Raw genomic sequence first — 54910 nt, forward strand, 5'->3', positions numbered from 1 at the left:
GCGCCGGAAGCGAGCGCATAGGGTCTTATCCATGCTGATCGATACGCATTGCCACCTGGATTTTGCCGATTTCGCCGAGGAGCGCGATGCAATCGTGTCGCGCGCCCACGAGGCCGGCGTCGGCCAGATGGTGACGATCTCGACGCGGGTTCGAAAACTCGACGGACTGCTGGCACTGACCGAGCGGTATCCGTCGGTCTTCTGCTCGGTCGGCACGCATCCGAACAACGCCGGCGAGGAACTGGACATCCAGACCGAAGACCTGGTGCGGCTCGCCAATGCGCATCAGAAGATCGTCGCGATCGGCGAGGCTGGGCTCGACTATTTCTACGACACGCAGACGCCGGCAGACCAGAAGACCGGGCTGATCCGCCATATCGCGGCCGCCCGGGAAACCGGCCTGCCGTTGGTCATCCACAGCCGCAGCGCCGACGAGGACATGGCCGAGATCCTGACGGCGGAAAGCGGGAAGGGGGCCTTCCCTTTCATCCTGCATTGCTTCTCGTCGGGCGCCGACCTCGCCCGCATCGGCGTTGAACTCGGCGGCTACGTATCCTTCTCCGGCATCCTGACATTTCCGAAATCGGAAGACCTGCGCGCGATCGCCAGAACCGTGCCGCTCGACCGTTTGCTGGTCGAGACCGATGCGCCGTACCTGGCGCCAAAACGCTGGCGCGGCAAGCGCAACGAGCCGTCCTACGTGGTCAACACGGCCGAAGTGCTGGCCGAATGCATGGGCGTCAGCTACGAGGAAATCGCTGAGGTTACCACGCAGAACGCGTTCCGTATCTTCTCCAAGATGCCGAGGCTCTGACCTGTGGCGAGGTATCGGCGACGCTTCACCATTCTTGGCTGCTCGTCGTCGCCGGGCGTACCGCGGCTGAATGGCGACTGGGGCGCCTGCGATCCTAACAACCCGAAGAACCGCCGCACGCGTGCCGCCTTCATGGTCGAGCAGATCGGGCCTGATGGCGGCAGCACGGTGGTGGTGGTCGATACCGGCCCCGATTTTCGCGAACAGATGATCGCCGCCAAGGTGCAGCGGGTCGATGCGGTTCTCTATACCCACGCCCATGCGGATCATCTGCACGGCATCGACGACCTGCGCGGTTATTTCATCCTGCAGCATCATCGCATCCCGATCTATGCCGATGCATTCACCATGGAACGGATTCGCCAGGGTTTTGGCTATTGCCTCGAAACCCCGGCGGGCGGCAACTATCCGCCGATCGTGCGGCCGTTCCTGATCGACACCCTTGAGGAGCCGATCGTCATCGACGGACCCGGCGGACAGATCCGTTTCCTGCCGCATCTGCAGGTGCATGGCGACATCCATTCGCTGGGTTTCCGGATCGGTGACGTGGCCTATTGCAGCGACGTGAGCGACTTTCCGCCTGCAAGCGTTCCGAGGCTCGGCGGGCTTGATACGCTCATCATCGATACGCTGCAGTACCGATATCACCCGAGCCATCTGTCGCTGGAACAGGCGCTCGAATGGATCGCGAAATTTGCGCCGAAGCACGCCATCCTGACGCACATGCATCTTCCGCTCGACTACGACACGGTGATGGCGGAAACGCCGCCACATGTCGAACCGGCCTATGACGGCCTGACATTCGAAGTTGCCGTCGATCTTTGATCGCTGCGGGGTTATGGAGTGACCAAGAACCCCAGGTCTGCCGGGCTTCTTTGCAATTCGGTTAGTTCCATAATCTATCTTATGCGATCTTCGCATGTAGCGGGGTACATTCTATTTTCAAGTGCGACATGCCAATAACATCAATGGCTTCGCCTTGGAGAAATTTGCATGTCGCCCTGCTATTCGCAACTCACCCTGTCCGACCGCCGCCATCTGTATCAATTAAAGGAACGCAAGCTGCCGGTTGGTGAGATCGCCCGCCAACTCGGCCGTCATCGTTCGACCATATACCGCGAGCTCAGGCGCAACGCGTTTCACGACCGCGAGTTTCCAGAATACACTGGTTACTTCGGCACCATTGCCGACGACATGAGCAAGGAGCGCCGCCGACGGCTGCGCAAGCTCAGACGACATCCACAGCTGCGAGACCTGATTATCGATCGATTGAAGGCCAAATGGTCACCGGAACAGATTGCCGGCCGGCTGTTGATTGACGGGATCAGCCCAGTCAGCATCTGCCCGGAAACGATCTATCGCTTCATCTACTGCAAGGAGGATTATCCGCTTGGCCTTTACGAGCACCTGCCTGAGCGACGTCGCCGACGCTTGCCGCGTGGATCCCGCAAGCCGCGTGGTGGGCTCATCCCGTTTGAGTGCCGGATCTCGCAACGGCCTGATTTTGTTGATGATCGGTCCGAGTTCGGCCATTGGGAAGGCGATCTGCTGATCTTCAAACGCGAGCTTGGCGAGGCCAACATCACTTCGCTCGTCGAGCGCAAGAGCCGCTACACCGTGTTGATCAAGAACCGCAGCCGCCACTCGCGGCCGATCATGGACAAGATCATCAATGCGTTCTCGCCGCTGCCGTCTTTTGCCCGTCGCAGCTTTACCTTCGACCGCGGTACCGAGTTTGCCGGCTTCCGGGCTTTGGAAGACGGGATCGGCGCCAAGAGCTGGTTCTGCGACCCGAACTCACCCTGGCAGAAAGGTGCTGTCGAGAACGCCAACAAGCGGATCCGCCGCTTCCTGCCTGGTAACACCGACCTATCCAACATCACACAGCAACAGCTCGTCGACCTCGGCCATCACCTGAATGCGCAGCCACGCAAATGCCTCGGATACAAAACACCGGCCGAAGTGTTCATCGCCCATTTGCGTGAAACAGGCTGATCCCCTACCCTCCAATCGCGTATGTTGCACTTGGCGTAGATTCTCCACGGCTATTTAGTAATGCGACAGTTGGGCCAGTTAGAGATGCGACAGTCTCGCCTCTCGACGCACTGGTCAAAGCCAACGTTGGGAGCAAGGATGATGATCTTCAGCCTGGTCGAGACCATGAGCGGTTGGAGTTGTCATGTCCTGTTTGATCACCATGTCGCAGAAAGAATTGCATCGCCTCGAAGTCATCCAGAAGATCCCTGACCTACGCCTGAGCGTTGTTCAGGCCGCCGAATTGCTCGACCTCAGTCGAAGTCAGGTCCATCGGCTGTTGCAGGCCTATGACCGGGATGGTCCAGCCGGCCTCGTTTCGAAGAAGCGATCACGTCCGAGCAACCGGCGTCACAGCGAGGATTTCCGCAATGCGGCGCTGGATCTGATCCGCGAGCGCTATCTGGATTTCGGCCCGACATTGGCGCGCGAGAAGCTGATCGAGTTGCACCGGATCTCTGTTGCCAAGGAGACATTGCGGCAATGGATGACCGAGGCCGGCATCTGGATCTCGCGCCGGGAACGCAAGAAACGGGTTTTTCCAGCCACGCGGCCGGCGCGACTGCTTTGGCGAACTGGTGCAGATCGATGGGTCGCATCACTGGTGGTTCGAGAACCGCGGCCCCAAATGCGCCCTACTCGTTTATATCGATGACGCCACCGGCAAGCTCTTGCATCTACGGTTTGCCGGATCGGAGAACACATTCGACTATCTGCACGCGACCAAGGCCTATCTGCAGCAATGGGGCAAGCCGCTGGCTTTCTACAGCGACAAGCATGGTGTTTTTCGTTCGCCCCATGCGTCCGAGAAGGACCGGACGAGTGGCCTGACGCAGTTCGGTCGGGCGCTCTATGAGTTGAACATCGACATCATCTGCGCCAACACTCCGCAGGCCAAGGGCCGTGTGGAACGTGCCAATCAGACATTGCAGGACCGGTTGGTGAAGGAGATGCGGCTTCGCGGCATCGATACGATTGAGGCGGCCAACGCCTATGCGCCTGAGTTCATTGCGGATTTCAATTCGCGGTTCGGCAAGCCGCCACGCAATCCGAAAGACGTGCACCGACCTTTGGCCGATCATGAGAACCTCGATGGTGCCATGTGCCGCAAGGAGGTCCGCACGCTGTCGCAGGCCCTGACGCTGCGCTACGACAAGGTGCTGTTCATTCTTGATCCGACGGACCTTTCCAGGTCCCTGGCAGGTAAGAAGGTCGTGGTCTGCGACTATCCGGACGGCCGCCTCGAGATCATGCACGAGAGCTTTGCCCTGCCCTACAGAACCTTCGACACGTTGCGATCGGTGCATCGATCCGAAGTCGTTGAGAACAAGCGTTTGGACGACGTGCTGTCGATCGTCGCTGAGCTGCAGGCCGGCCGAGAACAGCAGCGCAGCAAGAGCGGTCTTCGCCGAACGGGCCAAACGGATCATATGTTCGGCATTCGCGACGGCAGCACGGCAAACGGCTATCAGAAGCGTGGCCGCAAGCCGGGACGGAGCACGGATTTTATGAACGATCCAGCGGTGATTGCGAAGCGTCAGAAAGCGTTATTGAGGCAGCCAGCGGCGGAATAAAAATCGTCAGTGCACGCCGATGTCGCTCTGCGTATCCGATTCCAATTGCAGGCAGGCGGACCAAAGCGGCGTCTTGTGGAAGGATCCGTCCTGGAAGAGTGTGAGCCCCTCTCTTGCTTCATAGAGCAAGCCGAGCCAGCACAAGCGCCGTAAGACGCCATACTGGAGATCGGACTTTAACTCCCAGGCTTCTAGGGTCATTTCGGTTTCTGAAAGAGGCGCCAGATCTGGATAGAGGATCTTCACAACATCTAATGGCGTGCAACCTTCTCTGGCTTTGATGTTGAGAAGGTTGAGGAACATGCGCCACCAGCGTAACCGCGCTTGGACCTCCTCTTCCCGCTCGGTGGCGTGGACATAGGAATAGAGGTAATCCGTGGCGACCAGATCGAAGAAGGCTTGCGGGTTCATCAGGAACTCCCGGCCGCGTCTGGTTGGCAGCAGCACATCCTTTCTCCGGCGCAGCAGCTTTAGATGACGGGTCATGTCGCGCACCACCCAAAGCGGCGGCATGTCGCTTTCATTGAGCACCTTGTTCATGCTGTAGAGATCTTTTGCTGTGAAGTCGGGCCAGAGGAAGTTCACAGCGGCCCAATGCACGAACTTGCGGTTCATGGCGCCGGTCGCCGTCAGCCCAATGCCACCCTCACCGTTAGCATAGGCAACGGAAAGAAGCATGCCGCGAAGAAGTGGTGACAGCGCGGCGACATCGACGTCACCCTGCAACTTGATTTCCGGAAGCATCGTGCCGCTTAGATCCCTATCTTGCTACATACAGGCGCAAGCGAGTATCAACCGCCAAGGAAACAATTGCTACTGAGGAAGCTAAAGCCGAATGGGGTGTTTATCACCCGCCCCCTCCCTTCCCTTGCAACCCGGCCCAGCCGGTCCGGTCGGGGGCTGATTGTCGGAGCCAGTGTCGCATTTCTAACTGGCCAGCGCCGCCGCATCTCTAATCAGCTTTGACATCGCATATGGTCGGGGAACGTTATCAGCGTATTCCCGTTCCCTCCCGCTGAAGATGCCCGGCGGCTTGTCTTGGTCGTTGGCACAAGTCGTCAAGCTTGGTGCAAGCCAGCGTCCCTACCGTCGACCTCACCCGGAATGATTCCGGTTCAGATTGAGGACAATGATATGTCGAACGAAGCCAATACCCACCAGCCGTCTGAACAGTCTCTTGCGCTGTTCCTTCAGGACAACGACGCCGACAAGCTGACCGATATCCTGGTCGAGGCGCTCTACGAAGCCTTCCGCATTCTCGAAGACGAAGTCCGTCCCGAAACCTTTCACTAAATCCTGCCTGCGCCGTTCGAATACAGGGCCATGAAGGCCTCTAGCGCCAGGACGTCGCGAAAAGCACTGCCATCCCATCATCCTCATGCAGTGGCAACGAATGCCTCTAGCGGTGGTGTCGCAGCAAAGTCGAGCCCAACAGTCCGCCTTCCGCCTGAGCGGGCTCGCATGCCCGGGCTGCAGCTTACTTCACGAAGTCTTGTGTTTGGCAGACGAACCCGGTTGCCGTATGGCATCGGCCACTTCCAACGGATTCTCCCATCATGTTCGCAAGCGCCACGCCCTTCCTCACGATCGGTCTTCTGATTCTGTCGAACGTCTTCATGACCTTCGCCTGGTATGGACACCTGAAATTCGAGAGCAAGCCGCTTTATCTTGTCATCATGGTGAGCTGGGGCATCGCTTTCTTCGAATATTGCGCCCAGGTGCCAGCCAACCGTATCGGCTACGGTTACTTCAATGCAGCGCAGCTGAAGACCATCCAGGAGATCATCACGCTCTCTGTCTTCGTGATTTTCTCCGTACTTTATCTTGGCGAGCCGATTCACTGGAAGCAGATCGTCGGCTTCGGTTTCATCGCGCTCGGATCCTTCTTCATCTTCACGAAATAGCACATATGCCGGGAACCCGCGCACCGCAAATGGGTTCGGATCACCATGACGACGTCAGGTGGTGCGATGAAGAAGCAGTCGGGCGATATCCGGATCGGCATTTCGGGCTGGACCTATAAGCCTTGGCGCGGCGTTTTTTACCCTGAAGGCCTGCCGCAGAAGCAGGAACTGACCTACGCCGCCGAGCATTTCCGCTCGATCGAGATCAACGGTACCTTCTACGGACTTCAACGGCCTCGGAGCTTTGCCGCCTGGCATGATGCAACGCCCGACGACTTCGTCTTCGCAATCAAAGGTTCGCGCTACATAACCCATATGCGCCGCCTCACCGACATCGAGACGCCGCTCGCCAATTTCCTGGCGTCCGGCGTCCTGCGCCTCGGCAAGAAGCTCGGACCCATTCTCTGGCAGTTTCCCCCGCGAATGAAATTCGATGCGGAACGTTTCGAGCCCTTTCTGAAGCTGTTGCCGAAGAGCACGGAGGATGCCGTCGCGCTCGCCCGGCGGCACGACGCGCGTCTCGATGAGCGCTCCGATGGGCACTCCTATGTCGAAACGGATGCGAACCGGCCGATTCGCCACGCGTTGGAAATCCGTCACGACAGCTTCCGCTCGCCGGAGTTCGTCGACCTGCTGCGTCGCTACAAGGTCGGCTTGGTCGTCGCAGATACGGTCGAATGGCCTCTCCTGATGGATCTCACTGCCGATTTCGTCTATTGCCGCCTGCATGGCTCCGAACAACTTTACGTCAGCGGATATGACGATAAGGCCCTCGACCGGTGGGCGCAGCTCATTCGCCAATGGGCCAAGGGTCGCGACCCGAAGGACGCGGAGCGCGTGGGGCCACCTTCTCCGCCTCGGGCGCATGGGCTGGATGTCTATGTCTACTTCGACAACGACGTGAAAGTGCGCGCACCGCGGGACGCACGGGCCTTGGCCGACCGGCTGAATGCAGGTCCGATTGCGGCGAGTGTGAAGACCGCCAGACGCGCCTGAATGGGAGCTTTTCGCTTTTCCGTCAGCATGCCTTCATTTCCATCTCGGTTTGATTTAGAGACAGTCCTTCAATCCGCCTTTTCCGGGCGGCAGGACTGTTCGCAAGGTATGTTGATCGATGCTTGATTCCCTCAGAAACGCCGCCCGCTCCTGGGTTGCCAAGTCGCTTCTCCTGCTTCTGGTCGCGTCTTTCGCTATCTGGGGCGTTTCGCACTCCCTGGTGACGGCGAGCGGCAACACGGTGATGACCGTCGGTGACCAGCAGATTTCGAGCCAGGAATTCCGCCTCGCCTATCAGCGCCAGATCGCCAATCTCAGCCGCCAGTTCGGCACGCAGCTGACCGCCGAGCAGGCTCGCGCCTTCGGCGTCCAGAACGAGGTGTTCACACAGCTCGCGGCTGGTGCCGCACTCGATCAGCTTTCCGACGACATGAACCTCGGCCTGTCGGAAGACCGCCTCGCCAAACTGATCGCCGAAGACCCGGCCTTCAAGGGCGTCAACGGCCAGTTCGACCGCAATCTCTTCACCTCGCGCCTGCGCAATGCCGGCATCCGCGAAGACGATTACATCAAGGAGCGCAGCAAGGTTGCGGTGCGCAGCCAGATCGTCGAGGCGGTTTCGGACGGCTTCCAGCCGCCGAAAGTGCTGGTCGATGCTTTGAAGAGCTATCGCGACGAGACCCGCTCGATCGATTATGTCCTGCTCTCCAATGCCAATATCGACCCTGTGAAGGCGCCGGCGAACGATGTCCTCTCTGCCTGGTTCGAACGCGTGAAGACCCGTTACCGCGCACCTGAATACCGCACGTTTGCCTATGTGAAGCTGCAGCCGGGCGATATTGCCGATGCATCTTCGGTGACCGACGAAGCAGCGCGCGCCGAATACGAAAAGCGCAAGGACAGCTACAAGACGCACGAAACCCGCACCATCGAGCAGCTCCCCTTCCCCAACAAGGAAATGGCACAGGCCGCCGCGGCGCAGCTGAAGGACGGCACCGCCACTTTCGACCAGATCATCAAGGATCAGGGCAAGACCGCGGCGGACGTTCTGCTCGGTGATTTCACCAGGGAGAACGTGCCCGATCCGGCATTTGCCGATCCGGCCTTCAAGATCACTGCCAGCGGCGGAACGACGCCTGTCATCGACGGCACGTTCGGCCCGGTCATCCTGCGCGTCACCAATATCCGGCCTGAGACGACGCGGTCGTTCGACGAAGTCAAGGAGGAGATCCGCAAGCGGCTTGCCGTCTCTTCCGCGTCCCAGGAAGTCTTGAGCGTCCACGACCGTTTCGAGGATATGCGTAGCGGCGGCACCTCGCTCGAGGATACCGCCAAGGCGCTCAACCTCAAGGCTGTCACCGTGACGTCGGATGCCTCCGGCCGCAACGAGAAGGAGCAGCGGATCACCGAGCTTCCCGCCTCGAACACGCTTCTTGGTGAGGTTTTCCGCACCGAACCGGGCGCTGACACCATTCCGGTAAACCTCGGCAATGACGGTTACGTCTGGTTCGAGGTGCGCAATATCGTGCCCGAGCGGGACCGCCCCCTCGCCGATGTGCGCGACAAGGCCGTTGCCGACTGGACTGCCGAACAGCAGCGCCAGGCGCTTGCCGCCCGCGCGACCGAACTCAAGGGCCGCCTCGACAAGGGCGAGACGCTGGCAGCCATTGCCACCGAACTTGGCGTTGCGGTCGAAAACAAGCAGGGCCTGCGCCGCGGCGCCGAGGATGCGATCTTCGGCAACGAGGCGATTTCGGCGGCCTTCGCCGGCCCGGTCAACACCACCGCGACCGCGCTCGGCTCCGACGGCGAAAGCCGCCTTCTGATGAAGGTCGCCGCCGTCGACCAGGCGACGACGGACGCGCTTTCCGGCGACCAGCAGCTGCAGCAGATGGCGAACGCTGCCGGTGACGACATGCTCGATCAGATGGTCAACAGTCTGAAGACCAGCTACGGCGTGTCCGTCAACCAGACGGTGGTCGACCAGGCCGTGCTCCAGTGAAACAGAGGGACGGCCGACCATGCCTGAGCTGAAACCCCTGCTTGCCAAGGTTGCCAATGGCGAGAGCCTCAGTCACGAAGAGGCGCGAGGCGCTTTCGACATCCTGATGTCCGGCGAAGCGACGCCGTCGCAGATCGGCGGCTTCCTGATGGCTCTACGCGTTCGTGGCGAGACGGTTGCCGAGATCACCGGCGCGGTCGAAACCATGCGATCGAAGATGCTGCCCGTCTCCGGCCCCGCCGACGCCATCGATATCGTCGGCACGGGCGGCGACGGCCTCGGCACCTACAACATCTCCACGCTTGCCTCCCTGATCGTCGCCGGCTGCGGCGTCCCGGTCGCCAAGCATGGCAACCGGGCGCTGAGTTCCAAATCCGGCACGGCCGATACGCTTGGCGTTCTGGGCGTCAACCTGGAGATCGGTCCCGACCAGATCTCCCGCTGCATCCGGGAAGCCAGCATCGGCTTCATGTTCGCCTCGATGCATCACGCGGCCATGCGCCATGTCGGCCCCAGCCGTGTCGAGCTTGGCACCCGCACGATCTTCAACCTGCTCGGCCCGCTTTCCAACCCTGCCGGCGCCAAGCGCCAGCTCCTCGGCGTCTTTGCGCCAAAATGGCTCGGTCCGATCGCCGAAGTGCTGCGCGATCTCGGTTCGGAGACCGTCTGGATCGTCCACGGCGACGGCATGGACGAGATCACCACCACGGGCATTACCCAGGTGACGGCGCTGGAAGACGGTAAGATCCGCTCCTTCGAGCTGACGCCGATGGATTTCGGCGTTCAGCCTGTAACGCTGGACGAGCTTAAGGGCGGCGATGGTGTCCACAACGCGGCGGCATTGCGCGCCGTGCTCGGTGGTGCGAAGAATGCGTATCGCGATATTTCGCTCTGCAATGCGGCCGCCTCTCTGATCGTTGCCGGCAAGGCGGAAACGATCACCGACGGCATGAGGCTTGCCACCCGTTCGCTGGAGAGCGGCGAGGCGGCGGCAGCGCTCGACCGTCTGGTTGCCGTCTCGAACGAAAAGGATTGAGGTCATGACGGACATCCTCAAGAAGATCGAAGCCTATAAACGCGAGGAAATCGCTGCTGCCAAGGCGAGCGTACCGCTTGCGGAGCTGAAGGCCCGCGCTGCGGACCAGCCTTCCCCGCGCGGTTTTCATCGCGCGTTGAAGGCGAGGCAAGATACCGGTGCCTTCGGCCTGATCGCCGAGATCAAGAAAGCAAGCCCGTCCAAGGGCCTTATCCGCCCGGATTTCGATCCGCCGTCGCTTGCCGCCGCTTACGAAGCCGGTGGCGCCACTTGCCTCTCCGTCCTCACCGATGCGCCGAGCTTCCAGGGCGCGCCAGAATTCCTGAGCGCTGCCCGCAACGCCTGCTCGCTGCCGGCGCTGCGCAAGGATTTCATGTTCGAGACCTACCAGATCCACGAGGCGCGGGCCTGGGGTGCCGATTGCATCCTGCTGATCATGGCCTCGCTTTCCGACGGCGAGGCGCGCGAGCTTTACGATGTTGCCGCTGAACTCGGTATGGATGCGCTGATCGAGGTGCATGACGAAGAGGAAACGGAACGGGCGCTGAAACTCCCCTCTCCGCTGATCGGCATCAACAACCGCAATCTGCGCACTTTCGAACTCAACCTCGAAACGAGCGAGCGGCTGGCGCCGATGGTGCCGGCCGACAGGCTGCTCGTCGGCGAAAGCGGCATCTTCACCCATGAGGACTGCCAGCGCCTGAAAAAGGTCGGCATCAACACCTTCCTCGTCGGCGAAAGCCTGATGCGCAAGGACGACGTGGCCGCTGCTACCCGCCTTCTTTTAACCGGCGAGGCTGCGGCCCAGGCGGCGGAATAATGACGGGCCTCACCCATATCGGCGCGTCCGGCGAGGCGCATATGGTCGATGTCGGCGACAAGGCCGAAACCAGCCGCTCGGCGACCGCCGAAGGTTATATCCGCATGCTGCCGGAAACGCTGGCAACGATCCGCGAAGGCAATGCCAGGAAGGGCGACGTCATCGGCACGGCGCGGCTCGCCGGCATCATGGCCGCCAAGAAGACCTCGGATCTTATCCCGCTCTGCCATCCGCTGATGCTGACCAAGGTGGTCGTGGACATCACCGAGGACGAGCAGCTTCCGGGCCTCCGGGTGACCGCAACCGCGAAACTCACCGGCAAGACTGGCGTCGAGATGGAAGCGCTGACGGCCGCCTCGGTCGCCTGCCTGACGATCTACGACATGGCCAAGGCCGTCGATAAGGCGATGGAGATCGGTGGCATCCGCCTTCTCGAAAAGACCGGCGGCAAATCCGGAACCTATCGCGCAGAGGACTGAGAAATGGCGTTACTGCCCGTTTCCGAAGCGAAGAACCGCCTGCTCGGCAAGGCCAATCCGATCGGCACGGTGGAGACGGTCGCGCTTGGCGAAGCGAACGGCCGGGTTCTTGCGGCGGATCTCGTTGCCCGCCTCACCCAGCCTCCCTTCGACGCATCTGCCATGGATGGCTATGCGCTCAAGGCTTCCGACGCACCGGCGATCGGGGCCGAACTGACCGTGATCGGTACCGCCGCCGCCGGCCACGCCTTCGAAGGCACGGTTGGCAAGGGCGAGACTGTGCGCATCTTCACCGGTGCGCCCCTACCGGAAGGTGCCGATTCCATCCTCATCCAGGAAGATGCCGAAAAGCTCGAAGGTGACCGCATTCGCACCAGGTTCGAAGTCATCAGGGGCCGGCATGTGCGCCCCCGCGGCCAGGATTTTGCCGAGGGCGAAACCGTGCTCCCGGCCGGCATGCTCATCGATTTCTCGCATCTGACGGTCGCCGCGGCCATGAACCACCCGGAGCTTTCCGTTTATCGCCGTCCCCGCGTCGCAGTCCTTGCGACCGGAGATGAGCTTGTCCCGCCCGGCGCCACGCCCGGGAGCGCGCAGATCATCGCCTCCAACACCTTCGGCGTTTCCGCCCTGGTGCGCGACAATGGCGGCGAAGTCCTCGATCTCGGCATCGTCCGGGACCGGCCTGAGGACATCACCGCGGCCATCGACAAGGCTCGTGCGGCCAAGGCCGACGTGCTGGTGACCCTTGGTGGGGCCTCGGTCGGCGATCATGACCTGGTGCAATCGACGCTGAAAGCGGCCGGCATGGAACTGGATTTCTGGCGCATCGCCATGCGGCCGGGCAAGCCGCTGATGGTCGGCGCGCTGGGCGAAATGCAGGTTCTCGGCCTGCCGGGCAATCCGGTGGCTAGCCTGGTCACCAGCCTGCTCTTCCTCGAGCCGCTGATCCGCAAGCTCGCGCACCTGCCGGAGAAGCGCAGGGAGGTGCAGGGCGTCGCGGCAAGCAAACTTTCTGCCAACGACCAGCGCCAGGATTATCTCCGCGCCAAGCTGACGAGAGACCGCGACGGCAATCTCGTCGCGGAGGCCTTCGCGAAGCAGGATTCGTCGATGATGAAGATCTTTGCCCATTCCGACGGCCTCATCATCCGCCCGGCGCACGCGCCGGAGCTGCCGGCCGGCGCCCCCTGCCCGATCCTGCTGATCCGCCCTTGAGCTGAAGAGTTCCGTCAGCCGGCCCGGTCTCTATCCGCGCCCCGAACGGCCACGACGAGACTATTCCTCGTCCTGCTCTCGCTCCCGCTCGGTCAGCACCCAGACGTGACCGGCCGGATCGAAGATCGACGCCACCTGGCGACCATTCATGTCCGTCTGGATCCTGTCGCGCATCATGCCGCCGAATTGGAACGCCGCCTCGACGACGCTTTCGACGTCCGGCACCGTCAGCTGGAAGATCGTGCTGACGGCGCCGTCGTTTTTCGGATGGTAAGGCCCCTGATAGGAAGGCGCGGCTTCTCTTTCCGAATCCGATCCGCAGACGACGATGCCGATCGGTCCGAGCTGCAGCTCGATCATCATCAGGCGCAGCATTTCATAGGAATTGGTTTCCGTGGCGCCGAAGACGTTCTTGTAGAACTCGGCCGTGTCGCGTTCGCGCCCCTGTGCCACGAACAGGCTCAAACTCAAGCTGAAATTGCTGCCCAACATCGTCCCTGCTCACCTGTGATTCCCTTGCAGGATAAAGGAGTTATTATGGTGGTGTCATGTCAGCCAAGAAGGCCGCCGGGCTTTAAAGGACGCTATGCACCGAATTCGCCGCCAAGGCCGGTGTAACGTGCCCGCGGGCGGATCAGGTGCCCGCTCTCGACCTGCTCCATGGCATGCGCCAGCCAGCCGGCGGTGCGGGAAAGCGCAAAGATGACGAGCGGCGCGTCTTCGGGAAGCGCGAAAGTCGCGGCAAGCGATGCTAGTGCGAAATCGATGTTGATCGGTTCGCCGAGCAGATCCTCCCCCGCGTCGGCAAGCGAGGCGTAGAGCGGCGGCGCTTCGAAACTCGCCATCAGCGCCCGCGCTCGTGGATCGCCATGCGGATAGAGCCTGTGGCCGAAGGGCCTGACGACACCTTCCGAGGACAGCATGCCGCGGATCGCCTCCCGCACGCCGACCGAGCCCGCCTTTTCCGCAAGCGCGGTGACGCTGGTCCAGGCGCCGCCATGCCGCGGACCTGTGAGCGTCGCAAGGCCGGAAAGCGTCGCAGCGGAGAGTGCGGCGCCCGACGACGCCGTCACGCGCGCCGCGAAGGCGGAAACGTTGAGTTCGTGTTCGGCCGCCAGCACCAGTGCCCTGCGGATCGGTTCGGCCGCATCGGGACGCTGCCAGCCGAGCGCCAGCCGCTCATGCAGGGGCAGCGGTTCCGGCCACGGCGCAAGGGCCATGGCGACGGTCGACAGCACGTCGGCTGCTTCCGCGCGCAGGATGGAGGGTTTCCGCCGCAGCGCCGGCAGGTCGCTCATCACGCGGGCCGCAAGCCCGGCAAAGGCCGCAGCCATGCGGGTGGGGTCGCTCTGCCCTGCCCTGCCTGCGGCGACGCGCACTCTTTCCGTATCCCAGAGAAGTGCTGCGACCTCTTCCAGCGTGGCACGTTCGCATAGTTCGGCGGCATCGCGGCCGCGATAGAAAAGCCGCTCGTTGGAAATCGTCGAGATTGTCGTCGGCAGGACCGGATCGCCCCAGCGGATCGCATCCGCCGCCACCGCCGCCGATTGTCGCCGCCCAGCATGCCGTTCCGAAAGGCGCTTGACGTCGTCGGCCTGATAGAGGCTTCGGCGCGGGTCGGCAGGATCCGGCTTGGCGCGGATGCGGCCGCGGCTGACATTGGCATAAAGCGTCTGCGGTTTGGTACCAAGTCGGGAAAGTGCTTCTTCGGCGGTGATCCAGAGCATGTTCATATTGATCGATTGCATCAAGATTGACGTCAATAAGACTAGGTCGGATCATCAAGCCCGTAAAGGAGAAACACTCATGAAAAACAACGGACTTGAAGATGTCATCGCCGCCGAGACCCAGCTTTCGGACGTGGACGGAGAAGCGGGCCGCCTCGTCATTCGCGGCGTATCTCTCGACCTGCTTGTCGAGCGCGCCACCTATGAAGACGCCGCAGCGCTGCTCCTCGATGGCTTTCTGGAACGTCCCGTCACCGCGGCCGATCTCAAGGCCCGCCTCGGCCACGCCCGCGCCGACGTTTTTGCGCATGTGCGTGCGACAGATGCCGCGCTTCTGAACCTGCCGCCCGTCGATGCCATGCGCGCGCTGATCGCACGGCTGCCGGACGGCGAGGATTTCGAAACGACGCTTCGACTGCTCGCAGCCCCCACCGTCTTCCTGCCGGCCGTGCTGAGGCTCCAAAAGGGGGAGACGCCGGTGGCGCCCAACTCATCGCTTTCCCAGTCCGCCGATATCCTCGCCATGCTGGACGCCAGCCCGCCGACGCGTGAACAGGTCGCAGCGCTGGACGCCTATCTGGTGACGATTTCGGATCACGGACTGAATGCCTCGACCTTCGCCTCCCGCGTCGTCGCCTCGACCGGGGCCGGCCTCACGTCATCCGTGCTGGCTGCCATCAGCGCGCTCAAGGGTCCGTTGCATGGAGGGGCGCCGGGACCGGTGCTCGACATGCTGGATGCGATCGGCAGCGAGGAAAACGCCAAGACCTGGCTCGGCCAGGCGCTCGATCGCGGCGAGCGGCTGATGGGGTTCGGCCACCGCATTTATCGCGTCCGCGATCCCCGCGCCGACGCGCTGAAAGGCGCATTGCGGCCGTTGGTCATGACGGGACAGGTGGACCGCGACCGCATCAGGCTCGCCGAAGCCGTCGAGCAGGCGGCGCTTGCCATCCTCAGGGAGCGCAAGCCGGACCGGCCACTCGACGTCAATGTCGAGTTCTACACGGCCCTGCTGCTCGATGCGCTGAAATTCCCGCGGGCTGCCTTCACCGGCGTCTTTGCGGTCGGCCGCACGGTCGGCTGGATCGCCCATGCCCGCGAACAGGCGCTGGAAGGCCGGCTGATCCGGCCTCGCTCGGTCTATGTCGGCCCCCTTCCCCAGGCGGCGTGACTCGCGATCACATCTGAATGGACATGCCGCCGTCGACGGTCAGCACATGGCCGTTGACGAAGGACCCGGCGTCGCTTGCCAGAAACAATGCGGCGCCGGCGATCTCGTCGGGCCGGCCCCAGCGTTGCAGCGGTACGCGCTGGCGCATGAATGCGTTCATGTCGGGGTTTGCGGAAATCTCTGCATTGGTCTCGGTGGCGAACATGCCAGGCGCAATCGCATTGCTGGTGACGCCGAACGGGCCGTATTCGGCCGCCAGGCTTCTGACCAGACCGGTCAGGCCCTGTTTGGCGACGGGATAGATGGCGTCACCCGAACGGGCCATGTTGCCGATGATCGACGTGACCGAGATGAGACGGCCACGGCCCTGAGCCTTCATGATATCAGCGGCCTTGCGGGACAGTGCGATTGCCGAGAGCAGGTCGGTCTGGATCAGGTTCAGGATTTCGGCATCGCTGAACGCTGCAAACGGGCGCCGATCGCGGGCGCCGACATTGTTGATCAGGATATCCAGCCGGCCATGATCTGCGTGGAGTTTTGCGATCGCCTCGCGTCCGGCATCGAGATCTGCGACGTCGAAGGCGGCAGCGCTCGCCTTGCCGCCCTCACCCGTGATGGAGGCAACGGCCTGTTGGAGCATGTCGCTGGAGCGGCCGCTGAGCACGACATGTGCGCCGGCCTCCGCCAGAGCCTTCGCCATCTGCAGTCCAAGCCCTCGGCCGCCGCCGGTCACAAGCGCTACGCGCCCAATGAGGGAAAACCTGTCGAAAATAGCCATATCGCACCGCTGAAATGAAAAGAGCAATTCCGCCGAGCATAGGGGATGTTGAAGCAATCCCGCCAGTGCGAAAACAGAAGGTCTCCGCCTGACGGCAAAAAGGCAGAATGCGAGACCCTGCCTTCTTGGATTTGCTCAGACGAGGCGGCTCTGTTCCAGGGCCGCTTCGATGAAGCTCGCAAACAGCGGATGCGGATCGAGCGGCCGGCTCTTCAGTTCCGGGTGATACTGCACGCCGATGAACCACGGATGGTCCGGATATTCGATCGTCTCCGGCAACACGCCGTCCGGCGACATGCCCGAGAACACCAGGCCGCAGTTTTCCAGCCGGTCCTTGTAGTCGACATTCACCTCGTAACGGTGGCGATGACGCTCGGAAATATCGGTCGAGCCGTAGATTTCCGCGATCTTGGTGTCCTTCTTGAGCGCCGCCTTGTAGGCGCCGAGGCGCATCGTGCCGCCGAGGTCACCGGCCACTGAACGGATTTCGAGTTCGTTGCCTTTCACCCATTCGGTCATCAGGCCGACCACCGGCTCCTTGGAAGGACCGAATTCCGTCGACGATGCCTTCTCGATGCCGGCGAGATTGCGGGCGGCCTCGATGACGGCCATCTGCATGCCGAAGCAGATGCCGAAATACGGTACCTTACGTTCGCGCGCGAAACGAGCCGCATGGATCTTGCCCTGCGAGCCCCGCTCGCCGAATCCGCCGGGTACCAAGATACCGTGAACCTTTTCGAGCCAGGGTGCCGGATCTTCCTTCTCGAAGATCTCCGACTCGATCCACTCGAGATTGACTTTGACGTGGTTGGCGATGCCGCCGTGATGCAGCGCCTCGATCAGCGACTTGTAAGCATCCTTGAGGCCCGTATATTTGCCGACGATCGCGATCGTCACTTCGCCTTCCGGGGTGCGGATGCGGTTGCAGACCTCCTCCCAGGCGTCGAGGCGCGGCTTGGGGGCCGGTTCGATGCCGAAGGCGGCGAGAACCTCATTGTCGAGGCCTTCCTTGTGGTAGGCCATCGGCACGTCGTAGATATTGGCGACGTCGAGCGCCTGGATGACGGCGGACGGGCGGACATTACAGAACAGCGACAGCTTTCGGCGTTCGGGTTCCGGGATTTCCCGGTCGGCGCGCACCAGCAGGATGTCGGGGGCAATCCCCATCGCCTGCAGCTCCTTGACGGAATGCTGGGTGGGCTTGGTCTTCAATTCGCCGGCCGCCGGAATGAACGGCATCAGGGTCAGGTGGAGGTAGATCGCGGTGCCGCGCGGCAGGTCGTTACCGAGCTGGCGGATCGCTTCCATGAACGGCATCGCCTCGATGTCGCCGACCGTGCCGCCGATCTCGCAGATGACGAAATCGTAGTCGTCATTGCCTTCGGTGACGAAATCCTTGATCTCGTTGGTAACGTGCGGGATCACCTGGACGGTCGCGCCGAGATAGTCACCGCGGCGTTCCTTGTCGATGATGTTCTTGTAGATGCGGCCCGTGGTGATGTTGTCGGTCTTGGTCGCCGAACGCCCCGTGAAGCGCTCGTAGTGACCGAGATCAAGGTCGGTTTCCGCCCCGTCGTCGGTGACAAAAACCTCGCCGTGCTGCGTCGGGCTCATCGTGCCCGGGTCGACGTTGAGATAAGGATCGAGCTTCCTCAGCCGAACCCGGTAACCTCGTGCTTGTAACAAAGCTCCGAGTGCCGCGGCCGCAATTCCTTTTCCGAGGGAAGAAACCACGCCGCCAGTTATGAATACATATCGCGCCATGGGATTCACCGGATACCTTTTCATTGGTGATTCCGCCAGCCCAAATCGTCTGCTTTATAAAAACGGCTGTGGAATCTTCACAAAATAAAACCGGCAGGCTTTTGGCCTGCCGGAGCTTGAAACTTGGACCGCGCCCTTACTGGCCGGTTGGAACGCCCGTCGGCGCAGCCGGGGCGGCAGGGGCCGAACCGGTCGCGGGGGCCGCAGGAGCCGGCGTTGCAGGGGCAGCACCAGTCGCCGGAGCTGCCGGAGCGGATGCGCCGGAACCGGACGGAACGCCGTTGCCTGCCGGAGCGGGCGCAGGCGCCGGACCGAGCTGGTCGAGAATGCCGCCGCCCGTGCCCTGCTGGCTCTGCGGGATGCGGTTCAGGATGTCGCTCGGGCGGGATTCGTAGCGCGCCAGGATGCCGAGCGCCAGCGAGGTGATGAAGAACAGCGTCGCGAGGATGGCGGTCGTGCGGGTCAGCGCATTGGCGGTGCCGCGCGCCGACATGAAGCCGGAGCCGCCGCCGATGCCAAGCCCGCCGCCTTCGGAGCGCTGGATCAGCACGACGCCGACGAGCGCCAGCACGATCATGAGATGAATGACAATCAGAACGGTCTGCATGAATTAAAGATCCCTGCCCCTCGACGAGGCAATAGAAGAAGATTGACGGCTCTTTACATGAGGCCTGCGCGCATTCCAAGCCCTTATCAAAAGCTTTAGGCCGTCAGTCCCTCATAGACCCGATAGATGGCGAGAAAATCTTCCGCTTTCAAGCTCGCGCCGCCGATCAGTGCGCCGTCGACATTCTCGACGCCCATCAACTCCCGGGCATTGCCCGGCTTGACCGAACCGCCATAGAGAATGCGCATCAGCCTGCCTTCTTCGCCGAACCGCTGGACGAGTTCTGCCCGCATGAAGGCATGGGCGATTTCGATATCCTTGACGGTCGGCGTCAGTCCGGTGCCGATCGCCCAGATCGGTTCATAGGCGACAACAGTGTTGACGGCGTTTGCCGACAGGGGCAACGAGCCGAAAATCTGGCGTTTCAGGATGTCGAGGGTCTGGTATGCGTCGCGTTCGTCGCCGGTTTCGCCAATGCAGATGATCGCCGTCAGGTCGGCGGCATAGGCCGCCTCCGCCTTGGCCCGGACCAGATGATCGGTTTCCGCGTGGTCGGCGCGGCGTTCGGAATGTCCGACAATCACATAGGTGCCGAAGCAGTCGGCGATCATCTCCGCGGAAATATCGCCGGTATGAGCGCCGCACAGGTTCTGGTGGCAATCCTGGCCGCCGATCTCGAGCGGGCTGTCGGTCGCCAGGGCGGTTGCGACATAAAGGAGCGTTGCCGGTGGGCAGATCAGCGTATCGACCTTTTCCGACAACGGTCCGATCACGCCGTCGGCAATCGTCTTGATTTCAGTCAGGAACTCGCGGGTGCCGTTCATCTTCCAATTTCCGGCAACGAGCGGGCGTACATCAGGCGTCATCGGCAAATATTTCCTCTCCGTTCGGTCCCGACGAGCAAAACCGAAGCCTCCATGTATCAGAAACGTGTTTTTAGCCTATCCTGCATGAATTGGTATGCAAAAGACAGATTTTGGTTCAAGTCTTTGGTTAACGACCGGCGCTCAGTGGCTGGTCAGCAGAAAATTCAGGACCTTTCGCCAATCGACCATCCGGATCGGCGTGCCGTGGCTGCCGGTCGCAAACAGCGTGAACCGGGTCGGGTAACGTGCTGCCTTCAGCTTGCGATAGACCGCTTCCTGATCCTCGGACCTGTAGACGCTGTCGCTGCCGCCATGCGCGAAATAAATGGGCAGCTTGCGCTTGGCCAGAAGCGATTTCGGCAATTCCGGGTCCGGCGGGCCGCCGAGCAGTGCCACGCCCTTCAGATACCGCACCGCCTGTTTGTCGCGGCTGATGCCCTGGCAGATGAACCCGCCCATCGACGCGCAGGCGAGGATCACCGGCCGCCCGGCCGACTGGTCGAACGCGTAGCGGATCAGCGCCGCGATATCGGTGACGCCATTGTCGTCGAACGAGGTGACGCTCGGCGAATAATAGGTGCCGCCATTGCCGGTGGCGAGGTTCTTCAGGCGGTTGAAATTGCCGCCGAACGTATAGTCGTTGACACCGAGTCGGCGGTCGCCGCCGCGGCCGTGGATGAAGATCACGGTGAAGGCGGCTCCGTCCGCCTGTCCCACCCTGGTGACATCGAGCCGGCGCCCGGCGAGGGCCAGCGTCTCATTCTGCTGATAGCGCCTGACACCCAGCGAAACATACTCGTCCTTGACGCGCCGTTCCGGCTCGCGATCGCGGCCGTTGATATCGCGCATTTCCTGGTAGTCGATCACCTCATTGGCTCCGCCGTCTGAGGATTGCAACACCTTCATCTGGGAAAAGAGTTCATCCTTGAAAGGCTTTATCGGCCCCTCCTGCGCCCCCGCCGGCGCGGCGGCAAGAGTTGCCAGCACAGCAAGAAACGTGCCGAAAACGAAATGAACTGTGGACATGCTTTGTTTCATCCGGTTCCTTCAGCCTCGCAAGCTTGCCATGGCCCGATCGGCGCAGCATTGGTGAAAAACGACCGTTTCCATGCGGCATCGCGAAAAAGCCGGGTTTCTGGCAGAATCGCGAGTGATTCGAAACAGCACGAGATGGGTATGGCTTCCTCTTCCGCACCCCGACAGGTAGTACCGACGCAGCCAATGGATGACAATAATGACCTTTTTGCCGATTTGCCGGTGACAGCCAAGGCAGTTGCCGCCGAACCCACGCCCGCCGTCAAGGCCGAGCCCTCGACACCGCGCCCGGCGCCGACCACCCTGTCCGGCGACGACTACGGCGCCTCCTCGATCCGCGTGCTCGAAGGCCTGGAACCGGTGCGCATGCGTCCCGGCATGTATATCGGCGGCACCGACGAAAAGGCGATGCACCACCTCTTCGCCGAAGTCATCGACAATTCGATGGACGAAGCGGTTGCAGGCCATGCGGACTTCATCGACGTGCATCTCGACGCCGAGGGTTTCCTGACGGTCACCGACAACGGCCGCGGCATCCCGGTCGAGAATCACCCCCAGGTTCCGGGCAAGTCTACGCTCGAAGTGATCATGACCAAGCTGCATGCGGGCGGTAAGTTCGACGGCAAGGCCTATGAGACATCAGGCGGTCTACACGGCGTCGGCGTTTCCGTTGTCAACGCGCTGTCCGACCTTCTCGAGGTGGAGGTCGCCCGCAATCGCAAACTCTATCGCCAGCGCTTTTCGCGCGGCATGCCGCAGGGCGGCCTGGAAGAACTCGGCGACGTCCATAACCGCCGCGGCACCCGGGTACGCTTCCATCCCGATCCGCAGATTTTCGGTGATCATGCGAAATTCGATGCCGGTCGCATCTTCCGCATGGCGCGCTCAAAAGCCTATCTGTTCGGCGGCGTCGAAATCCGCTGGAGCTGCGATCCAGGAATGGTGCCTGCCGGCGGCGACATTCCCGAAAAGGCGGTCTTCCACTTCCCTGGCGGCCTGAAGGACTATCTTTCCGCTACGCTCGGCAAAGATTTCACCGTCACCCGCGAAATCTTCGCCGGCCGCACCGAAAAGACCGGCGGCCACGGCGCCATGGAATGGGCGATCACCTGGTATGGCGGCGATCCCGAGCTGCATTCCTATTGCAACACCATCCCGACCCCCGAAGGCGGCACGCATGAGGCGGGTCTGCGCATCGCGCTGACCAAGGGCCTCAAGAACTATGCGGATCTGACCCAGAACAAGCGCGCAAAGGAAATCACCACCGACGACGTGATGATCTCCGCGGTCGGCATGCTTTCGGTCTTCATCCGCGAGCCGGAATTCGTCGGCCAGACCAAGGACAAGCTCGCAACCGTCGAAGCCCAGCGCATCGTCGAAAACATCCTGCGCGATCCTTTTGACCACTATCTCGCCGGCAATCCGGCCGAGGCCGCAAAACTGCTCGAATGGGTGATCGAGCGCGCCGAAGAGCGCCTGCGCCGCCGCAAGGAAAAGGAAGTCAACCGCAAGACTGCAGTGCGCAAGCTGCGCCTGCCCGGCAAGCTCGCCGACTGCTCGCAGAACACCGCTGAAGGTGCCGAACTCTTCATCGTCGAAGGTGATTCGGCAGGAGGATCGGCCAAGCAGGGCCGCAACCGCGCCAATCAGGCCATCCTGCCTTTGCGTGGAAAGATCCTCAACGTCGGCAGCGCCAGCCGTGAAAAGCTGTCCGCCAACCAGCAGATCGCCGATCTCATCCAGGCGCTCGGCTGCGGCACCCGCACCAAATACCGCGAGGAAGACCTCCGCTACGAACGCATCATCATCATGACCGATGCCGATGTCGACGGCGCCCATATCGCTTCGCTGCTGATCACCTTCTTCTACCAGGAAATGCCGGAGCTGATCCGCGGCAACCATCTCTATCTGGCGGTGCCGCCGCTTTACGTCCTGCGCCAGGGCGGCAAGACTGTCTATGCCCGTGACGATGCCCACCGGGCGGAGCTGATGGAAACGGTGTTCAAGGGCAAGAAGGTCGAGATCGGCCGCTTCAAAGGCCTTGGTGAGATGATGGCGGCGCAGCTGAAGGAAACCACGATGGATCCTGCCCATCGTACGCTGCTGCGCATCGCCATCGACGACGTGGATTTCGAAGGCACCCGCGAGGCCGTCGACAACCTGATGGGCACCAAGGCGGATGCCCGCTTCCGCTTCATCCAGGAGCGCGCCGCGTTTGCGGAAAACCTCGACATCTAAGCCGGATTTCCGGCTTGGACAGATCTGGCTTCGCCACGGCGGTCAGCTCCGTTCGCCAAGCACTTTGGTAACGGCGCTGATCAGCGCGGCCGCCTCATAGGGTTTGCGCACCACCGGTGCCGAGAAGCTTGCCGGGATGATTGCCTTGTCGCTATAGCCGGTTGCGAAAATGAACGGAATATTCCGGCGGATCAGTTCCTCGGCAATCGGCAGAGATGTGCCGGAGCCGAGATTGACGTCGAGGATCGCCACATCAAACCGGATGTCCTCAAGCTTGCGGAAGGCATCGGCAGCCGAGGGCGTCGTCGTCACTTTGTCGATGCCATGGTCGGCGAGCATTGCTTCCACGTCCGCCGCAATCAGCATCTGGTCTTCCACCAGCAGGAATTCGAGGTCTTGGAGCCGCGGGACAACGGTGTCGTGGCTGACGACGCTGCCGCTCTCCCCGGCTTCCACGTCCGCCAACTCCTCTTCGCCGTGGATATGTTTCGACGGCACCACGAAGCGCGCCCTCACCCCTTCTGGCGGATATTCGATCTTCGCTTCACCCTCAAGCTCATAGGGCACGCTGCGCGTGATCAGGACGCTGCCGAACCCGGCCCGGGACGGCGGACTCACGGATGGTCCGCCATTTTCGGTCCACACAAGCTCGCAATCGTTGTTGGCAAGCCGCCGCCACTCGATATCCAACCGCCCGCCGTTGACGGAGAGCGAGCCGTATTTGGCCGCATTGGTCGACATCTCGTGCAATACCAGCGCCATGACCGAAAACGCACGGCTGTCGAGCCAGACGCGCGGCCCCTTGAGTGTGACGCTGCGCGTTCCCTCGCTATAAGGCTTCAGCTCAGCTTCGAGAAGATCGGACAGCCCGCCGCCGTCGCCGCCGCGCACCACCTGGTCGTGGGCAAAGGCGAGCGCCTGGATGCGTCCCTTGAGCGAGCCGATATAATCCTTGAGGCTGACTTCGGCATCGACCGAATGCCCGACCAGCGCCTTGATCACCGAAAGAATGTTCTTGACCCGGTGGTTGAGCTCCTCGTTCAGCATCCGCTGACGCACGTCCGCCTTGCCGCGCTCGTCGGCCAGCAGTTCGTTGTGGTGGAGGACCACCTCAACCAGCACCGCTCGGATCGCATCGGCGATCTCACGGTCACTATCGCTCCAGGGCTGGGCTTGCCGATGCACCATCTCCCTCCAGATCGCGAAACTCTTGCGGGGCGTCAGGCGGTCTCCGAGGGGCCCCGTTTCATAGGATTTCTCAGGATTGCCGGCCCAATTGACCGTCTGCACCATTTCGCGGCGGAAGAAGAACAGGTAGTCGCGGGGTCGCTGGGAAAGCGGGATGGCCAGCACGCCGCAGACCGTGTCGGGAGAGATGCGTATCCCCGGAAGATCCGTGGAGAGCTGGAAGCTGGACCAGATCTTGCCGCCTGCGACGCCGCCGACAAACTCGGCGAGCTCTGCGATCAGGTCCTGCGGCGGTACGGCGCCTTCCTCGGTCAACACGCCGCCAAGCCACAGGCCTATGCCATCACAGGCTAGCATCTGGCCGAACTCTGCGAGCGAATTGCGCAGCAGCGCGGTAATATCCGCATGATGGGAGGCAGCCTGCAGGAAGCGGTCGAGCGACCGCCGAGCCTGGCCGGCAGTCTCCATGAGCTGTCGCTGCTTCAACGCACTCAGATGCAGCGAGAAAAATTCTCCAAAAGTCTCCGCCGCCACACGCTGCGGCATCGAGAGTACTTTTGGAGAATAGTGGTGGCAGGCGATCAGGCCCCACAGCTCGTTATCCACCACGACGGAGATCGACATCGACGCGGCGACCCCCATGTTGCGCAGATACTCGCAATGGATCGGCGAAACGCTGCGCAAATGTGCGAAGGACAGATCGAGCGCCTCGCCTGCCTCGTCGGTTTCCGGCACGATCGGGATGCGCGGATTGCCGGCGTCGGAGATCACCCGGATAGTGTTCTTCACGTAAAGCGCCCGGGCCTGTTTCGGAATGTCGCCCGCCGGGAAATACTGGCCCTTGAAGCTTTCGAGGTCGCGTCTCTTGTATTCGCTGACGACCTTTCCGGCACCATCCTCTTCGAAACGATAGATCATCACCCGGTCGTAGCCGAGCATGGCATAGATCAGCCGCACCGAGCTTTCGATCAGCCGGTCGAGGCTGGCGACGTTGCGGATGCGGCTGATCAGCATGCGCGCCACTTCGAGCGGCTGGTCGGAATCGGTCGAGGCCGGTTCGAACTCCAAGATCACCTTGGACTCGAAACGATGGATCGAAACGTCGAAAGCGGCACCCGAGGCAAACTTGAGGCCGTGCCGAAGCGCCGGCCGCGCCGGATTGTCGGACGTGGCGAGCGCATTGCGCAATGTGTGGGCCGCCTCCCCGCCGACGATATCCTCCAGCCGTTGGCCGTTAATCTCTCCCGTGATCGCAAGCATGTCCGCCACGTTGGCTGAATGCTGCATGACGACGGATCCGGCGGCATCGCAGGCGATAAGGCATCCATGAGGTTGAATGCTGCCGGGGATATGGATCGGCTCTCGGTCGCAATTGGTAAGATCGACCGTATCCCTGTAAGGCATATTACAAGTCCCTGAAGGCAGTCCGGCCAATAGATGGGACAGCAGACGCTTGGGCATTCCATCGAGGCTGGGAAAACTTCATCAAGAAGGTTTGTTCCGTACTTCCGGCTTTGTCGGAAGTGATTTCATATTTCTATCGCATCTGCCGTCTAGGGCAAGGAGTAAGCTTCCTTTTAATGGATGACGCATTAGTCTTGTACCAGGCAGCCTCATAAGCCATATGATGGTGAAAATGAAAAAAAGGAAATGCGGTGAGCGGAAATAACGATCGCAAAGGCCCGAAAGAGCCACGTTGGCTTGGGCCAGTTGCACCGAGCAGGGTCGCGCTGATCCCGCCGATCTCGGCTGCTCGCTGGCTTCTCGTGCTCGTCGCCGCCGCAGGCATCTATTTCTTCCACGGCTTCCTGGTCCCCGTTCTGGCCGCCCTGGTAATCGGCTTTGCAAGCTGGCCGCTCTACCGCGAGCTCTTGCGCCGTACAGGTGGCAACACGACGATCGCCGCCTCGCTCGCCATTATCTTCATCCTGGCCTTCCTCATCGTGCCGATCGGCATCGCCATCTCCTACACGATCGGCGAAGTGCGCCAGTGGATCATCTGGGCCGCCGAAGTGAACCGTTTCGGCGCGCCACCCCCTGCCTGGATCACCGGCCTTCCCTGGGTCGGCGAATGGCTCGGCATCCAATGGGTCCAGCATGTCGGCTCGCCCGGTGCGGTCGGCGAACTGATCCAGATCGTCTCGGGCGCCAATATCGGTAATATCTACCGGGCCATTGTAGCCGCCGGCGACGGCGCTTTCCATCTGGTCCTGACACTGCTTTTCATGCTGATCGCGCTGTTCTTCGTCTATCGCGACGGCGGTTCCTTCAGCGAGCAGATCGATCTTCTCGGCGAGCGCATCCTGCCGACCCGCTGGGAGCGTATCTCGCGCGTCGTTCCAAGGACGATCAGCTCCACCGTGACCGGCCAGACGCTGATTGCGATCGGCGAAGGCATCGTGCTCGGCATCGCCTACTGGATCGCGGGCGTCCCCTCGCCCGTCACGCTCGGCGTTTTGACCGGCCTGATGGCGCTTATCCCGGGCGGCGCGCCGCTGTCGTTCTCGCTGATATCGTTCTATCTTGTCGCCAATGGCGCCTACTTCGCCGGCGGCGGTCTTTTCCTCTGGGGCACGGTCGAACTCTTCATCGTCGACAAAACGCTGCGGCCTCGCCTGGTCGGCGGCCCGATCAAGCTTCCCTTCCTGCCGACATTCTTCGGTCTCGTCGGCGGCGTCAGCACCATGGGCTTCCTCGGCCTGTTCATCGGCCCGGTCCTGATGGCGCTGCTCGTGTCGATCTGGCGCGAATGGATCCGCGAAGTGAAGATGGCCGAAGTGACCGAGGCTGAAACCGTCGAGATGCCCAAGGGGCCGGCGACATCTCCGGAGCTTCCCCCAGATCTTCCCGTCGTTAGGAAAGTCTCTTCTCCATGAAGATGCTGAGCGAATCGGTCCGGTAATCTCCGAACGGCCCGATATGGCGGATCCGTTGAAGCTGCCTTGGTCGGGCCAAGATTGCTCGCTTTAAGTCGCTCACCATATTTCGGGGAACGCCATGAATTCCGCACTGATTGTCATGACCATTCTCGGCTGCAACGACGCCGGGACGGACTGCCATTATATCGCGACCGCAGAAAACCGCTGGCCGAGCATCGAGATGTGCAATTCGGTATCGGAACAACAGCTCTCCGGTTATGCCAACCAGGCCTACCCGATGCTCATCGCCGTCTGCCAGAAACCGGAAGCGACGGAGATCGCCAAGGCGCCGGTGCCGCAGTCGCGACCGGAGACGGCGATGCCCGCACCATCGGCAGAGCCAGCCGCGACGCCAGCTCCGGAGCCGGTGACGCAACAGGAGAAGGAAACGCTTGCGGGTCGCGCCATCCAGCGGGTCAAGACCGTATTGCCGACCACTGAAGGCGTGAAAACGCTGATGACCAGTCCGGTACGGCTGGTCGAGAATGGCTATTCCTGGGTTGCCAAGAAATTCCGGTAAGCAGGCGGTTACGCCGCCAGCGACACGCCGTTGGCATAAGACCGCGCACTGAGCCGGACCTCCAGCCTATGCAGCTTCTCGATCATGTCGAGAAGTTCGCTGACCGGCGAAAGCTGCATGTTCGGCCGCTGGAACTTTTCGAGCAACATGCCGGCGATATTGTCGAGCGCGCCGGTTGCCGCCGCCTTTCGCCAGAGGAAGACCGCTTCGACGAAGACGGCTGCGATATCCCGCCCAAGGCCCGAAGCTTCGAAAAGCGCCCGCACCGCATGCATGCGGCCGGTCGCGAGAATCGCTCTCACGCGGCGGTCGTCGAGCCCGGAGAGCGAGACCATTGCGCCGGCGAAGAAATCGACCTTGCCGCTGCAGAGCGCGTGGATCAGGAAGGCAGGCGTCAGCCGTCCGGCCGTGCGCAAATGTTCGACCAGGCCGGGGATTTCTTCCTGCAGCACGGTGCCGGCAATGGCGACGGCCGCAGCCTCGCCCGCTTCTCGGGTCATGTGCTCGATCCGGGCCGGCGCCATGATGGTTCGCACCAGTCCGGAGCCGGCAAGTGCCGCGGTAATGTGGTTGACGAGCATGTGGCGGGCATCCGCCGGCAGCGCATCGCGTTCCAGCAGCAGGTTGCGGATCTGGCAGCACTGCCCGAACCGTTCCGCGATCCGCCTGAGCGAAATCCGGGTGATCGAAGCGGTCTCGTTTTCCAGCAGAAGGGTGACTTCGCATTCGTCGCCGATCTCGGCGATCGCGGCGGCGATCCCGCGCGAAAGGTTCGGCCTTGCGGCGATCATCGCACGGGTCAGGCTGTCGCTGCGCCCGGCAAGATCAACGAGGTCGTTTTCGGTAAGGACGGGCGAACAGGCGATGACCGTGCAGGCGATCTCCGGCTGGTCTTCCGCAAGGCAGACGATGACGGCACGCGGTGCATCGGGGGAGCCCGCCAGAGCCTCCGCAAGCGCCAGGCGCACATGCGGCGACGGATCGTCGAGCAGATAGGTCATCGCAAGGGCTGCGGCGCGACGCTGATCGCTGCCCATTGGCGAGTGGAGATAGGCCCGGCCGAGAGCATTGGCCGCCTTTGCCCTCTCGCCCGTTCTTGCTGTTTCAGCCCAACGAAGAAATGCCTGTACGATCACACTCGGCCTCGACTACACATGCCAGTTCGGATCCGGCTGGCTTGATAAGTCACGCTAGTGGCAAAAAGTTTAAGATTGGTTCACCACGTTCCTTAACCATGGCGAAGTCCTTGAAAATACGGTCCTGGCTTGTCGTCGACCCCTCTGTGGAGGCCGCAACGGTCCGTTCGGCAGGCGCGGATGCGATCGTTGTCGACCTGACCGGTCCACCTGAGTCGTGGAATGCAGCTACGAGTTCGGGGCGCCAGTGGGCCGACCTGGCGCCGGCCGGACAGCTTGCGTTCCTTCTGCCGGCTTTCTCTTCCGGAAGAACGGAGGCCGCCGTCGCGCTCGCCAGCCAGTACGGCGCCGCCTCGGTAATCCTATCCGGCGCCCGCAGCGGGGCCGAGGTCCAGAGGCTAGATATGGCTCTGCGGGTGGCGGAAATCCGCGCAGGATTGGCACCGGGCAGGACGCAGATCGTTGCGCTTGCCGATGCCGCCGGCATCCTTGCCGCCCCCAGCTTCGAGCACTGCAGTCGCCGCTTGGTGGCCCTTGGCTGGGAAGGTGGTTATAAGCCCTTCTCCGATACCGCGCGTATCGCGGCCGCGACCATCGCGCTTGCCGCCGCCGCCGCCGGCATAACGGCCGTCGATGCCGTCTCGCCGGCTGGGGACGCGGCGGCTTTTCTGTCTGAATGCGAAAGAGCAAGAGCGAACGGCTTCTCCGCCAAGCTCTGCCGCAGCCCTGATCAAGTTGCGATCGTCAATCGGGTTTTCAGCGTCTAGGCTCGGCGCCGGCCGGCCGGGTCATTTCGAACACGTCCGCGCCGCCGTCGGCGTAATCGCGATAGCCCATCCGCGCTATCGGCCGGGCAAGCCTCATGTCGATCCGCCCGCCCCGCAGGATCTCCTCGCTGATATGGATGCCGACCACCTGGCCGAAAACCATGTAGGCCTCGGCGCCCTGGCCGTCCAACCCCACCGGCTGGATCACCTGCGTGACGCGGCATTCCAGCACCGTATAGGCTTCCGCCACGTAAGGCGCATCGACGAGTTCCGCCATCTTGGCGGTCAGCCCCGCCACCTCGAATTCGCTGACGCCATAGGGCACGGCTTCCGACGAGGCGTTCATCTTTTCGGCCAGGTGACGGCTTGCGAGGCTCGCGGTGAAGACGCCGGTTTCCTCGGCGTTCTTCAGGCTGTGCTTGCGGCCACTGGAGGAAAACATCACCAGTTTGGGGCTGTCGGAAATGGCGTTGAAGAAGGAGTAGGGCGACAGGTTCATCGACCCGTCCCTGCCCTTCGTGCCGATCCAGCCGATCGGGCGGGGCGCGACGATCGCCTTGAAGGGATCGTGCTTCAGTCCATGCTGGTTGGTATCGGTCGTGTAGAACATCGAAAACCCTATTCGCCGGCGTAGGTGACGATCTGCGACAGTTCCGGCCGCGGGCGGTCCGGCGTCGCAAAATCGCTCGAGCCGATATGGATGAAGCCGGCAATTTTTTCGCCCGGCTTCAAACCGAGGAGCGCCAGCGCCTCGTCGTCATAGGCGACCCATTCCGTACGCCAGTTGGCGACGTAGCCCTGCGCGTTTGCGGCCATCAGCATGTTGAAGCAGACGGCGCCGGCGGAAAGCACCTGTTCCCATTCGGGGATCTTTGGATGCGGTGCCGCGGTGCTGACGACGGCGACGACTAGCGGCGCGCGGGTGAAGCGCGCCAGTTCCGCCTCTCTGGCGGCATCGGTCATCTCGGGCATCTTCTTGAGCGACAGGGCGAGGAACTGTTCGCCGAGCCTGCTGCGCACGTCGCCGCGATAGACGATGACGCGCCAGGGCGCGAGCTTGCCATGATCCGGAACGCGGGTCGCCAAGGTCAGAATCGCCTCCAATTCCTCCCGCGACGGGCCCGGCTCCTTGAACTGTGCTACTGGCGTGGAATGCCTGTCGCGCAGAAAATCGATGAGTTTAACGTCATTTTGCATGGTCAAAGCTTTCATTTGGAGCTGGCGCGGTGGGAAGGTCTTGAAATTGCCTTGTCATTGGTCTCAAGTGCCGTCTCGGAAAACAAGAGTCAACCGGTAGACAACAGATGGCAGGCACTTCCCTTGCGGCACGCTGGTTCCTCGCCGGAGCGATGGCTCTCGGCCCGGCATTCGGCGCATTCGCTCAGGAAGACGCCTTCAAGAATTTCCGCACGCCGGACAGCACCGGCAAGATGCCGAAGCTCAACGCTTTCTCGGCTCTGCCGGGCGGCCCGCCCGGTATTCTCTCAAAAGACGTGCAGTTCGACGCCAAGCTGACGTCCGACGGCCAGCCGATGCAGGAAGGTCTTACCTGGCGCGTTTTCAGCCCGATCGCCGGTGACGACGGCAAATTGCCGCTGGTGGCCAGTTCCGAAGGCGGCTCCGCGTCATTCCAGCTCGCCCCCGGCGATTATTTCGTCAATTGCGCCTTCGGCCGCGCCGGGGTCACCAAGAAACTGAAAGTCCCCGAAAACGGCAATGTGCCGAAACAGACTCTGGTGCTCGACGCCGGCGGTTTCGTCCTCAATGCGGTTGCCGGTACCGACCAGCGCATCCCGCCCAAGGAACTGAGCTTTTCGGTCTACTCTGCCGAAGTGCGCGACAATGGCGACCGGGCGCTGGTGATGTCGGACGTCAAGCCGAATACGGTCGTGCGTCTGAATGCCGGCACCTATCACGTCGTCTCGGAATATGGGGACGTCAATGCAGTGGTTCGGGCCGACATCCAGGTGGAAGCCGGCAAGCTCACCCAGGCGGTACTGCAGCACCGCGCCGCGCAGATCACCCTGAAGCTCGTTTCTCAAAAAGGCGGTGAAGCGATCGCCGATACGGCCTGGTCGGTACTGACCGCCGCCGGCGACGTCGTCAACGAAAGCGTCAGCGCTTTTTCCATGATGGTCTTGTCGGAAGGCGAATATCTCGCCGTCGCCCGCAACAAGACCAAGATCTATCAGCGCTCGTTCACCGTCAAAGCCGGACGAAACACCGAGGTCGAAGTGCTGATGCGCGATACGCCTCAGGTGGCCGGCGGGGTCACCGGCGACCGGAATTGACAGGTCCAGGCAGGTTTTGCCGGACCTTCGTCAGCCGGACAGATAGTCTTCCAGAAGTCCCGTCTCGATATAGTCGAGTTCTGACAGCACCCGCCGTTCGGCAAGCGCTGTCATTATCGGTTAGGCCGCGGCCTTCTTCTTGTTCTTCGCTTCAAGACGGCGCAACACATCAGGTGGCGTCGCTTCGAGGGTCAGCGAAGAGATCGCTTCGTCGAGCGTCATCGAGGTCTGCGCCTGCGAGCCGAGGCGGCGGATGTTCACCGAACGCTCCTCGGCTTCCTTTTTGCCGCAGACGATGATCACCGGCACCTTGGTGACCGAGTGCTCGCGGATCTTGTAGTTGATCTTCTCGTTGCGGAAATCGGTCTCGACGACCATTCCCGCCTCGCGCAGAGCTTCTGCGACTTCACGGCCGTAATCGTCCGCGTCCGAGGTGATCGTCGCCACCACCACCTGCATCGGCGCGAACCAGAGCGGCATGTGGCCGGCAAAGTTCTCGATCAGGATGCCGAGGAAGCGTTCCATCGAACCGCAGATGGCGCGATGGATCATCACCGGCTGGGTCTTTTCCGAGTTCTGGTCGATATAGAAGGCGCCGAACCGTTCCGGCAGGTTGAAGTCCACCTGCGTCGTGCCGCACTGCCATTCGCGGCCGATCGCGTCCTTCAAGGTATACTCGAACTTCGGACCGTAGAACGCGCCCTCGCCCGGCAGGATACCGGTCTTGATGCGGCCTTCCGACTGCGCCTCGATCGTCTTCAGGACATCGAGCATGACGGATTCGGCACGATCCCAAAGCGCGTCGGTGCCGACACGCTTGTCCGGCCGGGTCGATAGCTTGACCACGACTTCCTTGAAGCCGAAATCCTCGTAGACCGACAGGATCAGGTCGTTGATCCGCAGGCATTCGGCGGCCATCTGCTCGTCTGTGCAGAAGACATGCGCATCGTCCTGGGTGAAGCCGCGTACGCGCATCAGCCCGTGCAGCGCGCCGGAAGCTTCATAGCGATGCACAAGGCCGAATTCTGCAAGCCGGATAGGCAGTTCGCGGTAAGACTTCAGACCATGCTTGAAGATCTGCACGTGTCCCGGGCAGTTCATCGGTTTCAGCGCGAAAATGCGGTTGTCCGCTTCCTTGTCTTCCGGATGCGTGAAGGCATAGGCAGACTTCACCGCGAACATGTTCTCCTGGTACCAGCCCCAGTGGCCCGACGTCTCCCAGAGCGAGGCATCGAGAACCTGCGGCGCGTTGACTTCCTCATAGGTGCCGGCAAGCCGGCGACGCATATAGGCGGTCAGCGTCTGGAACATGCGCCAGCCCTTGCCGTGCCAGAACACCACGCCCGGACCTTCTTCCTGGAAATGGAAGAGGTCCATTTCCCGGCCGAGCTTGCGGTGGTCGCGCTTTTCGGCTTCGGCCAGCACGTGCAGGTACTGGTCGAGTTCTTCCTGCGTCGCCCAGGCGGTGCCGTAGATGCGGGTCAGCATGGCGTTGTTCGAATCGCCGCGCCAATAGGCACCGGCAACCTTCATCAGCTTGAAGGCCGTGCCGATCTGGCCGGTCGAGGCCATATGCGGACCTCGGCAGAGGTCGAACCAGTCGCCTTGATAATAGATCTTGAGATCCTGGTCTTCCGGGATCGCATCGATCAGCTCGACCTTGTAGCCTTCGCCCTTGGCTGCGAAGACTTCGCGGGCCTTCTCGCGAGACCAGACCTGCTTGGTGAACGGTTTGTTGCGGCCGATGATTTCCTTCATCTTCGCCTCGATCTTCGGCAGATCGTCGGGCGTGAAAGGTGCGTTGCGGGCGAAATCGTAATAGAATCCGTTTTCGATCACCGGACCGATGGTGACTTGCGTGCCGGGCCAAAGCTCCTGCACGGCCTCCGCCATCACGTGGGCGGCGTCGTGGCGGATGAGTTCCAGCGCTCGGGCGTCGGTGCGGGTGACGATCTCGATCTTTCCGTCGGTCACCGGCTCGGCAAGGTCCTGCACGGTGCCATTGATGGTGACGGCGACAGCCTTCTTGACGAGCGACTTGGAAATGCTCTCGGCAACGTCACGGCCGGTCGTGCCGGCGTCGAAAACGCGGACGGAGCCATCGGGAAATGTAAGGGAAACGGATTGGGACATGTCTTTCTCCTGTCCAGTCCCGCCAACGAATGCGGGTGGTGTTGGAATAAATGGCGGTTCGCCCTTGGGGCGCAGCCGGCGTGGCTGATAAATGCTTTTGGCGTTTTAGTAAAGGCGAGCGGCCGCTCAGCCGATCATTTCGGCAAGCCCGGCGACCGTGTTGGCATTGCGGATCGTGCCGATGCCGAGCTTCTTGGCAGTCATCGCCGAAAGCAGCCGCGTCTCGCTGGCCTTGCCGCCGAAATCGACCCAGAGATTGCCGTCGACGATGGAAATCTTCTCCTCGCCGCGGTGGCGCTCGAGCAGGTCCAGGACACTTTCGTCGAGCGGCTTTCGCATCACCCGCACGCCGACCTCGGAACCTTCTCCCGACGGAAAGGGATTGCCGGCCGCGAGCTTCAGCCAATCGGCACCGGTCCTTGCGATGATATCGACATGTTTGCCGAACCGCTTCTCGAAGGCGGCCTCCAGTCTCTGCTCGACATTGCCGGTCGATGACCTGCCGGTCTCGAAGACGAGATTGCCGGTCGAAACCAGGGTCCGGCAATTCCGGTAGCCGAGATCCTCCGCCATGGCGCGAAGGTCGGCCATGATGACCCGCTTGCCGCTGCCGAGAACGATGCTGTGAAGCAGCGCGACATATGTGATCATCGGCTCCTCATTGAGGCGACGCCGGTTCGGCATGGCGACGCCAGTATCGCCACGGCATCCACCAGTGTTGCCGCATTTCGAGCGCTTCCGGCACAGGATCGAGCCCGCTTGTACCCCCCGGCCCGCAGCGCGCCACCCGAAACAGCGTCATCCATCCTCCGGGCCACAGCCCATGCCGCGCCACCGCCTCGTACCCATATTCCGAGCAGCTCGGAATATGCCGGCAGGAATTGCCGATGAAGCCGGACAGTGTCAGCTGGTAGAAGCGGATCAGACCCATGCCGAACAGCCGGCCGGGTGTTTTCCGGAACGATCCGGACCAGTTGCGGGAGCGGCCTGCCTTCGCCTGGGGTTCGGAGTGCTGACAGTCTGGGGCGCCGCACATCAGGGGTGAACCGCGGTTGATGGCAGGACGTCACTTAGGGCGTGCCGATCCAGCCCCCCTCTGGCCTGCCGGCCCTCTCCCCCTCGAGGGGGGAGATCGACTCGTGGCGCTGTTTGCACCTCATTGGAAACGGCACACGTCGCCGAGCGCGAAACATCCGAGAATAAGCGAAGACGGTCCCCCATCCGATCTCCCCCCTTGAGGGGGAGATGCCCGGTAGGGCAGAGGGGGGTATCCTGGGACGCCATCGTCATCCGGCCGTTGCCAGCTGCTTCGCCTCGATCTGGTCGATCGCATCGACGACCGCCTCGAAGGTCAGCATGGTGGAAGGATGGCGAGCCCTGTAGTCCTTGACAGGCTTCAGGTAGCGCATTTCCTCGAACCGGCCGTCCGGCCCCTCGCCGTCTTCTTTCAGCATGGCGAGCATGTCCTGGCGCGCCTTGCGGATCTCGGCGGTTGTCGCCCCAATCACGTGCCGAGCCATGATAGAGGACGAGGCTTGGCCGAGTGCGCAGGCGCGGACCTCGTGGGCGAAATCGGTGACCCGGTCGCCGTCCATCTTCAGGTGCACCCGCACCTTCGAGCCGCACAGCTTGGAATGTTTTTCGGAACTCGCATCCGCATCGGGCAGAGTGCCGGCATGGGTGATATTGCCGGCGAATTCGAGAATCTTGCTGTTATAGATGTCGTCCATCAAGGCTCGCTTTGAGTCCGGCCGTCGCTCGTTGAACACTGTGTCACGTCAGGCGGACTACCATAAAAGGGTTCCTGCCATTATATGTGATGTCCGGGCAAGATCATCAAGAAAGGATGTTTTCACGAAATCCTACCGAAAACGGAATAGGATATCTTGTAAAAATGTTCGCCGAAGGTCAGATAACCCCGGATTGCCCAAAAATCAGCCGCCGATGCCTAGCAGCTGATCAGTCCGTGAGTAACGCGAGTCGGATGCGGCCTTGAACCGCATCAGGAGACGATAAATGGATGCCATTGTGAAGAATTTCCCGGCTTCGAAAGAGAAGCAGGTCCGCCCCTCGCAGCAGGAGGCTGAGGAAGCCGTGCGCGTTCTCTTGCGCTGGGCAGGTGACGATCCGGCCCGCGAAGGCCTGCTCGACACCCCGAAGCGCGTCGCCGCCTCCTATAGCGAGCTGTTTTCCGGTTACGAACAGTCACCGGAAGACGTGCTTGGACGTACTTTCGAGGAAGTCTCGGGTTATGACGATATCGTGCTGGTGCGCGACATCCCGTTCTTCTCCCATTGCGAACACCATATGCTGCCGATTATCGGCAAGGCGCATGTCGCCTATCTGCCGAACGGCCGGGTCCTCGGTCTTTCGAAGATCGCCCGCGTCGTCGAGATCTTCGGTCGCCGTCTGCAGACGCAGGAAAACATGACGGCGCAGATCGCCAATGCGATCGAGGAAACTTTAAAGCCGCGCGGCGTCGCCGTGATGATCGAGGCCGAGCACCTGTGCATGGAAATGCGCGGCGTGCAGAAGCAGGGCTCGCACACGATGACGACGACGTTTACCGGCGAGTTCAAGGCGAACGCCGCCGAACAGGCCCGTTTCTTCACGCTGGCCCGCAACCGCTGACCGGCGGTTTTCCGGGCGGAGTCTCCTGATGACGCTTTCTTTCGACCAGCCTTCCGCCGACAAGACGGAACTCGAAGGCGCCGGCGCCTTCACGCCTCGCTTCGATCAGAACGGCCTCGTCACCGCCGTCGTCACCGATGTCCGTGACGGTGAGCTGCTGATGGTCGCGCATATGGACGCCGAGGCGCTGGCGCTGACGGTCGAGACCGGCATTGCCCATTACTACAGCCGCTCGCGTGCCAAAATCTGGAAGAAGGGCGAATCCTCCGGCAACCTGCAGACCGTCCATGAACTGCGCACCGATTGTGATCAGGACGCCGTCTGGCTCAAGGTCTCGGTCGCCGGACACGACGCTACATGCCATACCGGCCGTCGCTCCTGTTTCTATCGGGTTGTTACCCAAAGTGATGGTAGGGCGGTTCTTGAAATCACCGACAATCAGCGTCATTTTGATCCAAACGTCGTCTATTCCGATCAAGGAACCATTTAGGCATTTGCCTCGTTTTTTGGCGTGTCTCGACTGAATAAACGATTTCGAAACCTGTCGATGCGTTAATCGTCAGACCGGGGTTTGTTCAGCTGTGGAGGATTTTTGTCGATGCTGAACTGGAGTTGGAACCGTCACGATCCGCTTGCGGCATCTGCCGAAGGCGACGAAACGAAAATCCTCGAACCCACCCCTCCTCCCATCGTTGAAGCCCCCAAAAAAGCAAAGCTTGCCCTCGCTCTCGGCGGCGGTGCCGCGCGCGGATGGGCTCATATCGGCGTACTCAGGGCTCTCGACGAGGCCGGCATCGAAGTCGGCATGATCGCTGGCACCTCGATTGGCGCTCTGGTCGGCGGATGTTACCTCGCCGGCAAGCTCGATGAACTCGAAACCTTCGCCCGCTCGCTGACCATGCGCCGCATTGCCGGCCTGCTGGATCTGACGATCGGCGGCGGCGGCCTCCTCGGCGGCATGCGGCTGACAAAGCGGATGCAGGAACATCTTGAAGGCCTGTCGATCGAGGATCTCGACCGCCCGTTTGTATCGGTTGCGACCGAACTCCATACCGGCCACGAAGTGTGGATCTCCAGTGGCTCGCTGATCACCGGGCTTCGCGCCTCCTACGCACTGCCTGGCATTTTCGAACCGGTGAAATGCAACAACCGGACGCTCGTCGACGGCGCTTTGGTCAATCCGGTGCCGACCTCCGTCTGCCGCGCCTACGAACAGCCGCTCGTGGTCGCCGTCAACCTGAACTACGAGATTTTCGGCCGCTCGGCGGTCGTCAAGCACAATGCCAGCGTCCAGCCGATCGATGACGGGCGCAAGAAACCCGAGGACATCCGTGTCGGTCTGACCGGCACCATGGTGCAGGCCTTCAACATCATCCAGGAACGCATTTCCCGCGCACGCCTGGCGGGCGATCCTCCGGATCTGGCGCTGCATCCGCGTCTTGCCGATATCGGCCTGTCCGAATTCCACCGCGCCGGCGAAGCGATCGACCGCGGTTATACGGAGACCATGGCGCAGATCTCTGCGCTGAAGCGCATGCAGGAAGTTTTCGCCCGCTAAGCGGGGGATGCCTCGTCACGAGGTGGTACAGCCCCGCCCTTGGGCGAGGCTTAGCCGAAAGCGATCAGCCGGCAATATAGGCCTTGATCTGTTCGGCCTCGAGTTCGATTTCGCGAATGCGTGACTTGACCACGTCGCCGATCGAAATGATGCCGGCGAGCTTTCCGTCCTGCTCGACGGGCACGTGGCGGAAACGGCCGCTGCTCATCATCCCCATCAGTTCATCGACGGTCGTGTCATCCTTGCAGCGTTGCACCGCAGTGGTCATTGCCGACTTTACCGGTTGGTCGAGCACACTGGCGCCTTTGCCGGCGATGGCGCGCACCAGGTCGCGTTCCGTGAAGATGCCGGCGATGCGGCCTTCCATGCCGGTTACCACGACGGCACCGATCTTCTTGTCGTTGAGAATCCCGGCGACTTCGAGCAGCGTCTTGTCGGGGGCAACGGTGACCACGTCACGCCCCTTTGCATCCAACATGTTCTTGACGATTATTGCCATGGCTCTCTCCTCCCAACCGGCTCGGCCTGGACGTCGCCCATTCCCGAGAAGCAAAGCGCCCGGGTGGAGGAACCGTCCCTGCACGTGCGCAGAAGTGTAGAGCGATGCCGGAAAGAGATCAAGAAAGATCAAGGTTGCGTGATGGGCATGACGCTGGGCGGCAGGGGATCGAAAAGGTCAAACAGCAGGAAACCGAACAGGAAGCCGCCGATATGCGCATCCCAGGCGATCGGTCCCATATCCGCACCGAACAACGTCACCCCGAAGGCGATCAGCAGGTTGCCGACGAACCACATGGCGGTGAAGATGACGACGGTGCGGTTGCGGAACGAGCCGAGGATAGACTGGCGCGGATAGAGATGGCCATGGGTCCGATCATAACCTCGGCGTTCCGGAAAGGCGAAACGGCAGGCCGCTCCCATCAAAGCCGAGACGACGCCTGACGCACCGATCAGCAGCGTCTCGTCCCCCCAGTTGAGCGTTGCATGGAAGAAGGCGGCAGCCACCGCCGAGAGGATCCAGAAGATCACGTAGCGCAGAGTGCCGATCCGCCGCACCACCGGCGCTCCGAAGGCCATCAGCCACAATCCGTTGAAAAGAATATGCTCGATGCTGCCGTGCAGCAGCGAATATGTGACCGGCGTCCACGCCCAGGCAAACCCCTGCTCACTGAGCGGATAGACGTAGCGCAGCGGCGTGAACGCCAGGTTCACCACCATGGTGGCCCGCGTGTCCTCGTCCAGCAGATATTCCTGCACGATGTAGATGACTGCAAGCAAAGCCAGCGTCACGACGAGGCTCCGCGGAAGATTGAAGATCGGCTGCGAGCGCTCGCCGCCGTCATCCGTTTCGCGCTGTTCGTCAGCCATATCCGGCCCGTCGTTCATGCCAGTCCCTTCTGTCTTCTCGTCCCCTATCGGATGGGTCCGACAGCCATATAGGAGCGACTGTTCAAAGGAAAGCGCGGGCAGGATCACGGTCGCGCGGGTGCCGTGATCGGTGGCAAATCCTTAACCATGATGCCCTCGCCGTGGCATGGTTTTCGCTGCGTGAGGAGGATCGGCCGTACATGAAGCGCGGCCTGTATCGAAATATGACAGGTAAGATGGATGCGCAATCAGGCAACCAGGGCAATCTTCGACTACTGGATCAATCTCAAACGCGACGGGATGGCTCCCCTCAAGACCGAGATCGACCCGACCGCTCTGCGTCATCTTCTCCCGCATCTTTTCATGGCCGCCATGGACCCGGCCGGCACGCTGGCGTTCCGCCTGGCGGGAACCCGCATCTGTGAGCTGTTCGACCGTGAGTTTCGCGGCAAGCCGTTCGCGGACGTCTGGCAGGAGACCGATCACCGGCAGCCGGTGGAGATCGCCCACGGCGTCATTCACTCCCAGCAGCCGGCACTCCTGGATGTCCGTGCCTCGAATAGCCACATCCGCCACGCCTATGAAATGCTGCTTCTGCCAATCCGATCGGTGGAGGCGGCGCCAAGCGATCGGATTTTTGGTGCTCTTCTGCCGGTGGTTTCTCCTTACCCCGTAACGGCAACGCCGGCCATTTTTCTGACGCTCGAGAACTGGACGTTCCTGACCGGCGGCGGTTCACATTTCGGTGTGCCGGTCACGGGCGATCGCCGCAGTTTCTCCCACACACCCGGCCGCAGCCCGTCTTGAGGGAAACATCCCATCGCAGCACACGCGGCTGACGGTCCCTGCCAAAACCTTCTGTTAACCGCGGCGCGCTAATACTCTTAACGATAGACTTAGAAGAGAAAAGCTCTCTCAAATGTATTCTTTTCAGCCATCTCATACTCCATCGACATCCAGCGTTCCCGCACAGCGTTCCTTTCAGCGCGTGTCCGTCAGTATTCCAGGACGGTTGATGCTGGCGACGCATGAGGAATTTCCTTGCGACGTCGTCGACATGTCGCCGGGCGACGTCAGCTTCGCCTGCGTCGGCCGGCCGCTCGTCGGCGAACGCGTCATCGCCTATCTCGATCATATCGGCCGTCTCGAAGGCATGGTCATCAGCCTGTCGAGCACTGGTTTCGTGATGTCGATCAACGCGACGGACCGCAAGCGCGAGAAACTGGCCGCCCAGCTTACATGGATCGCCAACAAGCACGAACTCGGCCTGCCCGAAGATCGTCGCCATGATCGCCTGGCGCCGCGCAACACCCGCTCCGAGATCACGCTGGACGACGGCCGGCGTTATGCCTGTCGCATCGTGGACCTTTCGCTGTCCGGCGCGGCGATCGATATCGACATCCGCCCCGCGCTCGGCACGCCTGTCCGGCTCGGCAACATGCGCGGCCGCGTCGTACGCCACTTCATGGAAGGCGTGGCAATCGAGTTTAATTCGGTCCAATCACGCGATACGCTGACCGAATTCCTTTAAAAGGGCTCTTACGACGGCAATTCAGAAGCGCCCCATCCGGGCGCTTTTTTGTTGCGTGCCCTATCCTTTGCGTCCTGTTTCATTGCGGGACGGGCCAGGAAAAAGCCGCCTGTCTGTGCCGAAATGAACTTTCTTCAAAAAAAATGTGCCCTTTCGGCACTTTTTTCGAGCCCGAAAACCGGCCTCGATCAGCCTGATTTGGTCATGACGCAACGCAATGCGGTACCTTACCTTCCCTGTTTGCAACGGCCAATCGTCGTCATTGCGGGATTTCCGACGCTCAGTGGGCTGCTCCGCGGATTTCAAAAACTCCTTTATTCACGGATAGATAGCGGGAAAGCTCCGAGGAGCCAGGCGCTCGATAATCGGCATTTTACGAAAATTATCGGCAAATTCGGCTCGAATTTTGTGAAAGTTCGAGATGTATTTGATGTGTGTTTTAGGCGAATTGAATTCAAATAAGATATTGATTTTACTGCGAGATTTTGCGGTCGATCAAACCCTGTCTGGCAGTGTTCTCCTCACAACGGGGAGACATAAAAATGAAATACCGCAAGGGACTGGGCCTCGCCACCATCACCGCCGTCATGGCGATCTTTACCGCCGGAAGTTCTTTCGGCATGCCGGCCAACACGGTGCGCGTTCTCGGCCAGGCCAATCCGCCGCTCGGCCACTATGAATTCTGCAAGACCTATGTGAGCGAATGCGCCGCGACCTACAAGGACGCCGGCCCGCTCGCACTAACCGAAGACAAGTGGCGCACGCTTCTCGACGTCAACTACACGGTCAATTCCTCGATCACGCCGATGACGGATCAGGAAATTTATGGCGTCGAAGAGCGCTGGGCCTATCCCCGCACCGTCGGCGACTGCGAAGATTTCGTGCTTCTGAAGCGCAAGATGCTGATGGCGAAAGGTTTCTCGCCGTCCGACCTGCTGATCACCGTCGTGCTGCAACCGAACGGCGAAGGTCATGCGGTGCTGACCGTCCGCACCGATCGCGGCGATTTCGTGCTCGACAACATGCGCAACAAGGTCATGATCTGGTCGGATACCGAATACACCTTCCTGAAGCGCCAGGCGAACGACGATCCCGCCCGCTGGGTCAAGCTGCAGGATGGCCGCGCCACCGCCGTCGGCTCCGTCGGCCAGTAATCTCTCGCCTACCCATCGACGAAAAAGACCACGGCGATCCGAGCCGCGGTCAATGTGCAGGACTGAAGGTGGGCGCCGAAGGGATTACTGGGAGGCTGTCACCATCCCGGATCAAGCTTTATTTACGAAGCGTTAATCATAACGATCCAGACTGCTGCCAAATCGCTTGGCCGCGTTCGTATCCGCGTTCTGTCCCATTCCGGCGCTGGCGAATTCCCTCTCGAATGAGAACATGGAGCGCGCGTCATGGCAGGTCCAGCCCGGAACCTCTCGGCTGCAGAAGAAGCGCCGCTCCTATCCAACCGTTTCGTCTATCGGCTGGCGGCCGTCATCGCGGTCCTTGCTCTGTTGACGGCTGCGATCAGTATCGGTGGCCATTTGTTCGGGCAGCGCATCGCGCTTGCCGGCCATACCGACAGCCGGGAAGAATTCCCGATCCAGATCGGTCAGGACAAGCTCAAGCTTCCAGCCAACACGATTCGCTTCCGCGACCAGCGTCAGGCCGGCGTTACCGAGCGCGTCGACCTCTATCTCACCTGGCCGGAACTCGAAGGTTATAGCGCCGGCCTGCGGTCGCGCTTCGATGATGTTGCCCAGTCTTCCTCGTTGATTTTCCTGCAATTATCCCAGAGCACCATGTCGCGCGACATGTCCGGCCGGCTGGAACCGATCTATTCCAAACTGTTCGATGGCGCACCGCAGCAGGCTGCCTTCGGACTGACCGTTCACCGGCTGCGCGCCGATTCAGGTTATGGCAGCGAAGTGGTTCTAACTGGCCAGGTCGGCGGCGCCCCGGATTACGTCGTGCGCTGCGTGCTGCCAACCGCTGGCGACAAAGCGACCAGCGGCGACTGCCAGCGGGATATCCACATCGGACAGGACCTGACGGTGCTCTATCGCTTCTCCAGTGTGCTTTTGCGGGACTGGCAACATATTGATGCCGCAGTTCGGCTCTTTGTCGAAAACCGGCTGGCAAAATAAGCCGCCGCGGACGGTCGGGTCGAAGCCTGGGTTGATGTCTAAAATGCAGCATATCGAAGTAAGCTGCTGTTCATCATAAACCTCTTGGTAACGCTAATCCCCTAGATTGAACGGTAACGGCCGTGGCGGGGGCGCGTCCGGATATTTGACTAATGTGATGCAAGCGATGAGTGCGGCAGTGTCGAAAAAAATGATATCTGCATCCCTTTCCAAGGGTGATGCGACGGTCCCGGGACGGTTCCTCGGTTTTCTCTTCACGTTGGCTGTGGCGATTTCGATGTTTTCGACGCCGGCTGCTGCCGGTCCGAAATACGCCGGCATCGTCGTTGACGCCAAGACCGGTAAGGTTCTCTATTCCGAGGATCCGGACGGTCTGCGCTATCCCGCGTCGCTCACCAAGATGATGACGCTCTACCTCACCTTCGAAGCGCTTGAAACCGGCCGCATTAGCCTCGACACACAGGTTCCGGTCTCTGCTCACGCTGCAGCCGAGCCACCCTCGAAACTCGGTGTTCGCGCCGGCGGTTCGGTCTCGGTCGATCAGGCCATTCGCGCACTCGTCACCCGCTCCGCCAACGACATGGCCACGGCCCTCGGCGAATTCGTCGGCGGCTCCGAAGAACGCTTCGCCTCATTGATGACCAGTAAGGCGCGCGCACTCGGCATGACCCGCACCACCTACCGCAATGCCAACGGCCTGCCGAACACCGCGCAGATGACGACGGCACGCGATCAGGCCCGGCTTGGCATGGCGCTGCGCCAGCACTTCCCGCAATATTACGGCTACTTCTCGATCCGCAGCTTCAATTTCGGCAAGCAGACGATCGGCAACCACAATCGCCTGGTCGGCAACGTCAAGGGTGTCGATGGCATCAAGACCGGTTACACCCGCGCCGCCGGCAGCAACCTTGCGACCTCGGCGCAGCTCGATGGCCGCTCGATCGTCGCCGTAGTGCTCGGCAGCCGCTCCAGCGCCGTCCGTGACGCGACGATGCGTAAGCTGGTCGCCGACTATCTTCCGGAAGCTTCCCGCGGCGGCAGCAGCAGCCTGATCGCCCAGGCGGCGCCTGCCCCGGTTGCGCCTGCTCCTTCAGCCCCGGCACGGACCGCTCCGGCCGTTGCTGCGACCCAGTCCGACGTGCGCCAGATGGCTGCCCTCGACCTACCGCCGAGCGGCCCTCGGCCGGGTGCCCGTTATGCCGAACAGCAGGCTGCAGCCATGGCGCCGGCCGCCGCCTCGGCCTATGCCGCAGAACCGGAGCAGAAGAAGGTCATCACCCAGGCGATGAACACGGCCATGGGCGGTGTGGCTGCCGTCCCGACCCCGGCTCCCGAATATATGCCCGCCCGCACCGAGGAAGCCGTCGCGCACCGTGCCGGCCGCTCGACGGTGGACGACGTCACGACGGCATCCACCAAGGTGTCTGCCGTGTCCGCGAAGGCCGCTCAGTCCGCAGCCGCGGCTTCGATGGCCTCCAACGGCTGGGTCATCCAGATCGGCGCATCGCCGAACCAGAAACAAGCTCAGGATCTCCTGCAGAATGCGCAGGATAAAGGCGGCAAGGTATTGCGTTCCGCCAAACCCTTCACTGTCGCCTTCAGCAACAACGGCGAACAGATCTACCGCGCCCGCTTCGGCGGCTTCGACGACCAGAAGACGGCTGTCGATGCCTGCAACGTGCTGAAGAAGAAGGGCATCAGCTGCTGGGCGTCGCTCCAGTGAGCAATCGCCACCGGCGATCAAGGAAATACCCGCGCCGGTTCTCCGGCGCGGAGGGATCTCGAAAGTAACGCGTAGACGGGGTTTCCGATGATGATGAATGAAAACAGCGCCGAACTCGCCTTCAAACCGGCGCAGAAGTCCAGAGCCAAGGGCGTCGCCCTCAACCCGCTTCACGAGGCGGCCATGCGGCTTGCCGGTCTCGGTTTGAACCGCTCTAGGGAAAAGACCCGCGATCTGGTCTCCCTGTTGCTCAGCCACGGCGCGCGCGCCTGGCGCCATTCCCAGCCGGAAGCCAATATCCATCTGCATGTCGGCATCCGCGCCGGCCGTGCGCCGGTCCGCATCAAGCTTCGCTGATCGGGACGTTTCCCGGTTACAGAAGTCCAAGCTCGGCGAGTTCTCGCCGCAGATCTTCCGGAAGCGCCGCAACGTCCTCGCCCAGTTTGCCGAGGTCACGCGGCGCTTCTTCGCTTTTCAGGTAGCGCCATCCCTGGAAAGGCCGCTTCGGTTGCGGTGCAGTCTCGATAACTTCGGGCCCGAGCACCAGCTGGCAACGCTGAATGCCGTCGTCGCCGGTAACCGTGCGGATGTCGAGCAGCTTCTGCCGCGCCATCACCTGCCCCTTGATCACCCAGTAGAGCGATCCTTCGTCGAGCAGTTCCTCCATGCGCTTCGGCACCATGCGCGTCGTATGGATGCTGTGCGGTTCGAGGCCGGCGGCGATAGCATTGAGCGCGCGCTCGGCGACCCAATCCTGGAGATCCTGGATGGAATCGGCGCCGACGCAGAGTTTGATCAGATGGAGAGCCATGGTTTGGTTGAAGACCCATCCGGACGTGAGGTCAAGCGTTTGCTCGGCTCACTCCACAGCGGCGCGCCGGCTCAGCACTCGACGACATTGACGGCAAGGCCGCCGGTCGAGGTTTCCTTGTATTTCTCGCTCATGTCGTTGCCCGTCTGGCGCATCGTCTCGATACAGGCGTCGAGCGGCACGAAATGCGTGCCGTCGCCCTTGATCGCAAGCGAGGCGGCCGTGACCGCCTTGACGGCCCCGAGCGCGTTGCGCTCGATGCAGGGCACTTGCACGAGACCGGCGATCGGGTCGCAGGTCATGCCGAGATGGTGTTCCAGCGCGATCTCGGCGGCGTTTTCGATCTGCTCCGGCGAGCCGCCCATGACGGCCGCAAGCCCCGCCGCAGCCATGGCGGCGGCCGAGCCCACTTCGCCCTGACAGCCGACTTCGGCGCCCGAGATCGAGGCATTGTGCTTGATAATGCCGCCGATGGCAGCGGCCGTTAGCAGGAAGTTATGAACGTCGGCCTGGGTCGCGTCCTCGTGGAAATGCAGGTAATAGCGTACCGTCGCGGGAATGACGCCCGCCGCACCGTTGGTCGGCGCCGTGACCACGCGTCCGCCGCCGGCATTCTCCTCGTTGACCGCCATCGCGTAGACGCTCAGCCAGTCGTTGGCGAGCAGCGGGTTCAGCCGGTTGCTGCGCCATTCCTCGTTCAGCTTGTCGTGGATCGCTCTCGCCCGGCGCTTCACCTTCAGCCCGCCCGGCATGATCCCGTCGACCTTGAGGCCGCGGTCGATACAGCTGGACATCGCCTCCCAAATCCGGTCGAGACCGGCATCGAGCTCGGCGGTGCTCATCTTCGTCTCTTCGTTGGCACGCTTCATCTGGGCGATCGTCAGGCCTGAGCCGCGCGCCATGTCGAGCATCTGCTTTGCCGAGGCGAATGGATAGGGAATGCGCGAGTCGCCGGCCGATTTCTTGGCACCGCGCATAGCTTCGAGCTCGGTGTCCGTCACCACGAACCCGCCGCCGATCGAATAGTAGATCCGCTTCAGGAGAAGCCGGCCGTCCCGATCGAAGGCTGAAAAGCTCATGCCGTTGGCATGGCCGGGCAGCGGCTGCTTCTTGTCGAAGATCAGGTCGGTCTTCGGCTGGAATTCATAAGACGGATGGCCGGGCGGCGTGACGCGGCCGGTCTTCTCCACCTCGTCAATGATCGCGTCCATCCGGTCCGGATCGACGGCGTGGGGTTCCTCACCGACCAGTCCCAATATCACCGCCCTGCCCGTCCCGTGGCCGATCCCGGTGAACGCGAGCGAACCATGCAGGCTCACCTTCAGCGCCGCGACATGCGCGCCGGTCGGCCGCGGCCAGTCGTTGGACAGGATGAGCTCCAGGAATCGATTGGCGGCCGACATCGGTCCCATCGTGTGCGAGCTCGAAGGGCCGATACCAATCTTGAAGACGTCGAAAACGGACAGGAACATGATAATCCGTGCGGTAATGGAATGATTGCCGAGCCTATGTCAGGCCGGCGTAATGTCATGGCGATTGCCCGACATCCGGTGAACCGGCCGCGACATGGCCTTAAAATAGAAACGGCGCGGTACGAATACCACGCCGGAGATGGAAATTCCGCAATTTCACTGCGGCAATCAGATAGCGCCAAACAGATACGCGAGAGCCAACGCCCCGGCAAATCCGAGGAGCGCCTTGAAGGTCACGCCCCAGCAGGACTTCTGGTCGGTATCTTCCATGTCGTCTCCGGGTTCATGCCGCATCGATTAACGTCCGCTCCCGGTCGTCATGGCTAATGGTCTATTAAAATCCCGCCGCCTTCGCAATCCGGAAAATGGCGGAAACATGGCGGAAACCTTTGACGGATCACATTCGTAACGCCTGCACGCCGTTTGCGGTTCCTATCCGGATCGAGAAGGCTTGCCGCCGAAACCGAAACAAAGCATGACGAGACGGATTAGAGACCGATTCCAACCGGTGAAGCCATGACGAACGCCGATTATATTGCGCTTGCCCTCTTTGCCGTCCTTTGGTCCCTCTATTCGTGGGTGACCGCTGGTGCCGGCTCCCGGCTCTTTCCCCGCGCCAGCCTCAACCGGGCGATGGCCGAACGGCGGAAGGAATGGATCTACAATTCGCTTCGCCGTGACCTCAAGATGATCGACACCCAGATTCTGGCGGGCCTGCAGAACGGCACGGCCTTTTTCGCCTCGACATCGATCTTCGCGATCGGCGGCTGTTTTGCGCTGCTCGGCGCCACCGAACAGGTCGAGGCAGTCTTCCGCGATCTGCCCTTTGTCGCCTACGGTGGCCGCACCGCGTTCGAACTCAAGGTCGCCGGCCTCACCTTCCTGTTCGGTTATTCCTTCTTCAAGTTCGGCTGGTCCTACCGGCTGTTCAACTATTGCACCATTCTTTTCGGCGCCTTGCCAATGATGCATGACACCAACGCCGACCGCGCGGGGGCCGAACGCGCCGCCGATCAGGTCGTGCGGATGAATACGATCGCGGCAGGCCATTTCAATTCGGGCCTGCGGGCACTGTTTTTGTCCGTCGGCTATCTCGGTTGGTTCATCGGGCCCTATATGTTCATTGCCATGACCCTTGTGGTGGTCGTCGTGCTCACCCGCCGCCAGTATTTCTCGGAGGCCCGGCTGGCGATCATGGACCGCGGGACGCCCTGAGATCTGATCCGGAAAGACAAGCAGTGACTGTTGCCGAAACCCAGAACCCCACCCCGCGCAGACCCCGCATCACGCTGATCGATACGCTGCGCGGCGTCGCCCTCATCGCCATGGCGACCTATCACTTCACCTGGGATCTCGAGTTTTTCGGTTATGTCGATCCTGGCACGGCGACCCAGGGCGTCTTCAAAGTCTATGCCCGCGCCATCGCCAGTTCCTTCCTGTTCCTGGCGGGCGTCAGCCTCGTCCTCGCGCATTTCCCGAAGATCCGCTGGCAGCCCTTCTGGAAGCGTTTTGCGATGGTTGCAGGCGCTGCAGTCGCAATCAGCATCGCGACGCTGGTCGCCTTTCCGGGCGAGTGGATCTATTTCGGCATCCTGCACAATATCGCCCTGTCTAGCCTGATCGGTCTCGCCTTCCTGCGCCTGCCACCGTTGTTGACCGGTGCGACAGTCGCCCTGGTGGTCGTGGCGATGATCGTCGACTACAGCCTGGTGCCTGGCGCGCTGGATTCGGCCCTGTTCGACGCCCGTTACCTGAGCTGGCTCGGTTTTGCAGAAGTCCCGCCGCGTTCGAACGACTATGTGCCGCTGTTTCCCTGGATCGCGGCACTTCTGGCCGGGGTGGCAGTCACAAGGCTGGCGATATCCAAAAATTGGCTTCCGAAACTCGCCGCGGTCCAGACGCAGGAGAACCTTCTCTCGAAAGCCGGCCGCCACAGCCTGATCGTCTACCTCGTCCACCAGCCGGTGCTGATCGCGCTCGTCTATCTCTTCTCGCTGGTTCATCCAGCGCCGCCGCCGGATCCGCGGATCGGCTATGTCAGAAGCTGCGAAGCAGGCTGCACGGGCCAGGGCAACGATGCCGGCCTCTGCCAGAAATTCTGCGGCTGCACCGCCGATAAGCTGATCGCCCAGTCGCTGATGACGCCGCTGCAATCCGGCGCCATCGCCCCGCAGGACGGCCGAGTGCGATCGCTCGCCGAACAGTGCTCGATCGAGGCGCAATAGCGGTCGTTTTGCAGATCAGGTGCCGACGCCGATTTCGGCCAGCCGGGTCAGGCAGGCTTCCTCGACATTGTCGAGCTCCGTCAGCGTATCGTCGATATCCTTGCGCTTCTGGCGCAGGTCGTTGCGCTTTTCATCGAGGCGCGTCATCAGGAGCTTGAGCTGCCCGAGCTCGCCCGGCGGTTCCTTGTAGACCTGGATGATTTCGCGAATCTCGGCGATCGTGAAGCCGATCCGGCGGCCGCGCAGGATTTCCTGGATCAGCCGGCGATCCGTTGCCCGGAAAAGCCGCGTGCGACCCCGGCGTTCGGGGTGGATAAGGCCCTCGTCCTCGTAGAAGCGCAGCGTGCGGGTCGATACCCCGAATTCACGCGTCAGCTCCGTAATGCTATAATATTTGTTCACGTTCATGTCCTGCTACTCGTCAGCCAAACTAATTGACTTTTACGTAACAGTCAATTTTTGGGCTCAGCGGAGCATGAACCACCAGGTCGCCAAGCCGAGAAACGAGAAGAACCCGGTCGTGTCGGTAATCGCGGTCACGAACACCGCCGACGATACCGCCGGGTCGGCCCCGGCCCGGTCGAGAAGCAGCGGGATCATGATGCCGGCCATGGCGGCTGCAAACATGTTGATCAGCATGGCCGTGGCGATCAGCCCGCCGATATGGACATCGTGGAACCACAGACCGGCTACCACGCCAACGAGACAGCCGATCACCACGCCGTTGATCAGGCCGACGCCCGCCTCGCGTCGTGCGACGCGCCAGGCATTGTGAATGTCGAGATTGCGGGTCGCAAGCGCGCGCACCGTCACCGTCATCGTCTGCGAGCCGGCATTGCCGCCCATGCCCGCGACGATCGGCATCAGGATGGCGAGCGCCACCACCTGTTCGATCGTCGCTTCGAACAGCGAGATCACCGAGGCCGAAATGAAGGCGGTGAACAGATTGACCAGCAGCCACGGCACTCTTGACCGCGAGGTCTCGCGCACCGAGTCGGACAGTTCTTCGTCGCCGACGCCCGAGAGGCGCATGATGTCCTCTTCCGCCTCCTCCTGGATAACGTCGACCACGTCGTCGATGGTGAGCACGCCGACCAGCCGGCCGTTGTCGTCGACGACGGCTGCCGAGATGAGGTCGTATTGCTCGAAGAGCTGGGCTGCCTCTTCCTGGTCCATGTCGGCGGGGATCGGATAGTTCGTCTCCCGCATGATCGTCTCGATCTTCACCTGCCGCTTGGCGCGCAGGATGCGGTCGAGGTCGAGCACGCCGAGCAGCTTGAAGGTCGGGTCGATGACGAAGATCTGGGTGAAGCTCTCCGGCAGGTCTTCCTCGTCGCGCATATAGTCGATCGTCTGGCCGACGGTCCAGAACGGCGGCACGGCGACGAATTCCGTCTGCATGCGGCGGCCGGCCGACTGTTCCGGATAATCGAGCGCGCGGCGCAGCCTCACCCGCTCCGTGAACGGCAGTTGTGCCAGGATCTCTTCCCGGTCCTCGTGGTCGAGGTCTTCGAGAATGTAGACCGCATCGTCCGAATCGAGCTCGCCGATCGCCGCCGCGATCTGCGCGTTCGGCATCTGGTCGACGATCTCCATACGGATATTTTCGTCGACTTCGGTCAGTGCGGTGAGGTCGAAATCGTCGCCGAGCAGCCGCACAAGCGCATGGCGCTGGTCGGGCAGGATCGCTTCGAGCAGGTCGCCGAGTTCCGATTCGTGCAGCCGCGCCACATGGCTGCGCAGGAAAAGCGTGTCGCGATCAGCGATTGCGGCGCCGACCATCGCCAGGAAGTCGGCGCGGATCGCACCGTCCTCGGAATAGATGTCGTCACCGGCATCGTCGGTTTTTGTGCGCAGGCGGTGGTCTTCGCCGATATCGCTCATCTGCCGCCCTCACTGCTGGTCTTTGACAAAACGAGAATGGCGGCAAAAAACATATTGTCAACAACCGGATAGCTGCACCCGGCGCTATTGCTCCTGCCACCGGTTTTCCTGCTAGAACAATTGCCGTTCCGGGTCCAGAGCGCATGGCGAAACGACGCGGAAAAACCCGATAGGCAGCGCGATAGACAGAAAGAGGAGTTCGAAATGGCCATCCGGACCATCCTGAAATATCCCGATCCGGGCCTTTCCAGGCCATGCGAACCGGTAACCATTTTCGACGCTGCCCTAGCCGCCCTCGCCGACGATCTCCTCGATACGATGCGGGCGGCACCCGGCGTCGGGATCACCGCCGCGCATATCGGCGTCTTCACTCGGCTCGTAGTGCTGGAATTGTCGGGACAAAGCGGCCCCCGTTTCTATGCGAATCCGGAAATCCTGGTCTCCTCTGACGAGCTGATGCGTAACACGGAGGGCAGCGTCTCCATGCCCGGCGCCAATGACGAGGTCGAACGGCCGAAAAGGGTCAGGTTCCGCTACCAGGATCTTGCGGGTGCCGTGCATGAAGAGGACGCCGACGGGTTTTATTCCATCTGCATGCAGCACGAGATCGACCAGCTCGACGGGATTTTCTGGCTTAAAAGGCTGTCCCGCCTAAAGCGCGACCGGCTGCTGCGCAAATGGGACAAGGGAAAATAAACGGGGCAGCCGAACTAAATTCGAGTTCGCCCGTTGTCAGGTCGCAATCCAGCGAGGAGCTACGACCATGAATGCGACAGCAGACAAGACCGCAGCCGAGCTCGAGCGACAGGTGTCCGAGCGCCTGGCGGCACTGCCGGACGTCGATTCGTCGATGATCGAACCACATGCCGAGGGAACCAAGGTTATTCTCGAGGGTTCTGTCGATACCGTGTTCTCCGCCCGCAAGGCGGTGTTGAGCGCGGAAACCGTGGATGGCGTACATGATGTCGAAAGCCACCTGACCCTGACGGGTCAAAGGAATGGCGCATCCACGAGCCACTGAGGCGAAATCCCCGGCGCGCCGGCCTTTAAGGAGGGGGTGCGCCGGGTCCATGTGGGAATGATAGGAGACTGCGGTGCCGGGCAAGAAAAAAGCTGACGACATTTCCCGCGAGGAAGATTTTCGCGATTACGACGACCGCAATATCGACGAAGGCTGGCCCTACGACGATGCATCCGGTGCCCGCCCCGTCGACAACGCCGCCTATGGCGATCCCAAGGCCAATTTCGACAGCGACCGCAACCGAGGCTATCAGGTGGACGGTGTCGAACGCGACGGGTCGGAAGAGCGCCTGGCCGATAGCATCCGCCCCGGCACCAAGGGTATCGAGGAGGCCGACGATCTCGAAGAGCGGGTCACCGACGCGATCGACGAGCTGGACATGATCGACATGGCGTCCATCGACGTGCATGTCGAGGACGGCACCGTCACGCTCGAAGGAGCCGTCGACGATGCGGCGACCTCTCGCAAGATCGCCCGCCGGATCCAACGTGTCGCCGGCGTCCGCGAACTGGTCAACAACCTTCGCCTCGAAGGCGTCGACAGCCACATTCCCGACGACGATTGACGGCCCGAAGACGCCTAAGCGCTCGTCAGCAGGATATCCGGTAAATTTTTCAGAGTATTGCTGACGGTGCAGATTTCCTCGGCCATATGGGCGATCTGCTTTTTCTGCTCGTCGTCGAAATCCCCTTCAATCCGGAAATCCACGACAAACCTGGTGATCCGGGACGGTCCTTCATGGGCTTTCTCGCCGGTCACATGCACCTTCACCTCGCTCAGCCTGTCGAGGATGCCGAGCTTGCTTGCGGCGATGCGACCGCTGAGCACGAGGCAAGCGGCGAGCGATGAAAACATCAGGTCGAGTGGATTGAACCCCGGCTCGGAAGCGCCCGTCACCACTTCCACCTGACCACCCGTCTCACTCGTCACCTGCGGGTGACCGAGGCGTCCGAGCATCGCCGTCGCGCCGATCGGCCGCGTCTTGATTTTCAGTTCGACCATTGTTTGTCCTTACCTTGCACATACGAGCTTGGATCAGGCCAATAGATAAGCGAGGAATTTCAGGATCGCATCCGGAATGCGCGATATGACTCGATGTTTTGCCATCGAAGCGGCAGATGGGCCTGATTTCCCGGATGCGATTTCATCCGGGCAACAAAAAACCCGCCGAAGCGGGTTTTTATTTTGGTGCGGTCGAGAAGACTCGAACTTCCACGTCTTGCGACACAGCGACCTCAACGCTGCGCGTCTACCAATTCCGCCACGACCGCATCGTGGTAGATGCCGACTTGCGCCGGCGGGGCTGCATGTAGCAAAAGCATTTGGGGTGCACAAGTGCGCCGTGACAGATTTTTGAAGGATAAAAATTGCAAGTGTGAATGCCTATATAAACCGGGCCGAAACCAGGCCCTTGCCGCACCCTTTTGTTTTTGCCAGAAGATTTCCATGCTCACACGCACCGACCTCAATCTGTCCATGCTGCCGCAAACAGGCTCGCCTCCGGTGCGCTGGCGAATCTCCGATGGACTCGTTCCCTATGAGGAAGCGGTTGCAGAGATGGAGCGTGAGGTGGCGGCGATCGCCGATGGCCGAGCCGACGAACTCGTCTGGCTGCTCGAACACCCGCCGCTCTATACCGCCGGCACCAGCGCCGACGCCGCGGACCTGATCGACCCGGACCGGTTTCCGGTGTTTTCCACAGGCCGCGGCGGCGAATACACCTATCATGGTCCCGGCCAGCGCGTCGCTTACGTGATGCTGGATCTCAAACGCCGGCGCCAGGACGTGCGCGCCTATGTGGCGGCGCTCGAGGAGTTGATAATCCGCACCCTCGACATGATGAACGTGCGCGGCGAGCGGCGCGAGGACCGCGTCGGCGTCTGGGTGCGCCGGCCGGAAAAACCGCTTCTGCTGGACGGTTCGATGGCGGAGGACAAGATTGCCGCGCTCGGCATCCGGCTGCGCCGCTGGGTCAGCTTCCACGGACTCTCTCTCAATGTCGAACCGGACCTCTCGCATTTCACCGGCATCGTCCCCTGTGGCATCAGTGCTTACGGCGTGACGAGCCTCGTCGATCTCGGCCTTCCGGTGATGATGGCCGACGTGGATATGCGCCTGCGTGAAGCTTTCGAGGAAATCTTCGGTGCCTCGGTTTCCGAAGCAGCTGTAACCTGATCTTGGCTTGAACATTGCCGCCCGCTGTGGTTGAAGAACCCGGTTCCTCGAAAGTGCCGGGCATGCCCTCTTCCACACCTGAAAATCCGCTGAAGGGCATGGCCATCATGGCCACCTGCATGGTCATCCTGCCGTTGATGGATGCCATCGCCAAATATATGGCGACCTTCGAGGCGATGTCGCCCGCGCAGGTGACATTCTTCAGGTTCTTCTTTCAGCTCGTCTGCATCCTGCCGCTTGTCGTCTTCACCGGGGCTGCCATCTTCCGGCCGAAGCGCCCGTGGATGAACCTGCTGCGCGGCGTGCTGCATGCGGCCGCCAGCCTGATGTTCTTCGCGGCCGTCAAATACATGCCGCTCG

At 61.6% G+C, this 54910-nt stretch carries 57 protein-coding genes, 1 tRNA gene and 1 pseudogene (2 of these 59 cut by a window edge); 35 read left to right on the forward strand and 24 right to left on the reverse strand.

What is annotated here, in order from left to right:
• The 5 genes and pseudogenes from metG to ACZ9IU_RS11430 all read left to right on the forward strand — a co-directional run.
• Positions 1–21: the final stretch of a methionine--tRNA ligase gene (gene metG / locus ACZ9IU_RS11410; protein ID WP_038543022.1), read on the forward strand. 1533 nt of this gene lie to the left of the window's left edge; only the last 21 of its 1554 coding nucleotides appear in the window; the start codon falls outside the window, past its left edge; its stop codon occupies positions 19–21.
• A 10-nt stretch (positions 22–31) separates the two neighbouring features.
• A complete protein-coding gene (locus tag ACZ9IU_RS11415; protein WP_038543024.1) occupies positions 32–814 on the forward strand; it encodes a TatD family hydrolase in 783 nt (260 codons plus the stop codon).
• A 3-nt stretch (positions 815–817) separates the two neighbouring features.
• Positions 818–1639 carry an MBL fold metallo-hydrolase gene (locus tag ACZ9IU_RS11420; protein ID WP_038543026.1) on the forward strand — a complete coding sequence of 274 codons (822 nt, stop codon included), beginning with the start codon at positions 818–820 and terminating at the stop codon, positions 1637–1639.
• A gap of 168 nt (positions 1640–1807) precedes the next feature.
• Complete coding sequence (locus ACZ9IU_RS11425; RefSeq protein ID WP_038543027.1) at positions 1808–2809, forward strand: IS30 family transposase; 1002 nt, start codon at positions 1808–1810, stop codon at positions 2807–2809.
• A 184-nt stretch (positions 2810–2993) separates the two neighbouring features.
• Positions 2994–4422, forward strand: a pseudogene (locus tag ACZ9IU_RS11430) (ISNCY family transposase).
• Positions 4423–4428: 6 nt separating this feature from the next.
• Here the strand turns inward: ACZ9IU_RS11430 and ACZ9IU_RS11435 are convergent.
• A complete protein-coding gene (locus ACZ9IU_RS11435) occupies positions 4429–5166 on the reverse strand; it encodes a hypothetical protein (RefSeq protein ID WP_038543031.1) in 738 nt (245 codons plus the stop codon).
• A gap of 390 nt (positions 5167–5556) precedes the next feature.
• Here ACZ9IU_RS11435 and ACZ9IU_RS11440 point away from each other — a divergent pair, with 390 nt between their 5' ends.
• The 8 genes from ACZ9IU_RS11440 to ACZ9IU_RS11475 all read left to right on the forward strand — a co-directional run bounded on the left by ACZ9IU_RS11440 (position 5557) and on the right by ACZ9IU_RS11475 (position 12877).
• Entirely contained in the window at positions 5557–5715 is a 159-nt protein-coding gene (locus ACZ9IU_RS11440; protein ID WP_167551672.1) for a hypothetical protein, read from the forward strand.
• Between the two features lie 263 nt (positions 5716–5978).
• The gene (locus ACZ9IU_RS11445; protein ID WP_038543032.1) at positions 5979–6326 is read left to right on the forward strand and encodes a DMT family protein; all 348 of its coding nucleotides are present in this window, start codon (positions 5979–5981) and stop codon (positions 6324–6326) included.
• A gap of 66 nt (positions 6327–6392) precedes the next feature.
• Positions 6393–7322 carry a DUF72 domain-containing protein gene (locus ACZ9IU_RS11450; RefSeq protein ID WP_038543034.1) on the forward strand — a complete coding sequence of 310 codons (930 nt, stop codon included), beginning with the start codon at positions 6393–6395 and terminating at the stop codon, positions 7320–7322.
• Positions 7323–7440: 118 nt separating this feature from the next.
• Positions 7441–9324: a peptidylprolyl isomerase gene (locus tag ACZ9IU_RS11455; RefSeq protein WP_038543036.1), complete on the forward strand. Its 1884-nt coding sequence runs from the start codon at positions 7441–7443 to the stop codon at positions 9322–9324.
• Between the two features lie 19 nt (positions 9325–9343).
• Complete coding sequence (gene trpD / locus ACZ9IU_RS11460; protein WP_038543037.1) at positions 9344–10360, forward strand: anthranilate phosphoribosyltransferase; 1017 nt, start codon at positions 9344–9346, stop codon at positions 10358–10360.
• 4 nt (positions 10361–10364) lie between these two features.
• Entirely contained in the window at positions 10365–11180 is an 816-nt protein-coding gene (gene trpC, locus ACZ9IU_RS11465; protein WP_038543038.1) for an indole-3-glycerol phosphate synthase TrpC, read from the forward strand.
• A complete protein-coding gene (gene moaC, locus ACZ9IU_RS11470) occupies positions 11180–11659 on the forward strand; it encodes a cyclic pyranopterin monophosphate synthase MoaC (RefSeq protein ID WP_038543039.1) in 480 nt (159 codons plus the stop codon). The genes trpC and moaC overlap by 1 nt, the downstream gene beginning before the upstream one ends.
• Positions 11660–11662: 3 nt before the next feature.
• Positions 11663–12877, forward strand: coding sequence for a molybdopterin molybdotransferase MoeA (locus tag ACZ9IU_RS11475; RefSeq protein ID WP_038543041.1), 1215 nt, complete (start codon positions 11663–11665; stop codon positions 12875–12877).
• Positions 12878–12937: 60 nt separating this feature from the next.
• On the opposite strand, the gene ACZ9IU_RS11480 is transcribed toward ACZ9IU_RS11475, so the two are convergent.
• Both ACZ9IU_RS11480 and ACZ9IU_RS11485 read right to left on the reverse strand, forming a co-directional pair.
• Positions 12938–13369 carry a VOC family protein gene (locus ACZ9IU_RS11480; protein WP_038543043.1) on the reverse strand — a complete coding sequence of 144 codons (432 nt, stop codon included), beginning with the start codon at positions 13367–13369 and terminating at the stop codon, positions 12938–12940.
• 92 nt (positions 13370–13461) lie between these two features.
• Complete coding sequence (locus ACZ9IU_RS11485; protein WP_038549206.1) at positions 13462–14604, reverse strand: citrate synthase; 1143 nt, start codon at positions 14602–14604, stop codon at positions 13462–13464.
• A gap of 79 nt (positions 14605–14683) precedes the next feature.
• On the opposite strand from ACZ9IU_RS11485, the gene ACZ9IU_RS11490 reads away from it, so the two are divergent.
• A complete protein-coding gene (locus tag ACZ9IU_RS11490) occupies positions 14684–15775 on the forward strand; it encodes a citrate synthase/methylcitrate synthase (protein WP_038543045.1) in 1092 nt (363 codons plus the stop codon).
• Between the two features lie 7 nt (positions 15776–15782).
• Here ACZ9IU_RS11490 and ACZ9IU_RS11495 read toward each other — a convergent pair whose 3' ends face one another.
• The 5 genes from ACZ9IU_RS11495 to ACZ9IU_RS11515 form a co-directional block, all read right to left on the reverse strand.
• The gene (locus tag ACZ9IU_RS11495; RefSeq protein ID WP_038543047.1) at positions 15783–16553 is read right to left on the reverse strand and encodes an SDR family oxidoreductase; all 771 of its coding nucleotides are present in this window, start codon (positions 16551–16553) and stop codon (positions 15783–15785) included.
• Between the two features lie 135 nt (positions 16554–16688).
• A complete protein-coding gene (gene pyrG / locus ACZ9IU_RS11500) occupies positions 16689–18317 on the reverse strand; it encodes a CTP synthase (RefSeq protein WP_038549208.1) in 1629 nt (542 codons plus the stop codon).
• A 136-nt stretch (positions 18318–18453) separates the two neighbouring features.
• Positions 18454–18924, reverse strand: coding sequence for a preprotein translocase subunit SecG (gene secG / locus ACZ9IU_RS11505; protein ID WP_038543050.1), 471 nt, complete (start codon positions 18922–18924; stop codon positions 18454–18456).
• A 95-nt stretch (positions 18925–19019) separates the two neighbouring features.
• On the reverse strand, positions 19020–19790 hold the full coding sequence (gene tpiA, locus ACZ9IU_RS11510) for a triose-phosphate isomerase (RefSeq protein ID WP_038543052.1): 771 nt from the start codon (positions 19788–19790) through the stop codon (positions 19020–19022).
• A 141-nt stretch (positions 19791–19931) separates the two neighbouring features.
• Positions 19932–20816, reverse strand: coding sequence for an alpha/beta hydrolase (locus ACZ9IU_RS11515; RefSeq protein WP_038549210.1), 885 nt, complete (start codon positions 20814–20816; stop codon positions 19932–19934).
• A 195-nt stretch (positions 20817–21011) separates the two neighbouring features.
• Between ACZ9IU_RS11515 and parE the strand changes: the two genes are divergently transcribed.
• A complete protein-coding gene (gene parE / locus ACZ9IU_RS11520) occupies positions 21012–23063 on the forward strand; it encodes a DNA topoisomerase IV subunit B (RefSeq protein WP_038543054.1) in 2052 nt (683 codons plus the stop codon).
• A gap of 42 nt (positions 23064–23105) precedes the next feature.
• Here the strand turns inward: parE and ACZ9IU_RS11525 are convergent, their stop codons facing one another.
• Positions 23106–25655, reverse strand: coding sequence for an HWE histidine kinase domain-containing protein (locus tag ACZ9IU_RS11525; protein WP_038543056.1), 2550 nt, complete (start codon positions 25653–25655; stop codon positions 23106–23108).
• A gap of 251 nt (positions 25656–25906) precedes the next feature.
• Here ACZ9IU_RS11525 and ACZ9IU_RS11530 point away from each other — a divergent pair, with 251 nt between their 5' ends.
• Both ACZ9IU_RS11530 and ACZ9IU_RS11535 read left to right on the forward strand, forming a co-directional pair.
• Positions 25907–27127 (forward strand): AI-2E family transporter, encoded by a 1221-nt coding sequence (locus ACZ9IU_RS11530; RefSeq protein WP_038543058.1) that lies wholly within the window; start codon positions 25907–25909, stop codon positions 27125–27127.
• A gap of 121 nt (positions 27128–27248) precedes the next feature.
• Positions 27249–27689, forward strand: a complete 441-nt coding sequence (locus tag ACZ9IU_RS11535; RefSeq protein WP_038543061.1) for a hypothetical protein — start codon at positions 27249–27251, stop codon at positions 27687–27689.
• 8 nt (positions 27690–27697) lie between these two features.
• Here ACZ9IU_RS11535 and ACZ9IU_RS11540 read toward each other — a convergent pair whose 3' ends face one another.
• Positions 27698–28825 carry a DUF2336 domain-containing protein gene (locus ACZ9IU_RS11540; RefSeq protein WP_038543064.1) on the reverse strand — a complete coding sequence of 376 codons (1128 nt, stop codon included), beginning with the start codon at positions 28823–28825 and terminating at the stop codon, positions 27698–27700.
• Positions 28826–28935: 110 nt separating this feature from the next.
• Here ACZ9IU_RS11540 and ACZ9IU_RS11545 point away from each other — a divergent pair, with 110 nt between their 5' ends.
• Positions 28936–29592 (forward strand): aldolase/citrate lyase/malate synthase family protein, encoded by a 657-nt coding sequence (locus ACZ9IU_RS11545; protein WP_157885128.1) that lies wholly within the window; start codon positions 28936–28938, stop codon positions 29590–29592.
• Here ACZ9IU_RS11545 and ACZ9IU_RS11550 read toward each other — a convergent pair.
• Together ACZ9IU_RS11550 and ACZ9IU_RS11555 are read right to left on the reverse strand one after the other, a co-directional pair.
• Positions 29582–30202 carry a flavin reductase family protein gene (locus ACZ9IU_RS11550; RefSeq protein ID WP_038543068.1) on the reverse strand — a complete coding sequence of 207 codons (621 nt, stop codon included), beginning with the start codon at positions 30200–30202 and terminating at the stop codon, positions 29582–29584. The two genes, ACZ9IU_RS11545 and ACZ9IU_RS11550, sit on opposite strands and share 11 nt — an antisense overlap.
• A gap of 8 nt (positions 30203–30210) precedes the next feature.
• Positions 30211–30789 (reverse strand): nitroreductase family protein, encoded by a 579-nt coding sequence (locus tag ACZ9IU_RS11555; protein ID WP_038549212.1) that lies wholly within the window; start codon positions 30787–30789, stop codon positions 30211–30213.
• 107 nt (positions 30790–30896) lie between these two features.
• On the opposite strand from ACZ9IU_RS11555, the gene ACZ9IU_RS11560 reads away from it, so the two are divergent.
• Positions 30897–31883, forward strand: a complete 987-nt coding sequence (locus tag ACZ9IU_RS11560; protein ID WP_038543070.1) for an RgsD C-terminal domain-containing protein — start codon at positions 30897–30899, stop codon at positions 31881–31883.
• A 120-nt stretch (positions 31884–32003) separates the two neighbouring features.
• On the opposite strand, the gene thrS is transcribed toward ACZ9IU_RS11560, so the two are convergent.
• The 4 genes from thrS to ACZ9IU_RS11580 form a co-directional block, all read right to left on the reverse strand.
• The gene (gene thrS / locus ACZ9IU_RS11565) at positions 32004–34016 is read right to left on the reverse strand and encodes a threonine--tRNA ligase (protein WP_038543072.1); all 2013 of its coding nucleotides are present in this window, start codon (positions 34014–34016) and stop codon (positions 32004–32006) included.
• A 126-nt stretch (positions 34017–34142) separates the two neighbouring features.
• Complete coding sequence (locus tag ACZ9IU_RS11570) at positions 34143–34667, reverse strand: DUF1697 domain-containing protein (protein ID WP_038543074.1); 525 nt, start codon at positions 34665–34667, stop codon at positions 34143–34145.
• 7 nt (positions 34668–34674) lie between these two features.
• Positions 34675–35052 (reverse strand): membrane protein insertion efficiency factor YidD, encoded by a 378-nt coding sequence (gene yidD / locus ACZ9IU_RS11575; RefSeq protein ID WP_038543076.1) that lies wholly within the window; start codon positions 35050–35052, stop codon positions 34675–34677.
• 250 nt (positions 35053–35302) lie between these two features.
• A complete protein-coding gene (locus tag ACZ9IU_RS11580; protein ID WP_038543078.1) occupies positions 35303–35746 on the reverse strand; it encodes an iron-sulfur cluster assembly scaffold protein in 444 nt (147 codons plus the stop codon).
• Positions 35747–36032: 286 nt separating this feature from the next.
• Here ACZ9IU_RS11580 and folE point away from each other — a divergent pair, with 286 nt between their 5' ends.
• The 3 genes from folE to ACZ9IU_RS11595 all read left to right on the forward strand — a co-directional run bounded on the left by folE (position 36033) and on the right by ACZ9IU_RS11595 (position 38205).
• A complete protein-coding gene (folE, locus tag ACZ9IU_RS11585; protein ID WP_038543080.1) occupies positions 36033–36647 on the forward strand; it encodes a GTP cyclohydrolase I FolE in 615 nt (204 codons plus the stop codon).
• 28 nt (positions 36648–36675) lie between these two features.
• Positions 36676–37137, forward strand: coding sequence for a phosphoribosyl-AMP cyclohydrolase (gene hisI / locus ACZ9IU_RS11590; protein WP_038543083.1), 462 nt, complete (start codon positions 36676–36678; stop codon positions 37135–37137).
• Positions 37138–37245: 108 nt separating this feature from the next.
• The gene (locus tag ACZ9IU_RS11595) at positions 37246–38205 is read left to right on the forward strand and encodes a patatin-like phospholipase family protein (protein ID WP_038543085.1); all 960 of its coding nucleotides are present in this window, start codon (positions 37246–37248) and stop codon (positions 38203–38205) included.
• A 64-nt stretch (positions 38206–38269) separates the two neighbouring features.
• On the opposite strand, the gene ACZ9IU_RS11600 is transcribed toward ACZ9IU_RS11595, so the two are convergent.
• Together ACZ9IU_RS11600 and ACZ9IU_RS11605 are read right to left on the reverse strand one after the other, a co-directional pair.
• Positions 38270–38704 (reverse strand): CBS domain-containing protein, encoded by a 435-nt coding sequence (locus ACZ9IU_RS11600; RefSeq protein WP_038543088.1) that lies wholly within the window; start codon positions 38702–38704, stop codon positions 38270–38272.
• 128 nt (positions 38705–38832) lie between these two features.
• Complete coding sequence (locus ACZ9IU_RS11605; RefSeq protein ID WP_038543090.1) at positions 38833–39591, reverse strand: rhomboid family intramembrane serine protease; 759 nt, start codon at positions 39589–39591, stop codon at positions 38833–38835.
• 222 nt (positions 39592–39813) lie between these two features.
• On the opposite strand from ACZ9IU_RS11605, the gene ACZ9IU_RS11610 reads away from it, so the two are divergent.
• From ACZ9IU_RS11610 to ACZ9IU_RS11635, 6 genes are all read left to right on the forward strand, one after another.
• Positions 39814–40380 carry a PAS domain-containing protein gene (locus ACZ9IU_RS11610; protein WP_051899716.1) on the forward strand — a complete coding sequence of 189 codons (567 nt, stop codon included), beginning with the start codon at positions 39814–39816 and terminating at the stop codon, positions 40378–40380.
• 112 nt (positions 40381–40492) lie between these two features.
• Entirely contained in the window at positions 40493–41104 is a 612-nt protein-coding gene (locus ACZ9IU_RS11615; RefSeq protein ID WP_038543091.1) for a PilZ domain-containing protein, read from the forward strand.
• A gap of 587 nt (positions 41105–41691) precedes the next feature.
• On the forward strand, positions 41692–42258 hold the full coding sequence (locus ACZ9IU_RS11620; protein ID WP_051900104.1) for a transglutaminase-like cysteine peptidase: 567 nt from the start codon (positions 41692–41694) through the stop codon (positions 42256–42258).
• A 246-nt stretch (positions 42259–42504) separates the two neighbouring features.
• A complete protein-coding gene (locus ACZ9IU_RS11625) occupies positions 42505–43239 on the forward strand; it encodes a hypothetical protein (RefSeq protein ID WP_038543093.1) in 735 nt (244 codons plus the stop codon).
• Between the two features lie 157 nt (positions 43240–43396).
• Positions 43397–44962, forward strand: coding sequence for a D-alanyl-D-alanine carboxypeptidase (locus ACZ9IU_RS11630; protein ID WP_080719160.1), 1566 nt, complete (start codon positions 43397–43399; stop codon positions 44960–44962).
• An 87-nt stretch (positions 44963–45049) separates the two neighbouring features.
• A complete protein-coding gene (locus tag ACZ9IU_RS11635) occupies positions 45050–45319 on the forward strand; it encodes a hypothetical protein (protein WP_038543096.1) in 270 nt (89 codons plus the stop codon).
• 16 nt (positions 45320–45335) lie between these two features.
• On the opposite strand, the gene ACZ9IU_RS11640 is transcribed toward ACZ9IU_RS11635, so the two are convergent.
• Together ACZ9IU_RS11640 and ACZ9IU_RS11645 are read right to left on the reverse strand one after the other, a co-directional pair.
• A complete protein-coding gene (locus ACZ9IU_RS11640; RefSeq protein ID WP_038543098.1) occupies positions 45336–45773 on the reverse strand; it encodes a DUF1489 family protein in 438 nt (145 codons plus the stop codon).
• A gap of 71 nt (positions 45774–45844) precedes the next feature.
• Entirely contained in the window at positions 45845–47245 is a 1401-nt protein-coding gene (locus ACZ9IU_RS11645) for an L-serine ammonia-lyase (RefSeq protein WP_038543101.1), read from the reverse strand.
• A 516-nt stretch (positions 47246–47761) separates the two neighbouring features.
• On the opposite strand from ACZ9IU_RS11645, the gene ACZ9IU_RS11650 reads away from it, so the two are divergent.
• Together ACZ9IU_RS11650 and ACZ9IU_RS11655 are read left to right on the forward strand one after the other, a co-directional pair.
• A complete protein-coding gene (locus tag ACZ9IU_RS11650; protein ID WP_038543102.1) occupies positions 47762–48460 on the forward strand; it encodes a DUF599 domain-containing protein in 699 nt (232 codons plus the stop codon).
• Positions 48461–48483: 23 nt separating this feature from the next.
• On the forward strand, positions 48484–49470 hold the full coding sequence (locus ACZ9IU_RS11655) for an acetyltransferase domain-containing protein (protein WP_038543104.1): 987 nt from the start codon (positions 48484–48486) through the stop codon (positions 49468–49470).
• 15 nt (positions 49471–49485) lie between these two features.
• Here ACZ9IU_RS11655 and ACZ9IU_RS11660 read toward each other — a convergent pair whose 3' ends face one another.
• Both ACZ9IU_RS11660 and mgtE read right to left on the reverse strand, forming a co-directional pair.
• Positions 49486–49878, reverse strand: a complete 393-nt coding sequence (locus ACZ9IU_RS11660) for a MerR family transcriptional regulator (RefSeq protein ID WP_038543106.1) — start codon at positions 49876–49878, stop codon at positions 49486–49488.
• A 57-nt stretch (positions 49879–49935) separates the two neighbouring features.
• The gene (gene mgtE, locus ACZ9IU_RS11665; protein WP_038543108.1) at positions 49936–51354 is read right to left on the reverse strand and encodes a magnesium transporter; all 1419 of its coding nucleotides are present in this window, start codon (positions 51352–51354) and stop codon (positions 49936–49938) included.
• 204 nt (positions 51355–51558) lie between these two features.
• On the opposite strand from mgtE, the gene ACZ9IU_RS11670 reads away from it, so the two are divergent.
• From ACZ9IU_RS11670 to ACZ9IU_RS11680, 3 genes are all read left to right on the forward strand, one after another.
• The gene (locus tag ACZ9IU_RS11670) at positions 51559–52050 is read left to right on the forward strand and encodes a peptide deformylase (RefSeq protein WP_038543110.1); all 492 of its coding nucleotides are present in this window, start codon (positions 51559–51561) and stop codon (positions 52048–52050) included.
• Positions 52051–52117: 67 nt separating this feature from the next.
• Positions 52118–52375, forward strand: coding sequence for a BON domain-containing protein (locus ACZ9IU_RS11675; RefSeq protein WP_051899717.1), 258 nt, complete (start codon positions 52118–52120; stop codon positions 52373–52375).
• Between the two features lie 73 nt (positions 52376–52448).
• Positions 52449–52940, forward strand: coding sequence for a BON domain-containing protein (locus ACZ9IU_RS11680; protein ID WP_038543111.1), 492 nt, complete (start codon positions 52449–52451; stop codon positions 52938–52940).
• A gap of 14 nt (positions 52941–52954) precedes the next feature.
• Here ACZ9IU_RS11680 and ACZ9IU_RS11685 read toward each other — a convergent pair whose 3' ends face one another.
• Together ACZ9IU_RS11685 and ACZ9IU_RS11690 are read right to left on the reverse strand one after the other, a co-directional pair.
• Positions 52955–53377, reverse strand: coding sequence for an OsmC family protein (locus ACZ9IU_RS11685; RefSeq protein WP_038543113.1), 423 nt, complete (start codon positions 53375–53377; stop codon positions 52955–52957).
• A gap of 184 nt (positions 53378–53561) precedes the next feature.
• Positions 53562–53646 (reverse strand) — tRNA-Leu (locus ACZ9IU_RS11690).
• 175 nt (positions 53647–53821) lie between these two features.
• Here ACZ9IU_RS11690 and lipB point away from each other — a divergent pair.
• Both lipB and ACZ9IU_RS11700 read left to right on the forward strand, forming a co-directional pair.
• On the forward strand, positions 53822–54550 hold the full coding sequence (gene lipB / locus ACZ9IU_RS11695; RefSeq protein ID WP_038543116.1) for a lipoyl(octanoyl) transferase LipB: 729 nt from the start codon (positions 53822–53824) through the stop codon (positions 54548–54550).
• Positions 54551–54612: 62 nt separating this feature from the next.
• Positions 54613–54910: the 5' portion of a DMT family transporter gene (locus tag ACZ9IU_RS11700; protein ID WP_038543117.1), read on the forward strand. The gene runs 623 nt beyond the window's last position; the window shows 298 of its 921 coding nt (coding positions 1–298); the start codon lies at positions 54613–54615; its stop codon lies beyond the right edge, outside the window.

The organism is Mesorhizobium sp. USDA 4132 (assembly GCF_056279545.1).

What these genes read in the sequence shown, in the direction of transcription:
- ACZ9IU_RS11415 (WP_038543024.1), top strand. Translation starts at nt 32, where the DNA reads ATGCTGATCGATACGCATTGCCACCTGGATTTTGCCGATTTCGCCGAG.
- ACZ9IU_RS11425 (WP_038543027.1), top strand. Translation starts at nt 1,808, where the DNA reads ATGTCGCCCTGCTATTCGCAACTCACCCTGTCCGACCGCCGCCATCTG.
- ACZ9IU_RS11435 (WP_038543031.1), bottom strand. Translation starts at nt 5,166, where the DNA reads ATGCTTCCGGAAATCAAGTTGCAGGGTGACGTCGATGTCGCCGCGCTG.
- ACZ9IU_RS11440 (WP_167551672.1), top strand. Translation starts at nt 5,557, where the DNA reads ATGTCGAACGAAGCCAATACCCACCAGCCGTCTGAACAGTCTCTTGCG.
- ACZ9IU_RS11445 (WP_038543032.1), top strand. Translation starts at nt 5,979, where the DNA reads ATGTTCGCAAGCGCCACGCCCTTCCTCACGATCGGTCTTCTGATTCTG.
- ACZ9IU_RS11450 (WP_038543034.1), top strand. Translation starts at nt 6,393, where the DNA reads ATGAAGAAGCAGTCGGGCGATATCCGGATCGGCATTTCGGGCTGGACC.
- ACZ9IU_RS11455 (WP_038543036.1), top strand. Translation starts at nt 7,441, where the DNA reads ATGCTTGATTCCCTCAGAAACGCCGCCCGCTCCTGGGTTGCCAAGTCG.
- trpD (WP_038543037.1), top strand. Translation starts at nt 9,344, where the DNA reads ATGCCTGAGCTGAAACCCCTGCTTGCCAAGGTTGCCAATGGCGAGAGC.
- trpC (WP_038543038.1), top strand. Translation starts at nt 10,365, where the DNA reads ATGACGGACATCCTCAAGAAGATCGAAGCCTATAAACGCGAGGAAATC.
- moaC (WP_038543039.1), top strand. Translation starts at nt 11,180, where the DNA reads ATGACGGGCCTCACCCATATCGGCGCGTCCGGCGAGGCGCATATGGTC.
- ACZ9IU_RS11475 (WP_038543041.1), top strand. Translation starts at nt 11,663, where the DNA reads ATGGCGTTACTGCCCGTTTCCGAAGCGAAGAACCGCCTGCTCGGCAAG.
- ACZ9IU_RS11480 (WP_038543043.1), bottom strand. Translation starts at nt 13,369, where the DNA reads ATGTTGGGCAGCAATTTCAGCTTGAGTTTGAGCCTGTTCGTGGCACAG.
- ACZ9IU_RS11485 (WP_038549206.1), bottom strand. Translation starts at nt 14,604, where the DNA reads ATGCTCTGGATCACCGCCGAAGAAGCACTTTCCCGACTTGGTACCAAA.
- ACZ9IU_RS11490 (WP_038543045.1), top strand. Translation starts at nt 14,684, where the DNA reads ATGAAAAACAACGGACTTGAAGATGTCATCGCCGCCGAGACCCAGCTT.
- ACZ9IU_RS11495 (WP_038543047.1), bottom strand. Translation starts at nt 16,553, where the DNA reads ATGGCTATTTTCGACAGGTTTTCCCTCATTGGGCGCGTAGCGCTTGTG.
- pyrG (WP_038549208.1), bottom strand. Translation starts at nt 18,317, where the DNA reads ATGGCGCGATATGTATTCATAACTGGCGGCGTGGTTTCTTCCCTCGGA.
- secG (WP_038543050.1), bottom strand. Translation starts at nt 18,924, where the DNA reads ATGCAGACCGTTCTGATTGTCATTCATCTCATGATCGTGCTGGCGCTC.
- tpiA (WP_038543052.1), bottom strand. Translation starts at nt 19,790, where the DNA reads ATGACGCCTGATGTACGCCCGCTCGTTGCCGGAAATTGGAAGATGAAC.
- ACZ9IU_RS11515 (WP_038549210.1), bottom strand. Translation starts at nt 20,816, where the DNA reads ATGTCCACAGTTCATTTCGTTTTCGGCACGTTTCTTGCTGTGCTGGCA.
- parE (WP_038543054.1), top strand. Translation starts at nt 21,012, where the DNA reads ATGGATGACAATAATGACCTTTTTGCCGATTTGCCGGTGACAGCCAAG.
- ACZ9IU_RS11525 (WP_038543056.1), bottom strand. Translation starts at nt 25,655, where the DNA reads ATGCCTTACAGGGATACGGTCGATCTTACCAATTGCGACCGAGAGCCG.
- ACZ9IU_RS11535 (WP_038543061.1), top strand. Translation starts at nt 27,249, where the DNA reads ATGAATTCCGCACTGATTGTCATGACCATTCTCGGCTGCAACGACGCC.
- ACZ9IU_RS11550 (WP_038543068.1), bottom strand. Translation starts at nt 30,202, where the DNA reads ATGTTCTACACGACCGATACCAACCAGCATGGACTGAAGCACGATCCC.
- ACZ9IU_RS11555 (WP_038549212.1), bottom strand. Translation starts at nt 30,789, where the DNA reads ATGCAAAATGACGTTAAACTCATCGATTTTCTGCGCGACAGGCATTCC.
- ACZ9IU_RS11560 (WP_038543070.1), top strand. Translation starts at nt 30,897, where the DNA reads ATGGCAGGCACTTCCCTTGCGGCACGCTGGTTCCTCGCCGGAGCGATG.
- thrS (WP_038543072.1), bottom strand. Translation starts at nt 34,016, where the DNA reads ATGTCCCAATCCGTTTCCCTTACATTTCCCGATGGCTCCGTCCGCGTT.
- ACZ9IU_RS11570 (WP_038543074.1), bottom strand. Translation starts at nt 34,667, where the DNA reads ATGATCACATATGTCGCGCTGCTTCACAGCATCGTTCTCGGCAGCGGC.
- yidD (WP_038543076.1), bottom strand. Translation starts at nt 35,052, where the DNA reads ATGTGCGGCGCCCCAGACTGTCAGCACTCCGAACCCCAGGCGAAGGCA.
- ACZ9IU_RS11580 (WP_038543078.1), bottom strand. Translation starts at nt 35,746, where the DNA reads ATGGACGACATCTATAACAGCAAGATTCTCGAATTCGCCGGCAATATC.
- folE (WP_038543080.1), top strand. Translation starts at nt 36,033, where the DNA reads ATGGATGCCATTGTGAAGAATTTCCCGGCTTCGAAAGAGAAGCAGGTC.
- hisI (WP_038543083.1), top strand. Translation starts at nt 36,676, where the DNA reads ATGACGCTTTCTTTCGACCAGCCTTCCGCCGACAAGACGGAACTCGAA.
- ACZ9IU_RS11595 (WP_038543085.1), top strand. Translation starts at nt 37,246, where the DNA reads ATGCTGAACTGGAGTTGGAACCGTCACGATCCGCTTGCGGCATCTGCC.
- ACZ9IU_RS11600 (WP_038543088.1), bottom strand. Translation starts at nt 38,704, where the DNA reads ATGGCAATAATCGTCAAGAACATGTTGGATGCAAAGGGGCGTGACGTG.
- ACZ9IU_RS11605 (WP_038543090.1), bottom strand. Translation starts at nt 39,591, where the DNA reads ATGAACGACGGGCCGGATATGGCTGACGAACAGCGCGAAACGGATGAC.
- ACZ9IU_RS11610 (WP_051899716.1), top strand. Translation starts at nt 39,814, where the DNA reads ATGCGCAATCAGGCAACCAGGGCAATCTTCGACTACTGGATCAATCTC.
- ACZ9IU_RS11615 (WP_038543091.1), top strand. Translation starts at nt 40,493, where the DNA reads ATGTATTCTTTTCAGCCATCTCATACTCCATCGACATCCAGCGTTCCC.
- ACZ9IU_RS11620 (WP_051900104.1), top strand. Translation starts at nt 41,692, where the DNA reads ATGGCGATCTTTACCGCCGGAAGTTCTTTCGGCATGCCGGCCAACACG.
- ACZ9IU_RS11625 (WP_038543093.1), top strand. Translation starts at nt 42,505, where the DNA reads ATGGCAGGTCCAGCCCGGAACCTCTCGGCTGCAGAAGAAGCGCCGCTC.
- ACZ9IU_RS11630 (WP_080719160.1), top strand. Translation starts at nt 43,397, where the DNA reads ATGCAAGCGATGAGTGCGGCAGTGTCGAAAAAAATGATATCTGCATCC.
- ACZ9IU_RS11635 (WP_038543096.1), top strand. Translation starts at nt 45,050, where the DNA reads ATGATGATGAATGAAAACAGCGCCGAACTCGCCTTCAAACCGGCGCAG.
- ACZ9IU_RS11640 (WP_038543098.1), bottom strand. Translation starts at nt 45,773, where the DNA reads ATGGCTCTCCATCTGATCAAACTCTGCGTCGGCGCCGATTCCATCCAG.
- ACZ9IU_RS11645 (WP_038543101.1), bottom strand. Translation starts at nt 47,245, where the DNA reads ATGTTCCTGTCCGTTTTCGACGTCTTCAAGATTGGTATCGGCCCTTCG.
- ACZ9IU_RS11650 (WP_038543102.1), top strand. Translation starts at nt 47,762, where the DNA reads ATGACGAACGCCGATTATATTGCGCTTGCCCTCTTTGCCGTCCTTTGG.
- ACZ9IU_RS11660 (WP_038543106.1), bottom strand. Translation starts at nt 49,878, where the DNA reads ATGAACGTGAACAAATATTATAGCATTACGGAGCTGACGCGTGAATTC.
- mgtE (WP_038543108.1), bottom strand. Translation starts at nt 51,354, where the DNA reads ATGAGCGATATCGGCGAAGACCACCGCCTGCGCACAAAAACCGACGAT.
- ACZ9IU_RS11670 (WP_038543110.1), top strand. Translation starts at nt 51,559, where the DNA reads ATGGCCATCCGGACCATCCTGAAATATCCCGATCCGGGCCTTTCCAGG.
- ACZ9IU_RS11675 (WP_051899717.1), top strand. Translation starts at nt 52,118, where the DNA reads ATGAATGCGACAGCAGACAAGACCGCAGCCGAGCTCGAGCGACAGGTG.
- ACZ9IU_RS11685 (WP_038543113.1), bottom strand. Translation starts at nt 53,377, where the DNA reads ATGGTCGAACTGAAAATCAAGACGCGGCCGATCGGCGCGACGGCGATG.
- lipB (WP_038543116.1), top strand. Translation starts at nt 53,822, where the DNA reads ATGCTCACACGCACCGACCTCAATCTGTCCATGCTGCCGCAAACAGGC.